Here is a 56,995-nt window from a genome sequence, read left to right as displayed (position 1 = left end):
GGGGTGGGTAACCTGCAGCACCTGGCAGACGGCATTCTGGAAGGGCATGCCAGCGCGGTGCTGGCGGCCAGCATCTTCCACTTTGGCGAGTACACAGTGCCGGAGGCCAAGGCCTACATGGCTTCGCGCGGGATCGTCGTTCGCTGATCCATTGACCGGGGCTGCTTTGCAGCCCTTCGCGGGCACGCCCGCTCCCACAGGTTTGCTGAGATCTCTGTGGAGCGGGCGTGCCCGCGAAGGGCCGCGAAGCGGCCCCAATTGCTTCAACCGTGGTTCTTGCCGAGCAGCGCGTGATAAAGCTCGGTATCCCCGAGTATCCCCACCACCCTGTCGTTATCCTGCAGCACCAGCTTGTTGCCGGTTTGATAACGAATCTGCAGTGCCTCACGCATGCCGATGTCGGCGTGCACCACGGTCGGCCTGCGCTCCAGCAGCTCCACATCTTGCCCCGGTGCCCATTTCTGCATGTCCAGCCCGTTCTGGCCTTGGCGTGCACGCTTGAGCGCGCCGCCTTCGCCAAGGTCCAGCCACGAATCGATACCTGGGTCCAGGCACACCGAGCCATTGACCCGCTTGCAGTTGTCCAGGCTGCGCATCAGGCTGCGCCCGCACAGCACGTTCAGCGGGTTGGTATGGGCGACGAAGGTGCGCACGTATTCGTCAGCCGGGTTCAGCACGATCTCCTCCGGTTTGCTGTACTGGATGATCCGACCGTCTTTCATGATCGCAATACGGGTACCCAGTTTCAGTGCCTCGTCCAGGTCGTGGCTGACGAACACGATGGTTTTGCTCAGCTTGGCCTGCAGGCCAAGCAGCTCATCTTGCAGGCCCTGGCGGATCAGTGGATCCAGGGCCGAGAACGGTTCGTCCATCAGCAGGATGTCGGCATCCATCGCCAGCGCCCGGGCCAGGCCCACGCGCTGCTGCATGCCGCCAGAAAGCTCATCCGGCTTCTTGTTGCGCCACTGGGTCAGGCCCACCAGCTCAAGCTTCTCGTCGACCAGCTTGCGCCGTTCCTTTTCCGGGCGACCCTGCATTTCCAGGCCGAAGCTGATGTTCTCGCGCACCGTCAGCCAAGGCATCAGGGCAAACTTCTGGAACACCATGGCAATGCGCTTGGTGCGCATCATCTTCAGCTCGGCCGCGGAGCAGTTGGCAATGTCGATGTGCTTGCCTTCGTGTTCGACGAACAACTTGCCACGGCTGACGGTGTTGAGGCCGTTGATACAGCGCAGCAGGCTCGACTTGCCCGAGCCGGACAAGCCCATCAGCACGCAGATCTCGCCTTTGTTGATATCGAGGTTGGCCTTTTCGACACCCACCACCAGGCCGGTCTGCTTGAGGATCTGCTCGCGGGTCTGGCCTTGGTCCAGCAGCGCCAGTGCCTCGCGCGGCTTGTTGGAGAAGATGACGTCGACGTCTTCGAAACGAATGATGCTCATGCCTCACCCCTTACCGGCAGTTCCGGTTGCTTGCAGATACGGTCGAGCATGATTGCCAGCAGCACGATCGCCAGGCCCGCTTCGAAGCCCAGGGAGATATCGGCGGTGTTCAGTGCGTTGACCACAGGTTTGCCCAGGCCGTCAGCGCCAACCAGGGCGGCAATGACCACCATCGACAGCGACAGCATGATGCATTGAGTGACACCGGCGGCGATGCTTGGCATCGCGTGCGGCAGTTCGATACGGGTAAGCAGTTGACGACGCGAGCAGCCAAAGGCCTTGCCGGCGTCCATCAACTCTTGCGGCACGTCGCAGATACCCAGGTAGGTCAGGCGAATGGGCGCGGCGATGGCGAACACCACGGTGGAAATCAGCCCCGGCACCACGCCCAGGCCGAACAGGGTCAGGGTTGGGATCAGGTAGACGAAGGTGGGCACCGTCTGCATCAGGTCGAGCACCGGGCGCATGGCGGTATAGAACATCGGCTTGTGCGCGGCGAGGATGCCCAGTGGCACGCCGATCACCACACATACCACCGTGGCGAAGGTGACCTGCGCCAGGGTCTCCATGGTTTCCTGCCAGTAACCCAGGTTGAGGATCAGCAGGAACGACAGGGCGACAAATGCGGTCAGTGCCCACTTGCGCTGGATGAAATGCGCCAGGGCGGCGAATAGGGCGATAAGAACGAACGGGTTGAAGAAAGTCAGGGCGCTGGTGACGCCATGGATCATGAACTCCAGGCCTTGCGCGATGGCGTCGAAGTAATTCGCGCCGTTCTGGGTCAGCCATTCGACGAACGACGCGATGTACTGGCCCAGGGGTATTTTCTGATCGATAAGCATGATAGCGAGCTTCCACCTGCATAGATTGAAATCAACCCGGGGCAGGCACGGTCCTGCCCCGAGGTAGCGCTACTGCGTAGTTCGTTATTGCGTAAGCTTGGCCTTGACCGCCTCCAGGCCAGGCTTGCCATCAACGGTGGTAACGCCGGCCAGCCAGGCATCCAGCTTGCCTGGGTTGTCCTTGATCCATTTCTTGGCGGCGGCTTCGGGTTTCATCTTGTCGTCCAGGACATAGCCCATCATGGTGCTTTCATCCTTGAGCTCGAACGACAGGTTCTTAAGCAGTTGGCCAACGTTGCTGCATTCCTGCGTGTATCCTTTGCGGGTGTTTGTCAGCACGGTCGCCTTGCCGAAGTCGGGGCCGAAGAAGTCGTCCCCGCCGGTCAGGTACTGCATCTTGAAGCGGGTGTTCATCGGGTGTGGCTCCCAGCCCAGGAACACCAATGCCTCGCCGCGTTTCTGCGCGCGGTCAACTTGCGACAGCATGCCCGCCTCGCTGGACTGCACGATCTTGAAACCGGCGTCCTTCAAGCCAAAGGCGTTCTTGTCGATCATGCTCTGGATGGTGCGGTTACCGTCGTTACCCGGTTCGATGCCGTAGATCTTGCCGTCCAGTTCCTTCTTGAACTTGGGTATGTCGCTGAAATCCTTCAGGCCCTTGTCGTACAGCGCCTGGGGGACTGCCAGGGTGTACTTGGCGTTCTCCAGGTTGGCGCGCACGGTTTCTACCGTGCCGGCGTCGCGGTACTGCTTGATGTCGTTCTCCATGGTCGGCATCCAGTTGCCGAGAAACACGTCCAGGTCCTTGCCGGTGGCCAGCGACTTGTAGGTCACCGGTACCGAGATCATGGTGGTGTGGGTCTTGTAACCCAGTGCTTCGAGCACAACGCTGGTGGTCGCGGTCGTGACTGTGATGTCGGTCCAGCCGACATCGGAGAAGCGTACAGTCTGACATTGCTCGGGTTCGGCTGCTTGGGCCAGCAATGGCGCGGACAGCAACGCAACCAGTAACAGCGAGGGTGAACCTTTCATGGATGGACTCCTGAGATATTGTCTTCGGGTTCGCGTGGGTCGCCGGGCTTTCTGAGGGTCCGGTCGACCAGGCCTGCAGAGGGCAGGATGCGTGGCCGTGCTTTACGAGTCGCTTTCGATAATCCTCCAGCTCCGGGCAATCGCCTACTGGTTGGGTCGTATCCAGTACGGAACGGGTCGTATCCAGTATGGGCGATGTCGCTTATGGATTTTTCCACCCCCTCGCGCGCATTTTTGCGTCACCAGGCCGCTGGAAAACGGCGCGGTGGGCGCAGTTTCTGGTTGAGAACAGCGCGGCGCTGCTGGACAAAAGTACGTCGGTTGCAGACGGCGAGGTGGGCGGTAAAAGCCCGATGATGCTGGCATTCAAGGCGGCCCGCTGTTTGAGCCTAGCAGCTACCCCGCCCTGCGCATGGCGCGCAGAGACAAGCCCAGCAAGAGGTGATTCGACAATGGCCATCAGCGTGTTCGACCTGTTCAAGATCGGTGTCGGGCCCTCCAGCTCCCACACCGTCGGCCCCATGCGTGCTGGCGCCCTGTTCGTTCAGGGCCTGCGAGAACGTGGTGAGCTGGAGCGTGTAAAACGGATCGAAGTGCGCCTGTATGGCTCGCTGTCAGCCACCGGTATCGGCCATGGCACCGACAACGCCACCATCATGGGCCTGATGGGCGAGTGGCCTGACGCCATTGACCCGACCCAGATCGTGCCGCGTATCGCCGACCTGCGCGAAACCAACACCCTGCAGCTGGATAGCCGCTTGCCCATCGAGTTTGTCTGGGCCCGCGACATGCTGCTGCTGGACGAGAACCTGCCCTATCACCCCAACGCCATGACCCTGATTGCCGAAGGCGAGCAGGGCGAGTTGCACCGCGACACCTATTACTCGGTGGGCGGCGGCTTTGTGGTCGATGCAGCCCAAGCCGCCAGCGGTGTGCTGGATGCTGACCAGACAGTGCTGCCGTACGACTTCAACAGCGCCGCCGAACTGCTGCGCCTGTGCAAGCAAAACGACCTCAGCGTGTCGCAATTGATGATGGCCAACGAGAAGGTCTGGCGCAGCGAGGAAGACATCCGCGCTGGCCTGCACAAGCTCTGGGAAGCCATGCAGGAATGCGTCAACAACGGCCTCAAGTACGAGGGCACGCTTCCCGGCGGGCTGAACGTGCGCCGCCGTGCCGCCAAGCTGCACCGCAGCCTGCAGGAAATCGGCAAGCCCAACGTGATCGGCTCGACCATGAGTGCCATGGAATGGGTCAACCTGTTCGCCTTGGCGGTCAATGAAGAAAACGCCGCCGGTGGGCGCATGGTGACCGCGCCTACCAACGGCGCGGCGGGCATCATCCCGGCAGTGCTGCATTACTACATGCGCTTCAGCGATGCGGTGGATGAGTCCAGCGTTGTCGATTACTTCCTGGCTGCCGCCGCTGTGGGCATCCTGTGCAAGAAGAACGCTTCGATCTCTGGTGCCGAAGTGGGCTGCCAGGGGGAAGTCGGCTCGGCCTGCGCGATGGCCGCAGCGGGGCTTGCCGAAGTGCTCGGCGCCACCCCGCCACAGGTTGAGAACGCCGCTGAAATTGCCCTGGAACACAACCTTGGCCTGACCTGCGACCCGGTGGGTGGGTTGGTGCAAGTGCCCTGCATCGAGCGCAACGCGATTGCTGCGGTGAAGGCCATCAACGCGGTGCAGATGGCCTTGCGCGGCGATGGTGAGCACTTCATTTCCCTCGACCAGGTAATCCGCACCATGCGCGATACCGGCGCCGATATGCACGACAAGTACAAAGAGACCTCGCGCGGCGGCCTGGCGGTCAGCGCTATCGAGTGCTGATTTCCTGAACTGACTTTCTGGGCCTCTTCGCGGGCAAGCCCGCTCCTACAGGAACTGTGCAATCCCTGTAGGAGCGGGCTTGCCCGCGAAGAGGCCCTTGAGGCTGATGCAGGTGCAACACAACCGCCTATGCCTCTTTATGGTGCGGTGATGGGCGCCCCGCCTACCGATCGTCGGATGTCGCGATCAGTGTGGGCGTTGTCGGTGACACTTAAAGGTGTCGCTTCTGGGAAACCCATGCGGCGCGTGTCACTAAACTGCTCAACCGTTACAGGCAACGCGCTAGTTCGCCTGTTCTGGACGACTGGCCAACACGATGCAAGCACTTGAAATGCCCAATAAAGGCGTCGTTTTCAGGTTTTTTTGGATGGCCGTTCAAGTTTAGGCACGACGTTTGCGTTGAGATTGGCAAGCCTACCCCCGGAAAATGACCGAGGGGTCATAACAAGAAGTAAGTGCCCGCCTGAGGCACACCCTGCATTTGTGTGAGGAGAAATCGCGATGACGTCGTACACCTCCGGGAATCCAACCCAGAACCGCACAACACCCCAGTCCATCGGGTTTCTTCTATTGGACAATTTCACCCTGATTTCCCTGGCATCGGCGGTCGAGCCGCTGCGCATGGCCAACCAGCTGTCTGGCCGTGAGCTGTATCGCTGGCACACGCTGACGATCGATGGCGGCCAGGTGTGGGCCAGCGATGGCCTGCAAATCACACCGGATGCCGCAATCAGCAATGCTCCGCCCATCGACACCGTGATTGTCTGTGGTGGTGTTGGCATCCAGCGCTCCGTCACCCGTGAACACGTCACCTGGCTGCAAGCCCAGGCCCGTCAGTCGCGCAGGCTGGGCGCCGTGTGCACCGGCAGTTGGGCACTGGCCTGCGCCGGCCTGCTCGACGGCTTCGATTGCAGCGTGCACTGGGAATGCCTGGCCGCAATGCAGGAAGCCTTCCCGCGGGTGAACATGAGCACCCGCCTGTTCACCCTTGACCGCAACCGCTTCACCAGCTCCGGTGGCACCGCGCCGCTGGACATGATGCTGCACCTGATCAGCCGTGATCATGGCCGCGAGCTGTCGGCGGCGATCTCCGAGATGTTCGTCTACGAGCGTATTCGCAACGAGCAGGACCACCAGCGTGTACCGCTCAAGCACATGCTTGGCACCAACCAGCCGAAGTTGCAGGAAATCGTTGCGCTGATGGAGGCCAATCTTGAGGAACCGATCGACCTGGACGAACTGGCGGTGTATGTGTCGGTTTCGCGACGCCAGCTGGAGCGCCTGTTCCAGAAGTACCTGCACTGCTCGCCGTCGCGCTACTACCTGAAGTTGCGCCTGATCCGTGCGCGGCAGCTGCTGAAGCAGACGCCGATGTCGATCATCGAAGTGGCATCGGTGTGCGGCTTCGTGTCGACCCCGCACTTCTCCAAGTGCTATCGCGAGTACTTCGGTATTCCGCCGCGTGACGAGCGGGTAGGCTCCAACACCGCGCAGCAGGTAGCCATGATGCCGATTCCGCAGGCCATGACCCTGTCGCCGCACAGCGGGCCGATGGCGGCCCTGAGCCAGGCGCGCAATGAGTCGACATTTGCCAGTGTAAGGCTCTGACACCGCGCCGGCCTCTTCGCGGGCACGCCCGCTCCCACAGGTCACCCGCTGAGCTTGAGCCAGCGGTGATCTGTGGGGCGGGCTTGTTCCGCGAAGGGGCCGGTCCTGGGTAAATGGGTTACGCGCGTTTGTTGAACTGCGCCAACGCTGGCAACAGTTGCTTGTCGATGGCCTGGCGTACTGCCGGCAGGATCGTCGCACTGCCGGTGTACATCTGCTCCACCATCCCCTTCAGCGCCCGCGCATTGGGCTCGGTCAGCCCACGAACCACCGCTTCACACGCCTGTTCGGCACTGGCCCCGGCAGGAATATCGAAACCGCGCGCGCGCAGGTGGCCGGCGAGGTCGTCCTGATCAATCAAATCCGCATGCATCATGGCTGTTGTCCCTTTTATCGCTAAGAGAGTGCTGCTGTGATTTACGACCGATTCTGTGACGTGCGCGACAGCCTCGCAAGGACAGAATGTCGCCATGGCTGCTTTGGCTAAGAACAGGTCGTTTACGACTAAATCCCCTGCCAGGCAAGCACGCACACTGAAGCCATTCACGGTACAGAGGGTTTGGTCACCCTCGCTCACACGCAGTGGATGTTGCTCGCTCTTGGCCCCGGTAGCTCACGGCTTCCCGGGGTTATTTTTTTGCAACTGTTATTTATGTCAGTTGTTGGGAATCGATGCGCATGGTCCAGTAAGGCTCCGATATCTGGAGCATGAACATGAACCGGGAACAATTGAAATTCTGCTTGCTAGGTGCTGTGTTTCTTTTTGGAGGATGCACGGCTTCGGACCCTAGAACCCATCTCGACAGTTCGGCGGATACGCTGTTTCAGATCACGCCAGACCAGAACCACGCCGCCCTTGAGAGGCAATCGGGTACTGACCAGTATTTGAAGCTTTTGTTGAATGTGGCAGAAGACGCTGAAGTTAAAGAAGTACAGGTCAAGCCTGGGCTTGTATCGAAAGATACGGCGACGCTATCAATGCCGCTGACTGACGGCCGAACGGTGAGTTTCAAGTTGTCAAGAAGCGATAGTGTTGCTTCGGGAATGGTAGGGTGGGTTGGCGATATGCCTTCCAACCGTAGACAACTCTACCCCTCACCTGCGGAAATCGATATGGATCCGCTCAACTGGGTTTCGTTGGTGAGTGACGGTAACCTGGTCGTTGGGGATATTCGGGTGGATGGGCAGCTCTACCGGTTAACGGCGGTTGGCAAAGGCCAGCAAGTCTTGGTCAAGGTTGATGAATCAAAATTACCACCAGAAGCAGCGCCGATCCCTGTTCCTGTACAAACGCAGGAAAAAACCAGATCACTCAGCACGTCTCAGTCGCGAAAAAGTACTATTAGGGTGCTATTCGTTACAACCCACCAGTCGAGGGCCATGTTTCCGAATTACAAGATCGAATTGGCGCAGGCGTTACAGAACGCCAACCAATATTTGATCAATAGCAAAGTCGATGCTGTGTACGAGCTGTCTGATATTTACGATTCTGACTACGACGAGACAGGCAAGTCTCCACAGACTCAGCTCAGCGATATGAAAGCTGATAAACCATTCGGGGCGAAAATTCATATCGAACGTGAAAAGGGGCGCGCCGATCTGGTATCGATGCTTGCCACGTATAGTATTTACTGCGGTATAGCGAACATGCCAGCGTACAGGGAGACGGCTTTCTCTTCCATTAGTTGTTTTGGTTCGTTAGGCCACGAATTAGGGCATAACATGGGGGCTATGCATAGTGACGAGTCTCCCGATCAGGGCGTATTCCCTTACGCTCATGGCTACAAGCATACAGCACCAAATTTCCATACGCAGATGCGGACGTCGCATGGCGCCATACCGTATTTTTCCAACCCACGGTTGCAGTATCAAGGGGTTCCTATGGGTACGGTAGATAAAAATGATGTGGCGCGGACTTTCAATGAAAATCGGGACACTGTTGCCAATTTTTATCCGGACCCTGCTCATCGCGTTCGTTTGTGGTTGTACGGGGCGAACCGGGGTTGCTTCATTGATTTGAAGCCGGGTGAACAAGCCCTGCTCTCATGGTTTACGGAATGCAAGGATAATGATGTCAATCCCGTAAGGGTAGAGGTAAAGGACTTCTACAGTGGTTCGACCCCGAGAAAATTATGCTTCGCCAATATTTTTTACACGGTAAATAGCTGCTATACGGGAAGTAACTTTTCTGGGGATTTCGTCATAACGAGTGTACATACTGGCGGTGGTAAACCAGAAGGGTTCAAATTTACAAGAAGACTGATAGGGCCAGTCTATAGGGTGTCATACGAGTGATCGTTATGATTGTCCGCTTCTACGCTGTCTGATTGTTGCGAGTGAGGGCGCCAAGGTGCTTCGTATCTATGGAGACCTTGGCGCCGGTTCTCTGGTTATTCAAGCAGGAAGTTTTATCGTACGCCCCATATATTGCGGCGCCTGCGCACCCTCCTGTTGCTCTACCAAGTGATTCAACCGGCAAACAGTCGTGTGCCCAAAAGGTGCTGACTGCGGCCCCGCCAGGTCCACGTGCAGTAACATCTGCTCGCTTGCCGCCAGCACCTCGTCGAACCCTGCCCGGTGCAGGCTGTGATACACGTGAAGACGCTTGCGATCAAAGCCGAGGATCTGTGTCTGCACCCACACCTCGGTGCCCAGCTTCACCTCGTGCAAATAATTGATATGCGCCTCCAGCGTGAACAGCGAGTTACCGCTTTGCCCGCGGCTATCGGCGTCCAGGCCGATGCGGTCCATCAGAGCATCGGTGGCGTAGCTGAAGATCAGCAGGTAGAAGGCATCGCGCAGGTGGCCGTTGTAATCGACCCAGTCCTCCTGGACCGTGGTGCGGTAGGTGATCAGAGCGGGCATCTTGGCCTCCTTAATCGCTGAATGACAGGCCGTGGCTGGCCTTGCTGGTTTTCACCGCTTCGAGCACCGCCAGCAGGGTGTCGTCACGGTAGCGCTCCAGTGTAGCGATGCTGCGCTCGCCCTGTTGCTCGGAAGTGCCGCTCACCACATCGTCGATCAGCTTGTCGGTCAGTTCCGGTGCTGGCAGGTACGTCCAGGGCAGCTTCAGGGCAGGGCCGAACTGTGACATGAAGTGGCGCATGCCGGCATCGCCACCGGCCAGGGTATAGGTAAGGAATGTGCCCATGAACGACCAGCGCAAGCCTGCGCCAAAGCGAATAGCGTCGTCGATTTCGCCCGTGGTGGCAACGCCGTCGTTGACCAGGTGCAAGGCCTCGCGCCAGAGCGCTTCGAGCAGGCGGTCGGCGATGAAGCCTGGCACTTCCTTGCGCACATGCAGCGGGCGCATGCCGAGTGCGGTGTAGATGGTTTTGGCAGCTTCAATGGCCTCGGGTGAGGTGCGGCTACCGCCGACGATCTCCACCAGCGGCAGCAGGTACACCGGGTTGAACGGGTGGCCGACAACGCAGCGTTCAGGGTGAGTCGACGACTCGTAGAACTCGCTGGGCAACAGGCCCGAAGTGCTTGAGCCGATGATTGCGTCGGGCTTGGCTGCGGCGCTGATTTTGGCGTGCAGGTCGAGCTTGAGGTCCAGGCGCTCTGGTGCGCTTTCCTGTATGAAATCGGCGTTGCGCACGCATTCCTCGATGGTTGCCACGAACTTCAGGCGGTCTTGCGATGCGCCAGGGGCCAGGCCTTGTTTTTCCAGTGCCGGCCAGGCGTTGGCGACACGTTTGCGCAGTGCCTGTTCGGCGCCGGGCGCCGGGTCCCAGGCCACCACATCCAGGCCATGGGCCAGGGCGCGGGCGACCCAGCCGCTGCCGATCACGCCGCTACCCAGGGCGGCGAAGGTTTTGATTTCAGTGATAAAGGGCATAGCTGGTCCTCAGGGTAAAACACAGTAATCAGGGTTCATGGCTAACCCTGTGGGAGCGGGCATGCCCGCGAACACCGGCACGGCCGGTGCCATCCATCGCGTTGCCTGCTTCGCGGGCACGCCGGCTCCCACAGGGTCTTCGGCGCATTTGCGATCGTTGAAAGGATCAGCGGCGCTTGAGGTTCATTTTTTCCCGGCCTTCTGCCGGGCTGAGCACGCGGCCACCCATGCGGGTGATGATCTCGCTGGCGCGTTCCACCAGTTGGCCATTGCTGGCCAGCACGCCACGGTCCAGATACAAGTTGTCTTCCAGGCCCACCCGCACATTGCCGCCGAGCAACACGGCCTGCGCGGCCATGGGCATCTGCATGCGGCCGATGCCGAAGCCTGCCCAGGTGACGTTGGCAGGCAGGTTGTCGACCATGGCCTTCATGGTGGTGGTGTCGGCCGGTGCGCCCCACGGGATGCCCAGGCACAGCTGGAACAACGGGTCTTCGAGCAGGCCTTCCTTCATCATTTGCTTGGCGAACCACAGGTGGCCGGTATCGAAGATTTCCAGCTCGGCCTTCACCCCCAGTTCGGTAATGCGCTTGGCGCCGGCGCGCAGTTGGGCCGGGGTGGACACGTAGATCGAGTTGCCGTCACCGAAGTTGAGGGTGCCGCAATCGAGGGTGCAGATTTCCGGCAACAGTGCTTCGACATGGGCCAGGCGCTCCAGCGGGCCGATCAGGTCGGTGCCAGGGCCGAACGCCAGCGGCGTTTCACCCGGGCCGATTTCCAGGTCGCCGCCCATGCCGGCGGTGAGGTTGACGATGATGTCCACGTCGGCTTCGCGGATACGCTCCATGACTTCGCGGTACAGCGCCACATCGCGGCTGAAGCGGCCGGTCTGCGGGTCGCGGACGTGGCAGTGGACCACGGTGGCGCCGGCCTTGGCGGCCTCTACGGCGGATTCGGCGATCTGTTTGGGGGTGACCGGGACCAGGTGGCTTTTCGAGGCGGTGTCGCCGGCGCCGGTGAGGGCGCAGGTGATGATGACGTCGTGGTTCATGGTGCAGTTCCTTGTGATGTCGGTGTTGGCTTTTTCGCGGGCATGCCCGCTCCCACAGGATCAATGTGATCCCGAGTGTGGCGCTGTACCCGTGGGAGCGGGCTTGCCCGCGAAAGGGCCCTGTCAGTTGGCGGTAAGCTTGAGGTTGTCCGCAGCCGGCTTGCCATCGAAGGTGGTCACACCCTCAAGCCAGCGGGCCTTGTCCTCGGGGTGGTCCTTGAGCCACTGGCGGGCTGATTCCAGAGCGTCCTTGTGGTCGAGCAGTGGCTGCATCATGCGGCTCTCGTCCTCGGCGCTGAACTTCAGGTTGGCCAGCAGGCGGTGGGCATTGGGGCAGCGTTCGGCATAGTCCGGAGCCGTCACCGTCCACACCGTCGCGCGGCCTTCGTCAGGGCCGAGTGCATCCTGGCTGTCACCCAGGTAGGCCATGTCGATGTTCACGTTCATCGGGTGTGGCGCCCAGCCGAAGAACACCACGGCCTCCTTGCGCCGCACGGCGCGGTCGACGGCGGCGAGCATGCCGGCCTCGCTGGACTCGACCAGCTGGAACTTGCCCAGGTCGAACTGGTTCTTGGTGATCATTGCCTTGATCTGGGTGTTGGCGCCGGAACCCGGTTCGATGCCATAGATCTTGCCGCCCAGCTCTTTCTCGAACTTGTGGATGTCGGCGAAAGTCTTCAGGCCCTTGTCGTAGAGGTATTTCGGCACGGCCAAGGTGGCGCGCGCGTCCTCCAGGCTTGGCTTGTCCAGCACCTTGACCTGGTTGGCATCGACGAACGGGGTAATGGTCTGGGTCATGATCGGGTTCCAGTAACCCAGGAACATGTCCAGGCGTTTGTCGCGGATGCCGGCGAAGATGATCTGTTGCGAGGCACTGGTCTGTTTGGTCTGGTACCCCAGGCCGTCGAGCAGTACCTGGGCCATGGCGCTGGTGGCAATGACGTCGGTCCAGTTGACCACGCCCAGGCGCACGTTTTTGCAGGCGGCGGGCTCGGCGGCGAAAAGCGGGGTGGCGACGATGCTGCTCAGGGCAAGGGGCAACAGGCTGCGGCGGATCAAGCTGTGCATGGTGGCTCTCCATCGGCAGTGCATATTGTTATTGAGGGCGGCCTCTGCGGACCGTGTGAATACGCTACGCTGGCGTTACCTTGCCCAAGCGCACGCTAGCGACAGGAATTAGCACCGGGGCGACCAGTTTCTGTGGAGGAGGGGATGATGGAGACGATTGCCTTTCTGTTGGTGCCCGGCTTTTCTGCCATGGGGTTCATTTCGGCAGTGGAGCCACTGCGGGTGGCCAATCGTTTTGGTGGGCAGTTGTACCGGTGGCAGGTGCTTAGCCTGGACGGTGAGGCGGTGCTGGCGAGCAATGGCATGTCGATCAATGCCGATGCCGCCCTGGGGGAGGGCGAGCCGGCCAACATCCTGCTGGTGGTCGCGGGCTTCGAACCACTGGCCAATGTCGCACCCAAACTGCTGCATGCGTTGCGCCGGCTCAACCACGAAGCTGTCATGCTCGGTGGCATCGATACGGGCGCGATGGTGCTGGCCGAGGCAGGGCTGCTCGAGGGCTACCGGGCGACATTGCATTGGGAGGCGCTGGAGGCATTCAAGGAACGCTATCCAGGCCTTCAAGCCACCCAGGAGCTGTTCGAGATCGACCGCAGCCGCATCACCTGTGCCGGCGGAACGGCCTCGATCGACTTGATGCTGCACCTGATTGCCCAGTCTCACGGCAGCGAACTGGCGGTCAAGGTGTCCGAGCAGTTCGTGCTGGGTCGCATCCGTCAGCGCCAGGACCACCAGCGCATGCAGATCGGTGCGCGTTATGGCATCAGCAACAAGAAGCTGGTCCATGCCATTGGCGAAATGGAAAAACACATCGAGCCACCGCTGAGTACGCTGGAACTGGCTGCCGCGATCAAGGTGACAAGGCGTCAACTGGAGCGTTTGTTTCGCATGCACCTGGATGCAACACCGAGTGGTTTCTATCTCGGGTTACGGCTGGACAAGGCGCGCCAGCTGTTGGCCCAGACCGACATGTCGGTGACTGAAGTCAGCCTTGCGTGCGGGTTTGAACTGCCATCCTATTTCACGCGGCGCTACAAGCTGAGGTTTGGACGGTGCCCGCGGGAAGAGCGACGGCCCAGCGGTACAAAGTGAGCTTCAATCCAGTTCACGCTCGAGAATGGCCCTTAGCTTTTCGCGATTCCTTGCTTGCAGATCCTCGCGAAGCGGGGCGAACCCCGCTGCATTGAAGCGTGCACCGAGGTGATCGAATATCAGGTTCAACTTTCTGGTGGGCTCGACCGGGTCGGTAATGCAGTAGGCGTAAAACAGGATCGCAACCGGGACCTGGTCCCCCTCATGGTCCATTTCGATACTGAGATGTGAAGAGGCGTTCATGACGGTGAAGGTACGCGTACCTGCCGACTGCAGAGCGGCTTGAACATTTTCGTCGAGGCTCTTGAACCAAGGCCCTTTTTCGCGAGGCGGGGGTAGAAAGCCACTGTACACATCGCTTAATGCAAGCAAGTGCGGCTCATACACAATGGTTTTATGTGTATGTTCGAGCAGGGTGAATTTCAATGATTGCAAGGTGGCGATAGCGACAGTGAACCATTGCTGAGGCTGGGTTTCCATCGAGTATTTTTCATTGGCTACTGCTTGCGAATAACGCAGGCATAGCTGCAAATCTTCCCATGTATCGAGTGTCAGCCAGGGCGCAGGCTTGATGCTTAGCCGCTCCTCGAATATTCGGGTGTCCAGGCTCGTATCGTCCATGTGGCATTGCTCCTTGATGGATGCAGATGACCAGAACCGGGTACCAGCGCGCTCTGGTACCCGGCCTCGCTAATCAGATAGCGAGAAACGCGCCGAGGTCGCCTTTGATCTTCTCATTCACAAGGTCACGCGCAGCGTCGAAGTGACGAACGCTGAATGTGCCCTGTTGCGAAGCGCGATAGACGCGGGTAGAGGTTTTGTCGACCTTGCGGGTCAGGGCGCCTTCACGCTCGACTTTCGAGTCGTAGCTGGCCTGGAAGCTGGTCATGTGCATCGCAGGCAGGCCTTGTGGCGTCATTTCGCACTGGGCGACCACGAAGTTGCTCGATTTGCCGGTTTCGCTATGGCTGTGCTTTTCCAGGTGCGCCTTAACTTCCGGTTTCTGCACGACAATTTGCAGAACACGGCGGGCGCAGGCGGCGCGACGAGGGTCCGCGGAGACGCTGATGGTGACGGACTTGGTGATCAGCTCTGCCAGGGTCAGGTTGTCCTCATCAATGGCATCTTCGGCATGTGCTGCGCCCGTCATGGTCCAGCCAAACTTGATCAGGCCATCGTTGTAGAAGTTGTACCACTCGCGCTGCTGGGTCTCCTTGTCGAACTTCTTGTTGGCCAGTTCGGTCATCAAGCGCATGCCGGCCAGGATGTCTTCTGCAATGTTGGCAGGCACATTGTCAGCGAAGATGCAGATGGTCTGGCCGGTAGCGGCTACGCGCTCTTGACCCTCTTTGCGGATTTTTTCCATTTCAACTTTGATGTCAGCCACTTTGTAATTCCTTGATAGTTGTGAGTTCCAAGACACACATGGTGAGCACGTGGTCTGGGGGCACTATCGAGCAATTACGCAGGGGGCATCAGCGGCATGTTGTTCCTCTGGAGTTGATCCTTCACTCGCGCGTGCTGATCAATCTTCGGGTGCCGGCTCGTCACTGTTTTGCGAGCCCAGGCTGCGCAAATACTCCGCCCGCTCATCGCTGCGCTGTGCAATGCAGCTGTTCCAGGCGATCTGGTAGGCGTTGCTGTCGGGTTGTTCAGCATGGGTTTCGACCTTGCAGTCTGCATCGCGCAGTTGGCTCCAGACTTTCTCGGCTGCCTCTATTCGCGACATCAGGCCAGCCTCGTCGCCAAACTGATCACGCATGCGCTCGATCAGTTCGTCGTAGGCCGACTGCAGCTCACGCTCGGCGACCTGCTTGTTGAATGCTGCACAGGCGAACGTTTGCTGGTCGGTCTCCACATTGTCGCAAGGTGTGCTTTCTTCCTCACCGGCCTGGGCCCCGCTCACGATGGCCAGCAGCACCAGCCATGCCATTGATTTCATCCGTTTTCTCCTCAACAGGCTGTCGAATCGCAGGGATTCTCGCTCAGCCAGAGGTCAGGTGGTAGCTCCCTGACCAAATGTTCATGTACCGGTCGCAAATGTCGTTATCGAGACTGTCTCTCATCCCCGGAACACGCGCCAGACGCGCTCTTGTCGCGCATTGACGCTTTCGGCAAACCCCCTGTCGTTTTTGCACCGGGGCGCCTCGGGGCACAGGCATATGCTGGCCTCAAAGCGCCGGCAGAAGGTTTGGCGCGACCCAACTCTATAAAAGGGGACAGCCTGATGAGCCCAGCCGAACTACACGCCGACAGCATCGTCATCGATGGCCTGATCATCGCCAAATGGAACCGCGAGCTGTTCGAAGACATGCGCAAAGGCGGCCTCACTGCGGCCAACTGCACGGTGTCGGTCTGGGAAGGGTTCAAGGCTACCGTCGACAACATCGCGTCCAGCCAGAAGCTGATCCGCGACAACAGCGACCTGGTGATGCCGGTGCGCACCACCGCCGACATCCGCAAGGCCAAGGAGCTGGGCAAGACCGGCATCCTCTTCGGCTTCCAGAACGCCCATGCGTTCGAGGACCAGATCGCTTATGTGGACGTGTTCAAGCAGCTGGGCGTGGGCATCGTGCAGATGTGCTACAACACCCAGAACCTGGTGGGCACCGGCTGCTACGAGCGTGACGGCGGGCTGTCCGGCTTCGGTCGCGAGATCGTTGCCGAGATGAACCGTGTCGGCATCATGTGCGACCTGTCCCACGTCGGCTCCAAGACTTCCGAAGAAGTCATCCTCGAATCGAAAAAGCCGGTGTGCTACTCGCACTGCCTGCCCTCGGGCCTGAAAGAGCACCCGCGCAACAAGTCGGACGAAGAGCTGAAGTTCATCGCCGATCACGGCGGTTTCGTCGGCGTCACCATGTTCGCGCCGTTCCTGGCCAAAGGCATTGACTCGACCATCGATGACTACGCCGAGGCCATCGAGTACACCATGAACATCGTCGGTGAAGACGCCATCGGTATCGGTACCGACTTCACCCAGGGTCACGGCCAGGACTTCTTCGAATACCTGACCCATGACAAGGGCTACGCCCGCCGTCTGACCAACTTCGGCAAGATCATCAACCCGCTGGGCATTCGCACCGTCGGCGAATTCCCCAACCTCACCGAGACCTTGCTCAAACGCGGCCATTCCGAGCGCGTGGTGCGCAAGATCATGGGCGAGAACTGGGTAAACGTCCTCAAGGATGTCTGGGGCGAGTAAGCCGCTCTCCAAGCCTGATAGCCCCTGCCAGCAACGCCGGGGCACCCACAAAAAATTTTATGGAGTTGAGTTTCCATGGCCAAAATCGCCCCGCAATTGCCAATCGAAGTCGACAGCGAGACCGGTGTCTGGACCAGCGACGCCTTGCCGATGCTGTATGTGCCTCGGCATTTCTTCGTCAATAACCATATGGGTATCGAGGAAGTGCTGGGCGCCGACGCCTATGCCGAGATCCTCTACAAGGCTGGCTACAAGTCCGCCTGGCACTGGTGTGAAAAAGAGGCCGAGTGCCATGGCCTGGAAGGCGTGGCGGTGTTCGAGCACTACATGAAGCGCCTGAGCCAGCGTGGCTGGGGCCTGTTCGAGATCCAGGATATCGACCTGGATAAAGGTACCTGCAGCGTCAAGCTCAAGCACTCTGCGTTCGTGTACGTCTATGGCAAGTGCGGCCGCAAGGTCGACTACATGTTCACCGGCTGGTTCGCTGGCGCGATGGACCAGATTCTCGCTGCCCGCGGCAGCAAGATCCGCACCGTGGCCGAGCAGGTCTATGGCGGGTCGGAAGAAGGCCACGAAGATGGCCTGTTCGTTACAAAGCCGTTGTAAGCCGGAGATAGCGTCATGGCATTCGAAGCAATGTTCCAGCCGATCCAGATCGGCAAACTGACCATCCGCAACCGTGTGCTCAGCACCGCGCATGCCGAGGTCTACGCCACTGACGGCGGCATGACGACCGACCGCTATGTGAAGTACTACGAAGAGAAGGCCAAGGGCGGCATCGGCCTGGCCATCTGTGGCGGCTCGTCGGTGGTGGCCATCGACAGCCCGCAGGAATGGTGGGCATCGGTCAACCTGTCGACCGACCGCATCATCCCGCACTTCCAGAACCTTGCCGACGCCATGCACAAGCATGGCGCCAAGATCATGATCCAGATTACCCACATGGGCCGTCGCTCGCGCTGGGACGGCTTCAACTGGCCGACGCTGATGTCGCCATCGGGCATTCGCGAACCTGTGCACCGCGCCACCTGCAAAACCATCGAGGTGGAAGAGATCTGGCGGGTAATCGGCAACTACGCGCAGGCTGCGCGTCGCGCCAAAGAGGGCGGCCTGGACGGCGTGGAATTGTCGGCAGTGCACCAGCACATGATCGACCAGTTCTGGAGCCCACGGGTCAACAAGCGTACCGACGAATGGGGCGGCACCTTTGAAGGCCGCATGAAATTCGGCCTGGAAGTATTGAAAGCCGTACGCGCCGAAGTGGGTGACGACTTCTGCGTGGGCATGCGTATCTGCGGTGACGAGTTCCACCCTGATGGCCTCAGCCACGAGGACATGAAGCAGATCGCTGCCTACTACGACGCCACTGGCATGCTCGACTTCATCGGCGTGGTCGGCTCGGGTTGCGATACTCATAACACCTTGGCCAACGTCATCCCCAACATGAGCTACCCGCCGGAGCCGTTCCTGCACCTGGCAGCCGGTATCAAGGAGGTGGTCAAGGTCCCGGTGCTGCACGCGCAGAACATCAAAGACCCGAACCAGGCCACGCGCATCCTTGAAGGCGGCTACGTGGACATGGTCGGCATGACCCGTGCGCACATGGCCGACCCGCACCTGATCGCCAAGATCAAGATGGGCCAGATCGACCAGATCAAGCAGTGCGTCGGTGCCAACTACTGCATCGACCGCCAGTACCAGGGCCTGGATGTGCTGTGCATCCAGAACGCCGCCACCTCCCGTGAGTACATGGGTGTGCCGCACATCATCGAGAAGACCACCGGCGTCAAGCGCAAGGTGGTGGTGGTTGGCGCAGGCCCTGCCGGCATGGAAGCGGCCCGCGTGGCTGCTGAACGCGGCCACGACGTGACCCTGTTCGAGAAGAGGGACCAGATTGGCGGGCAGATCACCATTGCCGCCAAGGCCCCGCAGCGTGACCAGATTGCCGGTATTACCCGCTGGTACCAGCTTGAGCTGGCTCGCCTGAAAGTTGACTTGCGCCTGGGCACTGCCGCTGATGTGGCCGCCATCCAGGATCTGCGCCCGGACGTCATCGTGCTGGCCGTAGGTGGGCACTCGTTCCTGGAGCAGAACGAGCACTGGGGCGCCGCTGAAGGGCTGGTGGTCAGCAGCTGGGATGTGCTCGATGGCAAGGTAGCGCCGGGCAAGAACGTGCTGGTGTACGACACCATCTGCGAATTCACCGGTATGTCGGTCGCCGACTTCATCGCCGACAAGGGCAGCCAGGTCGAGATCGTCACCGACGACATCAAGCCAGGTGTGGCCATGGGCGGTACCACCTTCCCCACCTACTACCGCAGCATGTACCCCAAAGAAGTGATCATGACCGGCGACATGATGCTGGAAAAGGTCTACCGCGAAGGCGACAAGCTGGTGGCGGTACTGGAGAACGAATATACCGGCGCCAAGGAAGAGCGCGTGGTCGATCAAGTCGTGGTTGAAAACGGCGTGCGCCCTGACGAAGAGCTGTACTACGCGCTCAAGGAAGGTTCGCGCAACAAGGGCCAGATCGACGTGGAGGCGCTGTTCGCCATCAAGCCACAGCCGATCCTCAGCCAGCCGGGCGAAGGCTACCTGCTGTACCGCATCGGCGACTGCGTGGCCCAGCGCAACGTGCATGCGGCGATCTACGACGCCTTGCGCCTGTGCAAGGACTTCTGATCGTTAACAGTCGCCGCCATCGGGCGCGATCCCTGTAGGAGCGGGTTTACCCGCGAATGCGTCAGCACTGACAACACTGTTGCCTGACCGGACGCATTCGCGGGTGAACCCGCTCTTACATGGGGCCAGTCTCGCCCTCTGGTCGGCGCAAGAATCCAGCTGTTTGTGGGAGCCTCCCATGTTGAACACCCTTCTACCCATCCTGCTGTTCGCTGCCCTTGGCCTGGCAGTGCTCGGTGCCTTGCGCCGGGTGCGCATGTGGCGCCGTGGCCGGCCGTCCAAGGTCAACCTGATCGGCGGCCTGCTGGCCATGCCGCGCCGCTACCTGGTGGACCTGCACCACGTGGTTGAGCGCGACAAATACATGTCCAAGACCCACGTGGCCACTGCGGGCGGCTTTGTGCTGTCTGCTGTGCTGGCCATTCTGGTGCATGGTTTTGGCCTGCAGAGCAAGATCCTCGGCTATGCACTGCTGGTAGCCACGGTGATCATGTTCACCGGTGCCATCTTTGTCTTCAAACGCCGCCTCAACCCGCCCTCTCGTCTGTCCAAGGGCCCGTGGATGCGCCTGCCGAAGAGTTTGCTGGCGTTCGCCGTGAGCTTCTTCATTGCCACCCTGCCGGTCGCCGGAATCCTGCCGGCCAACACCGGTGGCTGGGTGATGGTCGCCATTCTGGGCCTGGGCGTGCTGTGGGGTGTGTCGGAGCTGTTCTTTGGCATGACCTGGGGCGGCCCGATGAAGCACGCCTTCGCCGGTGCCTTGCACCTGGCCTGGCACCGCCGTGCCGATCGCTTCGGCGGCGGCCGCTCCACCGGCCTCAAGCCGCTGGATCTGGAAGACCCGAACGCACCCCTTGGCGTGGAAAAGCCGGTGGACTTCACCTGGAACCAGCTGCTGGGCTTCGATGCCTGCGTGCAGTGCGGTAAATGTGAAGCCATGTGCCCGGCCTTTGCCGCTGGCCAGCCGTTGAACCCGAAAAAACTCATCCAGGACATGGTCATCGGCCTTGCCGGTGGCACTGACGCGCAATTCGCCGGTAGCCCATACCCTGGCAAACCAATCGGCGAACACGGTGGCAATCCACACCAGCCGATCGTCAATGGCCTGGTCGACGCCGAGACGCTGTGGTCCTGCACTACCTGCCGTGCCTGCGTCGAGGAGTGCCCGATGATGATCGAGCACGTCGATGCCATCGTCGACATGCGCCGCCACCTCACCCTGGAAAAGGGCGCCACCCCGAACAAGGGCGCCGAGGTGCTGGACAACCTGATCGCCACCGACAATCCTGGCGGCTTCGCCCCCGGCGGGCGCATGAACTGGGCTGCCGACCTTAACCTGCGGCTGCTGTCTGAAGTGAAAGTGACCGAAGTGTTGTTCTGGGTCGGTGATGGTGCCTTCGACATGCGTAACCAGCGTACTTTGCGTTCGTTTGTCAAAGTATTGAAAGCCTCGGGTGTGGACTTCGCCGTACTCGGCCTGGAAGAGCGCGACAGCGGCGACGTGGCGCGCCGCCTGGGCGATGAGGCAACCTTCCAGCAACTGGCCAAGCGCAACATCCAGACCCTGGCCAAGTACAAGTTCCAGCGCATTGTCACCTGCGATCCGCACAGCTTCCATGTGCTGAAGAACGAATACGGCGCCCTGGGCGGTGACTACCAGGTGCAGCACCACAGCACCTACATCGCCGAACTGATCGCGGCCAAGAAGCTCAACCTTGGCCAGCACAAGGGCGGCAGTGTCACCTACCACGATCCGTGCTACCTGGGCCGCTACAACGGCGAGTACGAAGCCCCGCGCGAAGTGCTCAAGGCGCTGGGTATCGAGGTGCGCGAGATGCAACGCTCGGGCTTCCGTTCCCGTTGCTGCGGTGGTGGTGGCGGTGCGCCGATCACTGACATCCCTGGCAAGCAGCGTATTCCCGATATGCGCATGGACGACATTCGTGAGACCGAGGCCGAGCTGGTAGCCGTGGGTTGCCCGCAGTGCACCGCCATGCTTGAAGGCGTGGTCGAACCGCGCCCACAGATCAAGGACTTGGCCGAACTGGTGGCCGACGTGCTGATCGAGGAGGACGCATCCACTGTCCCAAAGCCGCAAACGGCTAAACGTGAACCTGCGGAGGTGCACTGATGAGCGACATTATCCGCCGCGATCCACGCGCCGAGTGGATCGCCCGTAACCGTCTGCACCCGCTGCATGCCGCGATGCAGACGCAACAGACCAGCTGGATGGGGCCCAACGGCATCATCCGCAAGAACCCACATGCGATTGCCGCAGGCTTTGTCGGCCCGGCCGGCATCAAGCGCATCGACCGCAGCGGCGCCCAGCAGGGCACCGGCGCGGGCGGGCGGCGCACGGCAGCAGCCGAGGTCAAGTTGCCACTGCACCAGGTGGCGACGCCGGCGTTCTACATTGCCGTCGTGCCTGACATGGTTGGCGGCCGCCTGAGCAGCCACGACCGCGACCTGCTTGGCCTGGCCCACAGCCTGGCCGGCAGCGACGGCGCGGTGCTGGCCGTGGTGTTCAACGAGCACAAGGAAAGCAACTTTTCCACAGCCGGTGTCGATCGGCTGCTGGTTATCGAAGGCGAGGCCTTTGAAGGTTATGCACCGGAGCAACTGGTGCAAGGCCTGCGGGCTGTGGATAACCAGTTCGCGCCGCGCCACTGGCTGCTGCCTGACAGCCGCACCGGTGGCGGCGAACTGGGTCGGCGCCTGGGCGCCGCGCTGGGCGAGCGCCCGGCAACCCGGGTATGGCAGGTCAAGGACGGCCAGTGTATCGGCCGCGCCGGCGCCGGCCAGCAAGACCTGCAACGCACTGTGCCGCGCCTGATCCTGGCGGCTGCCGAGTGCGCCGAGCCGGTCAGCGAAACCCTTCACGAAGCGCTGCCGGTGGAGTTGTCAACAAGCGTGGTGCGCAGCCTGCCGCGCATCGAAGACCTTGGCTCGGTGGCCGTCGACCCGGCCACCATTGCCATGGCCGAAGCGGAGTTCATCGTCTCGGGCGGCAACGGTGTCAAGGACTGGGACCTGTACCACAAGGCCACCGCAGCCCTCGGCGCTACCGAAGGTGCCTCGCGGGTGGCAGTGGACGATGGCTTCATGCCGCGCAACCGCCAGGTGGGGGCTACCGGTACCTGGGTTACCGCGCGTGTCTATGTGGCTGTGGGTATCTCGGGTGCGATCCAGCACCTGCAGGGTATCGGTGCCTGCGACAAGGTGGTGGCGATCAACATGGATCCGGGCTGCGACATGATCAAACGGGCTGACCTGTCGGTGATTGGCGACAGCTCGGCGATTCTCAAGGCGCTGATCGAGGCTGTGGACAACTACCGCAGCGGCGGCCAGCGCGACGCGGCATAAGGGCACGAGCATGAGTACGAAAGTGATCAGCCTGGTTTCCATTGGTGCCCACCCCAGCTCTGGCCGCGCCCGCCGCGCCGAGCAGGATGCCCGTGCCGTGGAGCTGGGTTTGCAGCTGGCTGGGGATAACTTGCAGGTGGTGCATGCGGGCAATCCACAGGAAGAGGCCTTGCGCGCTTACCTGGGCATGGGCCTGGACCACCTCGACGTGCTGGAGCAACCGGCCGGGGCCGATGTGCTGGGCGTGCTGGGCGATTATCTGCGCGACGCCGGGGCCCAACTGGTGCTGACCGGCAGCCAGGCCGAGACTGGCGAGGGGTCGGGCATGTTGCCGTTCCTGCTGGCCGAAAAGCTCGGCTGGCCGCTGATTGTCGGGTTGGCCGAAGTGGAGTCGATCGACAACGGTACCGCCCAGGTGTTGCAGGCTCTGCCGCGTGGCCAGCGGCGTCGCTTGAAGGTGCGTCTGCCATTGCTGGCGACTGTGGATAACGCGGCGCCCAAACCGCGCCAGAGCGCTTTTGGGCCTGCGCGCCGGGGGGTATTGGCGGCGCGTAACGTGGCCATTGTCGAAGATGAGCTGTTGGCTGAAGCCGAGCTGCAACCGGCCCGTCCACGGCCCAAGCGCTTGAAGGTGATCAAGGCCAAGAGTGGCGCCGACCGCATGAAGGCCGCGACGGCCAAGGCCAGTGGCGGTGGTGGCAAGGTGCTGAAGGACGTTTCGCCGCAGGAAGGCGCTGAGGCGATCCTCAAGCTGCTGGTGGAAGAGGGTGTCCTGCGCTGAAGCAGGAGGGCTAGAGGTCTCTTTTTGGGAGCGTCCCGGCAAGGGCGCTCCCCTCATTCAGTACTCAGCATCGAGCGAGCACTTTTGCCCACCAAATCTGTTCGCCAAGGTGTGGATAAAGTGTTTGTGCCTGTCTACAGGCCTTTTGTGACAGGCTCTCCAAGGTTTTGATCAAAAAACGATCATGCACGCTTCCAGTCTTCGTCTGTGCGTATGTCAGCATTTTGCTGATTTTGCCCACAATCGCTGTTAGCCGGTCTGTGGATAATCTGTTCGGTTACGGCTGCAGGCTGCGTCGTTGAAGGTGTGGAGGAGTTTGTTCAAAAAATGATCAGTTTCGCTCAGATCCTACTCGATTCTTGAAAATCAGGGCCTTGAGCCGTTTATCCACAGCCCGATTGCAAAAAATTGCTTGGTTGCTCACAAAGTCTGTTGGTGTCTCTGTGGACAAGGTGTATGAACTCCGCTGTAGCCCAGTGATAATGCGGGCTCGGCCAATATGATCAAATAATGATCAGTATGCGGCCTGGCATTTTTGCCAGTACGCAAGCACACGATCGCTCATTACCCTATCCACATCGTGCAAGTAGTGTGGATAACCATGACGACATGCCTGCTTGACATCGACCAGCAGCAATCGGTATTGGGTGCGGGATATCACGAGCCTCGCGCCTACTCGCCGTACGGTGGCATGCGTGTAGTCCCGGTATCAGCGCTGGCTTTCTGTGGCCAGCACCTGGATCCGTTGACAGGTAGCTATCCATTGGGCAATGGCCATCGCTTCTACCGCCCGAGCCTCAGGCGCTTCATAAGCCCTGACGTGCTAAGCCCGTTCGGAAAGGGGGGGCTCAATGCTTACGCCTACTGCCAAGGTGACCCTGTCAACTTTGCTGACCCTAGTGGTCGTTTCCCCGCAATCATCGCGCCAGTCCGAAACCTTGTCACGGGAGTGATCAATCTAGGTATAAGTGCCGTGAAAATGTACCGGAACTACCGTACAGGGCGAGACTTCGCCCTCAATAGTGGTTACCCGGCGAGCCGCTCAGGGGTTTTCACATACGGCACGTCCGAGCATGCGGTCGCACGATGGTCTGTAGCGGATAAGGTGGTGTCGGCCGCTGGAGGCATCAGCGCTTCATTGAGTATTGGTACGGCTACCGCGCGGTTGATTACACCGGAATCCGAGGTGTTGGCCTGGGTTGATTTTGGGGTGGCCTCATTCGCCACAGTTTTGTCAGCTTATGAGCTTTACGGATTGGCAACGTCGTCTGCCGAGCGGCGCTATCCCATACAGCCGGTGGCTTATGAGATACGTACGGGAGTACAGCCTTGAGATGCAGTGGTGTGAAAGCGCCATGCTTCGGTCTGCTGCCGAAGCATGGCGGGTGCATCAGTTACTACTGCGCCTGCACTTCTTTCAGGTATGGCGCCGGCTCTGCCCCCAGGTTGTTCAGCACGCGCCCGCTGTACCAGTCAATGAAGTTCACCACACCAAACTCGTAAGTCTTCGAATACGGGCCCGGCTGGTACGCCGTGGAGTTGATCCCACGCTGGTTCTCTTCGGCCAGACGGCGGTCCTGGTCGTTGGTGGCGTCCCACACCTTACGCATGTTCTCGGGGTTGTAGTCCACGCCTTCCACGGCATCCTTATGCACCAGCCACTTGGTGGTGACCATGGTCTCCTGGGCGCTGATCGGCCACACGGTGAACACGATCATGTGGTCGCCCATGCAGTGGTTCCACGAGTGCGGCAGGTGCAGGATGCGCATCGAGCCAAGGTCCGGGTTCTTGATGCGACCCATCAGCTTCTGGCAGGCCTGCTTGCCGTCCATGGTCATCGACACGGTGCCCTTGAGCAGCGGCATACGCACGATGCGGTTACGCAGGCCGTGGCTCTTGTGCAGGTACGGGATCTTCTCGGCTTCCCAGGCAGCGGCGGAGGCGGCCACATGGTCCTTGAATTCCTGACTGGCGCGCGGGTCGTTGGTGTCGTCCCACTCCAGCAGGGTTTGCAGAAGTTCCGGGTGCGAACCGTTGCAGTGGTAGCACTCGCGGTTGTTTTCCAGCACCAGTTTCCAGTTGGCCTTTTCCATCAAGGTGGTTTGCACCGCCACCTTGGTGTTCTCCATGTCGTACGGTTCCATGTAATGGTCCAGCGTGGCCAGGAACTCGTCGATGGCAGGCGGATTTTCCGCCAGGCTGATGAAGATGTAGCCGCCGGCCACCTTCACGTTCACGGGCTTGAGGCCGTACTGGTTCATATCGAAGTCAGCACCCATCTCGGTGCCGGCGAACAGCAGGCGGCCGTCCAGCTCGTAAGTCCACTGGTGATATGGGCACACCAGTTTGGCCACCTTGCCTTTCTCGCTGACGCACAGGCGCGAACCGCGGTGGCGGCAGACGTTGTGGAAGGCATGCACCTTGCCTTCGGCACCGCGCACCACAATGATCGGGTTCTTGCCGATCTGCAGGGTGATGTAGTTGCCCTTGGCCGGGATCTCGCAGGTCATGCCGGCGATCAACCATTCTTTATGGAAGATCTCCTGCATGTCGATCTGGAACAGACGCTCGTCGGTGTAGAAAGGCTGGGGCAGCGAGTAGGTGCGCTCGCGGGTCTGCAACATCTCGGCGGTAGCCTTGCGTGCGGGTTCAAGTGGATCGCCCAGGCTCAGGGTTGCGGTGACGTCCATCGTGTATTCCTCGGGGCCGTATGCGGCCGGCAAAAGGTGGCTAATCGTTGTTGTGGTGCCGCAAGGCTGCTTCAGATAAAACAGCTAGTTCTTTTGCCGTGGAGTGTGCGTCCGAAGACGCCGCGAACCGTATCCATGGGCGACATGGCCGATTTGAATAACGACGCGCCAGCCCTTGTGCCACGGGGCTGGTCGCGATAAGCACGTCGATGTCGCAGGCAGGAATGTGCGTCGTCTTCAGCTTGCGCATTATCGATGCCATGAAAAGGGCCATAGTCGGCCGCTGGAGATGAACATGTCCGATACCTTCCTCAATCCGGTCACTACCCAGACCTGGGCCAATGGCCGCCACATTGTGCGCTGCGTCAAGGTCATCCAGGAGACCTGGGACGTGCGCACCTTCTGCTTCATGGCCGACCAGCCGATCATGTTCTTCTTCAAGCCAGGGCAGTTCGTTACCCTGGAGCTGGAGATCGAAGGCAAGCCCGTGATGCGGTCCTACACCATCTCCAGTTCGCCGTCAGTGCCCTACAGCTTCTCGATCACCGTCAAGCGCGTGCCGGGTGGCCTGGTGTCGAACTTCCTGCATGACACCATGCACGAAGGCGCCGAGCTGCCGGTGCACGGCCCGGTGGGGCTGTTCAACGCCATCGACTTCCCTGCTGGCAAGGTGCTGTACCTGTCGGGCGGCGTCGGTATTACCCCAGTGATGTCGATGGCGCGCTGGTTCTACGACACCAATGCCAACGTCGACATGGTGTTCGTCCACAGCGCCCGTTCGCCGAAAGACATCATCTACCACCGCGAGCTGGAACAGATGGCGTCGCGCATCCCCAACTTCAGCCTGCACATCATTTGCGAGAAGCACGGGCTGGGTGAGCCGTGGGCGGGTTACCGCGGTTACCTGAACCAGCGGCTAATGGAGTTGATTGCGCCCGACTACATGGAGCGTGTTGTGTTCTGCTGCGGCCCGACGCCGTACATGACGGCGGTCAAGCGCATGCTTGAAGCGGTCGGCTTCGACATGAAGAATTATCACGAAGAGTCGTTCGGTGCCACGCCGCCAGAGGCCAAGGCTGATGCGGTGGAGCACGCCGAGCAGGCAGCCGATGCGCCTGAGCTGGATGTTTCCGACCTCAACCTGGTGGAGTTCATCGGCAGCGAGAAGAGCATCCGCATCGCCCCGGGCGAGACCGTGCATGCGGCGGCAGCCAAGGTTGGCCTGATGATCCCGAAAGCCTGCGGCATGGGTATCTGCGGCACCTGCAAGGTGCTCAAACTGGGCGGCGAGGTGGAAATGGAGCACAACGGCGGGATTACCGAAGAGGACGAAGCCGAGGGCTACATCCTGTCGTGCTGCAGCGTGCCGAAAGGGGATGTGCGGATCGATTACTGATCCAGTGGCCAGTCTGGCTTCTTCGCGGGCACGCCCGCTCCCACAGGGTCATCGCTATCTTCAGGACTGCGGTGAACCTTGTGGGAGCGGGCGTGCCCGCGACTGCTTCTAGGTGCGGAACCGGGCTACCAGGCCATTGAGGTCTACCCCCAGGCGCGACAGCTCGGCACTCGCCGCGCTGGTCTGATGCGCCCCGGTAGCACTCTGCACCGACAGGTCGTTGATGTTCACCAGGTTGCGGTCCACTTCCCGCGCTACCTGGGCCTGCTCTTCCGCCGCACTGGCAATCACCAGGTTGCGCTCGTTGATCTGCGCCACCGCGCCGGCGATGGTGTCCAGTGCCATGCCCGCGCCACGGGCGATGTTCAGTGTCGACTCCGCACGCTCGGTGCTGGTGCGCATCGATTCTACCGCCTCTTCCGTACCGCCCTGGATGCTGCCGATCATGCGCTCGATTTCGCTGGTCGACTGTTGTGTACGATGGGCAAGTGCCCGCACTTCATCGGCGACCACGGCAAAACCACGGCCCGCTTCACCGGCCCGCGCGGCTTCGATGGCTGCGTTGAGCGCCAGCAGGTTGGTCTGGTCGGCCAGGCCACGGATCACGTCAAGCACCTTGCCAATGTCGCGCGACTGTTCTGCCAGGTGGGTAATCAGCTTGGCGGTGGCCTGCACATCACCACTCATGCGCTCGATCGCACCCACGGTTTCCATCACCAGGTCACGACCATCACCGGTGGAGCGGCTGGCTTCACTGGAGGCTTCTGAAGTGCTCACGGCATTGCGCGCCACTTCTTCCACCGCACTGGTCATTTCAGTGACTGCAGTGGCGGCCTGTTCAATCTCATTGTTCTGCTGCTGCAGGCCACGGGCACTTTCGTCGGTGACGGCATTCAACTCTTCTGCCGCCGAGGCCAGCTGGGTGGCGGAGCCGGCGATCTGCTGCAAGGTATCGCGCAGCTTGTCCTGCATGCGCGCCATGGCGCGCAACAGCCGGGCGGCTTCGTCGGTGCCCTCTGCGCGGATGACGTGGGTCAGGTCGCCGTCGGCGACTTGCTCGGCGCATTTGAGTGCTTCTTCGATCGGCTTGACGATACTGCGGGTCAGCAGGAAGGCACAGGCGAAGGTCAGTACGGTGGCGGCAACCAGCAGGCCGATCACCAGGGCGAAAGCGCCGGCATACTGGTTGGCGGCTTTTTCGTTGGTGGCGCGAGTCTGGTCAGTGTTGATGCGTACCAAGGTGTCCATGACCTTGTTGATCTGCTCGGAGTTGGCCAGCAGGTCGCGGTTGAGCAGGTCACGCAATTCATCCAGGCGATCGGCCTGGCTCAGTGTGCGCATGCGCGATTCCAGCTGGCGGTACTGGTTGAGCAACTGACCGTACTGGTCGAATGCTGCCTGTTCGTCGGCGGCGACGATCATTGGCAGGTAGGCCTGGCGTGCACGGTCGATCTGGCTGTTGCGCTGGTCCAGCATATCGAGGGTATCGCGTTGGGTTGCCGGCTCGCGGTTGAGCAGCAGGCGGTAGGAAAGCGTGCGCATGCGTAGGTTCAGCGCGGTGAGTTCGTCGAGGATCTTGATGCTGGGCACGCTGACTTGCTCGATGGCAACGCCCGCCTGGCGGATGTTACCCATCTGCACCAGAGAGAAGATACCAAGGCCGAGCATCAGCAGGCCGATGAGAGCGAAGCCGAGAAGCGCGCGGGGGGCGATATTCATGTTGCGTAGGGACATGGAGAGGAGGATCCAGGCAAGTGGGAAAAGAGCGACAAAATATGACTTGCCGGGCTATCGGTCGTGACTGGCCAGTCTTGAATGCGTCCGGGGAAAATGGTGCGACCGCGAACCTTTTCCTGACCGGCGGTTGATCCAGGTCGGAACAAGGGGTCGATTGCCCTGTCAATCTGCGGGTTCGACACCTTATGAATCCGATATTTAATGGCGATAGGGCGCACTTTTCTTTATCGTGTGTGCCCCTCGCAACAACCTGAGATAGACCCATGCTGGAAGCTTCCCTGAATCAAATCGAGCAACTGGTCAGCGACCTGATGCAGAAAAACGCTCAACTCATCGAGCAGAACACCGCCCTTGGCCAGGAACTGGCCCAGGCCAAGGAAGAGAACGAAACCCTGCAGCTGTCGCTGATGGAGCAGGAAGAGAAGAACGGCGCTACCGCAGCACGCATCCAGGCCCTGGTCGAGCGCGCCAGCGCGGGCGTTGTTGGCGCATGAGACTGCAGGAGCAGCCGATCAATGTCGTGTCGATCCTCGGCATCGACTATTCGATCAAGGCGCCCGAAGGCCAGGAAGAAACCCTGGCCCAGGCGGTACGGATGCTCAACAAAGCCCTTAACGAGACCAAGCGTCAGTACCCGACCTTGATCGGTGACAAACTGCTGGTGCTGGCTGCCCTTAACCTGTGCTCCAAGCAGGTTGAGCTGCAGAAGGAGCATCAGCAGACCCTTGCGCGAACTCAAGCGCAGATCGACGCCACGGTGGATGCCATCGTGCGGACCATCGCTGAGCAATAAGGCCTTACACCGTCCCCCCGTAGGAGCGGGTTCACCCGCGAATGCGTCAGTGGCTTCAACACCGCATTCGCGGGTAAACCCGCTCCTACAGGGGGCATCTGATTGCTTCAGATCACTGGATTAACTGGATACGCAAGTGTATACACTTTCCGCAAAACAATAATGTGCGGGGAGTAGGGGCATGCGTATCTGGCGTAAGAGCATCCAGTTGCAATTGATCACCAGCATGGGCGCTGCCCTGCTGGCGAGCATCCTGGTGGTGGTCATTATCTTCACTGTGGCGCTGAACCGCCTCACCGACCGCTACCTGGTCGACACTGCCCTGCCAGCCAGCATCGAGGCTATCCGCAACGACATCGAGCGCATGCTGGGCCAACCGTTGGTTGCTGCCGCGGACATTGCCGGTAACACCCTGCTGCGCGACTGGCTTGCTGCCGGTGAAGATCCCGCGCAGGCACCCCAATTCATCGAATACCTGGCCGCCGCCAAACAGCGCAACCACGCCTTTACTACGCTGTTCGCCTCGACCGAAACCGGCCACTACTACAACGAGAACGGCCTGGACCGCACCCTCAGCCGCAGCAACCCCAAGGACAAGTGGTTTTACGGTTACATCGACAGCGGCGCCGAGCGCTTCATCAACATCGACATCGATGGTGCCACCGGCGAACTGGCTCTGTTCATCGACTACCGCGTGGAAAAGGAAGGCAAGCTGGTGGGTGTGGCCGGCATGGGCCTGCGCATGACCGAGTTATCGAAGCTGATCCACGACTTCAGCTTTGGCGAGCACGGCAAGGTGTTCCTGGTCCGCAACGATGGCCTGATCCAGGTGCATCCCGATGCTGCCTTCAGTGGCAAGCGCCAGCTTGCCGAGCAGCTTGGCGCGGACGCAGCCAAAGGCGTCATGACCGGAGGCGAGAGCCTGCGTAGCAGCCGCTTCAGCCGTGACGGTGAGCGCTACCTGGCGCTGGGCCTGCCGCTGCGCGACCTCAACTGGACCCTTGTGGCCGAAGTGCCAGAGTCGGAAATTTACGCGCAAATGCATCAGGCCGTCTGGCTGACCAGCCTGATCGGTGGCGCCGTCGCGTTGGTGTCGCTGCTGTTGGTGGTACTGCTGGCGCGTGGCCTGGTGCGGCCGATCCGCCGCGTTACCGCCGCATTGGTTCAGATTGGCAGTGGAGCGGGTGATCTCAGCCACCGCCTGGACGATTCGCGTCAGGATGAGCTGGGTGACCTGGCCCGTGGTTTCAACCGCTTCCTGGACAGCCAACGCAGCCTGATCGGCGAGGTGTTGAGTACCTCCGAGCGGCTGCGACGGGCCGTGGAGCAGGTAACCCAGGTGGTGGACAACACCGCCGAGCGCTCCGGGCGCCAGCAGGAGATGACCGAAATGGTCGCCACTGCTGTACACGAGATGGGCCTGACCGTGCAGGACATCGCCCGCAATGCCGGCGATGCGGCCCAGGCGTCGCAGTCGGCACGAGACGAGGCGTTGCAGGCCCGCGAGGTGGTGCAACGATCCATTCGTGGCATCGAGGGCATGTCGGGCGACATCGGCAAGGCGGCCGATGCGGTCAGCCAGCTGGCCGACGAAGTCGCCTCGGTCGATGAAGTGCTCGCGGTAATCCGCAGCATTTCCGAGCAGACCAACCTGCTCGCGTTGAACGCTGCCATCGAGGCCGCGCGGGCAGGGGAGATGGGGCGCGGGTTCGCTGTGGTGGCCGATGAAGTACGTACGTTGGCCCGGCGCACACAGCTGTCCACCGATGAAGTGCAGCAGATGATCCAGCGCCTGAAGCTAGGTGCAGGTTCGGCGGTGAGTTCAATGCAGGCAGGGCAGCAGGCGACCGGCAGTGGCGTGGAATCGAGCCAGCGCACCGGGGCATCGCTAAGCGCGATTACCGACCAGGTAGAGCACATCAGCGACATGAACCATCAGGTGGCCACGGCTACCGAGGAGCAGTCGGCGGTGACCGAGGAAATCAACCGGACGGTGCAGGGGATTTCCGATTTGGCGCGTGAGACGGCGGCGGAGGTGCAAGGGTGCCGCGAGGAGTGCCAGGCGTTGCGTGGGTTGGCTGATGACCTGGCGCGGCAGATGGGTGGGTTCAGGCTCTAGATCGCAGGGGCCGCACGGCGGCCCCGGCTCTCGCTCAGCCACCAATGATCGTGCGGATATCCGCCGCCAGCTCACGCACCCGCGCTTCTTCGGTATCCCACGAGCACATGAAGCGCGCGCCACCGCTGCCGATAAAGGTATAGAAGCGCCAGCCCTTGCCCCGCAGCGCCTCGATGGCGTGCTCTGGCATCTGCAGGAACACCCCGTTGGCCTCCACCGGGAACATCAGCTCTACCCCCGGCAGGTCACTGACCAGCGATGCCAGCAGTTGCGCGCAATGATTGGCGTGGTTGCCATGGCGTAACCATGCGCCATCTTCCAGCAGCCCGACCCAGGGCGCCGACAAGAAGCGCATCTTCGACGCCAGTTGCCCGGCCTGCTTGCAGCGATAATCGAAGTCTTCGGCCAGCTGGCGGTTGAAGAACAGAATCGCTTCGCCCACCGCCATGCCGTTCTTGGTGCCGCCAAAGCACAGCACATCCACACCGGCCTTCCAGGTCAGTTCGGCCGGGCTGCAGCCCAGGAACGCACAGGCATTGGTAAAGCGTGCGCCGTCCATGTGCAGGTTCAGGCCCAGCTCCTTGCAGGTGGCGCTGATCGCCTTCAGCTCGTCGGGGCGGTACACCGTGCCCACTTCGGTGGCCTGGGTAATGGTCACCACGCGCGGCTTGGGGTAGTGGATATCCTGGCGTTTGAGCGCCACTTCGCGGATCGACTGTGGCGTCAGCTTGCCGTTGACGCTGGCCGCCGTCAGCAGCTTGGAGCCGTTGGAGAAAAACTCCGGTGCACCGCATTCGTCGGTTTCGACGTGGGCGGTCTCGGAGCAGATCACGCTGTGATAGCTCTGGCACAGGGATGCCAGGGCCAGGGAGTTGGCCGCGGTGCCGTTGAAGGCGAAGAACACCTCGCAGTCGGTTTCGAACAGATTGCGGAAGTACTCCGATGCACGCTCGGTCCACTGGTCGTCGCCGTAGGCGCGGTCGTGGCCGCGGTTGGCTTTCTCCATCGCCACCCAGGCTTCGGGGCAGATACCGGAATAGTTGTCGCTGGCGAATTGTTGGCTCTTGTCTGTCATGGCACGGTCCTGTGAACGACGCAGATCAGCACTCTAAACCATCGATTCAGCACTTGCCTATACAACCCGTGCAGCGATTTCTGTTCATTACTGTGCCGGCCCCTTCGCGGGCGCGCCCGCCCCCACAATGGTCCTGCAAACGCCAATCACTGTAGGAGCGGGTTCACCCGCGAAAGGGCCAGCGCAAACAGCACAACAGCGAATGTCGTAAACGCGCCATTGCAAGGCGTGCGCAGGCATCTGACCCGGCCCCACCAGTCATAACATCGCCACAAAGGGCCACAGTGCCCCACGACAAAAAACGATCGCTGCCGGGAGATACACAATGTTCAGCAAGCAAGACCAGATCCAGGGTTACGACGATGCACTGCTGGCGGCGATGAATGCCGAAGAACAGCGCCAGGAAGATCACATCGAGCTGATCGCCTCGGAGAACTACACCAGCAAGCGCGTCATGCAGGCCCAAGGCAGCGGCCTGACCAACAAGTACGCCGAAGGCTACCCTGGCAAGCGTTACTACGGTGGCTGCGAGCACGTAGACAAGGTAGAAGCCCTGGCCATCGAGCGCGCCAAGCAGCTGTTCGGTGCCGACTACGCAAACGTCCAGCCGCACTCCGGCTCGTCGGCCAACGGCGCGGTCTACCTGGCCCTGCTGCAAGCCGGTGACACCATCCTGGGCATGAGCCTGGCCCACGGCGGTCACCTGACCCACGGCGCCAAGGTGTCGTCCTCGGGCAAACTGTACAACGCAGTCCAGTACGGCATCGACACCAACACCGGCCTGATCGACTACGACGAAGTCGAGCGCCTGGCGGTCGAGCACAAGCCGAAAATGATCGTTGCCGGTTTCTCGGCCTACTCCAAGACCCTCGACTTCCCACGTTTCCGCGCCATCGCCGACAAGGTGGGCGCACTGCTGTTCGTCGACATGGCCCACGTTGCCGGCCTGGTTGCCGCTGGCCTGTACCCGAACCCGATCCCGTTCGCCGACGTGGTCACCACCACTACCCACAAGACCCTGCGCGGTCCGCGTGGCGGCCTGATCCTGGCCAAGTCGAACGAAGAGATCGAGAAAAAGCTGAACGCCGCTGTATTCCCGGGTGCCCAGGGTGGCCCGCTGATGCACGTGATCGCTGCCAAGGCGGTGTGCTTCAAGGAAGCGCTGGAGCCTGGATTCAAGGCCTACCAGCAGCAAGTGATCGAAAACGCCCAGGCCATGGCCCAGGTGTTCATCGACCGTGGCTACGATGTGGTTTCCGGTGGCACCGACAACCACCTGTTCCTGGTCAGCCTGATCCGTCAGGGCCTGACTGGCAAAGACGCCGACGCCGCCCTGGGTCGTGCGCATATCACCGTCAACAAGAACGCCGTGCCGAACGACCCGCAGTCGCCGTTCGTCACTTCGGGCCTGCGTATCGGCACCCCGGCCGTCACCACCCGCGGCTTCAAGGTCGCCCAGTGCGTGGCCCTGGCTGGCTGGATTTGCGACATCCTCGACAACCTCGGTGACGCAGACGTCGAAGCCGATGTGGCGAAGAACGTCGCGGCCCTGTGCGCAGATTTCCCTGTCTACCGCTGAGTGGAGTCACACACCATGCAACGTTACTCGGGCTTCGGCCTTTTCAAGCACTCCCTCAGCCACCACGAAAACTGGCAGCGCATGTGGCGCACGCCAACCCCTAAAAAGGTTTACGACGTGGTCATTGTCGGCGGTGGCGGCCATGGCCTGGCCACGGCCTACTACCTGGCCAAAGAGCACGGCATCACCAACGTCGCCGTGATCGAGAAGGGCTACCTGGGCGGCGGCAACACCGCCCGTAACACCACCATCGTGCGTTCCAACTACCTGTGGGACGAGTCGGCGCACCTGTACGAGCACGCCATGAAGCTGTGGGAGGGCCTGTCCCAGGACCTCAACTACAACGTGATGTTCTCCCAGCGCGGTGTTTACAACCTCTGCCACACCCTGCAGGACATGCGTGACTCCGAGCGTCGGGTCAGCGCCAACCGCCTCAACGGCGTGGATGGCGAGCTGCTGAACACTGCCCAGGTTGCGGCCGAAATCCCGTACCTGGACTGCTCGAAGAACACCCGCTACCCGATCCTCGGCGCCACCGTACAGCGCCGTGGTGGCGTTGCCCGTCACGATGCCGTGGCCTGGGGCTTCGCCCGCGCTGCCGACGCCCTGGGCGTCGACCTGATCCAGCAAACCGAAGTGATCGGCTTCCGCAAGGAAAACGGCGCGGTCATCGGTGTGGAAACCAACAAAGGCTTCATCGGCGCCAAGCGCGTCGGCGTGGTCACCGCCGGTAACTCCGGGCACATGGCCAAGCTGGCCGGCTTCCGCCTGCCGCTGGAATCGCACCCGCTGCAAGCGCTGGTATCCGAGCCGATCAAGCCGATCATCGACAGCGTGATCATGTCCAACGCCGTACACGGCTACATCAGCCAGTCCGACAAAGGCGACCTGGTGATCGGTGCCGGTATCGACGGCTGGGTCGGCTACGGCCAGCGCGGTTCGTACCCGGTGATCGAGCACACCCTGCAGGCCATCGTCGAGATGTTCCCCAACCTGTCGCGTGTTCGCATGAACCGCCAGTGGGGCGGCATCGTAGACACCTCGCCGGACGCTTGCCCGATCATCACCAAAACCCCGGTCAAGAACATGTTCTTCAATTGCGGTTGGGGTACTGGCGGCTTCAAGGCGACCCCCGGTTCGGGCAACGTCTTCGCCGCGAGCCTGGCCAAGGGCGAAATGCACCCACTGGCCGCGCCGTTCTCCATGGACCGTTTCTACAACGGCGCACTGATCGACGAACACGGCGCCGCCGCCGTCGCCCACTAACCGGAGACACCGTCATGTTGCATATTTTCTGTCCCCACTGCGGCGAGCTGCGCTCCGAAGAAGAGTTCCACGCCTCTGGCCAGGCACACATCGCCCGCCCGCTGGACCCTAACGCCTGCTCCGACGAGGAGTGGGGTACCTACATGTTCTACCGTGACAACCCGCGCGGTATTCACCATGAACTGTGGGACCACGTTGCCGGCTGCCGCCAGTACTTCAACGTCACCCGTGACACCGTGACCTACGAAATTCTGGAAACCTACAAGATTGGCGAGAAGCCGCAAGTGACCGCCAGCGGCAAAGCCACCAGCGCCGCGTCGACCGTCAAAGGCCAAGGGGAAAAAGTATGAGCCAGACCTATCGCCTCGCCAGCGGCGGCCGTATCGACCGCAGCAAGGTCCTGAACTTCACCTTCAACGGCAAGACCTACCAGGGTTATGCCGGTGACAGCCTGGCCGCCGCGTTGCTGGCCAACGGTGTCGACATTGTCGGCCGTAGCTTCAAGTACTCGCGCCCGCGCGGCATCATCGCCGCCGGTACCGAAGAGCCGAACGCCATCCTGCAGATCGGCTCCAGCGAAGCTACCCAGATCCCCAACGTGCGCGCCACCCAGCAGGCACTGTACGCGGGCCTTGTCGCCACCAGCACCAACGGCTGGCCGAACGTCAACAACGACGTCATGGGCATCCTCGGCAAGGTCGGCGGCAGCATGATGCCGCCGGGCTTCTACTACAAAACCTTCATGTACCCCAAATCGTTCTGGATGACTTACGAGAAGTACATCCGTAAAGCCGCCGGCCTGGGCCGTGCGCCGCTGCAGAACGATCCTGACAGCTACGACTACATGAACCGGCACTGCGACGTGCTGATCGTCGGTGCCGGCCCTGCTGGCCTGGCTGCCGCACTGGCCGCTGCGCGTAGCGGTGCCCGCGTGATCCTGGCTGACGAGCAGGAAGAGTTCGGCGGCAGCCTGCTCGACACCCGCGAAACCCTCGACGGCAAGCCTGCTGCCGAGTGGGTCAACGCCGTGGTCAAAGAGCTGGAAGGCCTGCCGGAAGTGACCCTGCTGCCACGTGCCACGGTCAACGGCTACCACGACCATAACTTCCTGACCATTCACGAGCGCCTCACCGACCACCTCGGCGATCGCGCCCCGATCGGTCAGGTTCGCCACCGCGTGCACCGCGTTCGCGCCAAGCGCGTGGTACTGGCTGCCGGCGCCCACGAGCGCCCGCTGGTGTACGGCAACAACGACGTGCCGGGCAACATGCTGGCCGGTGCTGTATCCACCTATGTTCGCCGCTATGGCGTGGCGCCGGGTCGCAAGTTGGTACTGTCGACCAACAACGACCACGCTTATCGCGCCGCGCTGGACTGGCACGACGCAGGCCTGCAAGTGGTCGCCATCGCCGACGCCCGCCACAACCCACGTGGCTCGCTGGTTGAAGAAGCGCGTGCCAAAGGCATTCGCATCCTCACCTCCAGCGCCGTGGTCGAGGCCAAAGGCAGCAAGCACGTCACCGGCGCCCGTGTGGCGGCGATTGATGTGCAGGCACACAAAGTCACCAGCCCAGGCGAAGTCCTTGAGTGCGACCTGATCGCGTCCTCGGGCGGTTACAGCCCGATCGTGCACCTGGCTTCGCACCTGGGCGGTCGCCCGGTATGGCGTGACGATATCCTTGGCTTCGTGCCGGGCGATGCGCCGCAGAAGCGTGAGTGCGTCGGTGGTATCAACGGCGTGTATGCCTTGGGCGATGTGATTGCCGATGGCTTCGAAGGCGGCGTCCGCGCAGCCACCGAGGCCGGTTTCAAGGCCACTGTCGGCACCCTGCCAAAAACCGTGGCGCGCAAGGAAGAGGCCACCGTGGCACTGTTCCTGGTGCCGCACGACAAAGGCACCAAGGGGCCGAAGCAGTTCGTCGACCAGCAGAACGACGTGACCGCCGCCGGCATCGAGCTGGCCACCCGTGAAGGCTTCGAGTCGGTCGAGCACGTCAAGCGCTACACCGCGCTGGGCTTCGGTACCGACCAGGGCAAACTGGGCAACATCAACGGCCTGGCCATCGCCGCCCGTTCGATCGGCATCACCATCCCGGAAATGGGTACCACCATGTTCCGCCCCAACTACACGCCGGTTACTTTCGGCGCGGTAGCGGGCCGTCACTGTGGTCACCTGTTCGAGCCCGTGCGCTTCACTGCCCTGCATGCCTGGCACGTGAAGAACGGCGCCGAGTTCGAAGACGTCGGCCAGTGGAAGCGCCCGTGGTACTTCCCGAAAGCCGGTGAAGACATCCATGCTGCCGTGACTCGCGAATGCAAGGCCGTGCGCGACAGCGTGGGCCTGCTGGACGCCTCGACCCTGGGCAAGATCGACATCCAGGGCCCGGACGCGCGCGAGTTCCTCAACCGCATCTACACCAACGCCTGGACCAAGCTCGACGTGGGCAAGGCCCGCTACGGCCTGATGTGCAAGGAAGACGGCATGGTCTTCGACGACGGCGTAACCGCCTGCGTCGGCGACAACCACTTCATCATGACCACCACCACCGGCGGCGCTGCCCGCGTATTGCAGTGGATGGAGCTGTATCACCAGACCGAATGGCCAGAGCTGAAGGTGTACTTCACTTCGGTCACCGACCACTGGGCCACCATGACCCTGTCCGGCCCTAACAGCCGCAAGCTGCTGAGCGAGCTGACCGACATCGACATGGACAAGGAAGCCTTCCCGTTCATGACCTGGAAGGAAGGCAACGTCGGTGGCGTGCCGGCCCGCGTGTTCCGTATCTCGTTCACCGGCGAGCTGTCGTACGAAGTGAACGTGCAGGCCAACTACGCGATGGGCGTGCTGGAACAGATCATCGAGGCCGGCAAGAAGTACAACCTGACCCCGTACGGCACCGAGACCATGCACGTACTGCGTGCAGAGAAGGGCTTCATCATCGTGGGCCAGGACACCGATGGTTCGATGAACCCGGACGACCTGAACATGAGCTGGTGCGTTGGCCGCAACAAGCCGTTCTCGTGGATCGGCCTGCGTGGCATGAACCGCGAAGACTGCGTACGTGAGAACCGCAAGCAGCTGGTGGGCCTGAAACCGGTCGACCCGACCAAGTGGCTGCCGGAAGGCGCCCAACTGGTGTTCGACCCGAAACAGCCAATCCCGATGGACATGGTCGGCCACGTCACCTCCAGCTACGCGTCCAACTCCCTGGGCTACTCGTTCGCCATGGGTGTGGTCAAAGGCGGCCTCAAGCGCATGGGCGAGCGTGTCTACTCGCCGCAGGCGGATGGCAGCGTGATCGAGGCGGAAATCGTGTCTTCGGTGTTCTTCGATCCGAAGGGTGAGCGGCAGAACGTCTAAGGCCCCCCGGTCCAACCGGTGCCAGGCGTGGAATGAGGTCTCTGTGGGAGCGGGCGTGCCCGCGAAGAGGGCGGTGAATTCAACATCGCATTCGCGGGCATGCCCGCTCCCACAGGATGGCCGTCTCCCGCAGGCATCGTGGTCGAATCCAGAATTCAAGGCAGGTAAGAAATGAGCGCTATCAACGTCTTCCAGCAAAACCCCGGCGCCGAGGCCAAAGCCCAGTCGCCACTGCACCATGCCGACCTGGCCAGCCTGGTAGGCAAAGGCCGCAAGAACGCAGGCGTGACCCTGCGTGAACGCAAGTTCCTCGGTCACCTCACCCTGCGTGGTGATGGCCATAACCCGGAATTCGCCGCCGGCGTGCACAAGGCCCTTGGCCTGGAGCTGCCCGTGGCGCTGACCGTGGTCGCCAACAAGGACATGTCGCTGCAATGGGTCGGCCCAGATGAGTGGCTGCTGATCGTGCCCGGCGGCCAGGAGCTGGCAGCGGAGCAAAAGCTGCGCGCGGCCCTTGAAGGCCAGCACATTCAGGTCGTCAATGTCAGTGGCGGGCAAAGCCTGCTGGAACTGCGCGGCCCGAATGTGCGCGACGTGCTGATGAAATCCACCAGCTATGATGTTCACCCGAACAACTTCCCGGTGGGCAAGGCCGTGGGCACCGTGTTCGCCAAGTCGCAACTGGTGATCCGCCGCACTGCAGAAGACACTTGGGAGCTGGTGATTCGCCGCAGCTTCGCCGATTACTGGTGGCTGTGGCTGCAGGACGCTTCTGCCGAATACGGCCTGAGCATCGAAGCCTAAGGAGCAAGAACATGAGTCGGGCACCGGATACCTGGATTCTCACCGCCGACTGCCCGAGCATGCTCGGCACCGTCGACGTGGTGACGCGTTACCTCTTCGAGCAGCGCTGCTACGTGACGGAGCACCACTCCTTCGATGACCGGCAGTCGGGACGCTTCTTCATTCGCGTCGAGTTCCGCCAGCCGGACGATTTTGACGAGGCGGGCTTCCGGGCCGGCCTCGCAGAGCGCAGCGAAGCGTTCGGCATGGCTTTCGAGCTGACCGCACCCAACCACCGCCCCAAGGTGGTGATCATGGTGTCCAAGGCCGACCATTGCCTGAATGACCTGCTGTATCGCCAGCGCATTGGCCAACTGGGTATGGATGTGGTGGCCGTGGTGTCGAACCACCCGGACCTCGAACCCTTGGCGCATTGGCACAAGATTCCTTATTACCACTTCGCCCTCGACCCCAAGGACAAACCTGGGCAAGAGCGCAAGGTGCTGCAGGTGATCGAGGAGACTGGTGCTGAGCTGGTGATTCTTGCCCGCTATATGCAGGTACTGTCGCCCGAACTTTGCCGCCGTCTGGATGGTTGGGCGATCAATATTCACCACTCGCTGTTGCCGGGTTTCAAAGGCGCCAAGCCTTATCACCAGGCCTACAACAAGGGTGTGAAAATGGTCGGTGCCACGGCGCACTACATCAACAACGACCTGGATGAAGGGCCGATCATTGCCCAGGGTGTCGAGGTGGTGGACCACAGTCACTATCCCGAAGACCTGATTGCCAAAGGGCGGGATATCGAATGCCTGACATTGGCGCGGGCGGTGGGGTATCACATCGAGCGACGGGTGTTCCTGAACGCCAACCGGACTGTCGTTCTGTAATAACCGGTACCGGCCTCTTCGCGGCTAAAGCCGCTCCTACAGGTACAGCACAGCCCTCGGGTTGGTGCGGTCCCCCGTAAGAGCGGCTTTAGCCGCGAAGAGGCCCGCACAGGCCGCCTCTCTGTTTGCCCATACTCCCCAGCGACACCCCTGCCGTTAAAAGGCATCTCTCTGTCGCTCCCAGTCAGTGCAGATCTCCCCATCCGGCCCACAATTCCCTCATTCCAGAAACACATGCCGCCCACGGATGGCGGCGCGTTCAACCACCGCTGCATAAATAAAAATCAAGCGAGGTAAGAGCATGTCTGGCAATCGTGGAGTGGTGTATCTCGGCGCTGGCAAGGTCGAAGTACAGAAGATCGACTACCCGAAAATGCAGGACCCGCGCGGCAAGAAAATCGAACACGGCGTCATCCTGAAGGTGGTCTCCACCAACATCTGCGGTTCTGACCAGCACATGGTCCGTGGCCGCACTACTGCCCAGGTCGGCCTGGTCCTGGGCCACGAAATCACCGGTGAAATCGTCGAGAAGGGCCGCGACGTCGAGCGCATGCAGATCGGCGACCTGGTATCGGTCCCGTTCAACGTCGCCTGCGGCCGCTGCCGCTCCTGCAAAGAGATGCACACCGGTGTCTGCCTCACCGTCAACCCGGCCCGCGCCGGCGGTGCCTACGGCTACGTCGACATGGGCGACTGGACCGGTGGCCAGGCCGAATACGTGCTGGTGCCATACGCCGACTTCAACCTGCTGAAGCTGCCTGAGCGCGACAAGGCCATGGAAAAGATCCGTGACCTGACCTGCCTGTCCGACATCCTGCCCACCGGCTATCACGGTGCCGTGACTGCTGGCGTTGGTCCAGGCAGCACTGTCTACGTTGCCGGTGCTGGCCCGGTCGGCCTGGCCGCCGCTGCCTCGGCGCGCCTGCTGGGCGCCGCCTGTGTAATCGTCGGTGACCTGAACCCGGCCCGCCTGGCCCACGCCAAGTCGCAAGGCTTCGAAGTGGTCGACCTGTCCAAGGACACCCCGCTGCACGAGCAGATCGTCGACATTCTCGGCGAGCCGGAAGTGGACTGCGCTGTCGACGCCGTCGGCTTCGAGGCCCGTGGCCATGGCCACGAAGGTGCCAAGCACGAGGCCCCGGCCACCGTGCTGAACTCGCTGATGCAAGTGACCCGCGTGGCCGGCAACATCGGTATCCCGGGCCTGTACGTGACCGAAGACCCGGGCGCGGTGGATGCCGCTGCCAAGATCGGCGCGCTGAGCATCCGCTTCGGCCTGGGCTGGGCGAAATCGCACAGCTTCCACACCGGCCAGACCCCGACCATGAAATACAACCGCCAGCTGATGCAGGCGATCATGTGGGACCGCATCAACATTGCTGAAGTGGTAGGTGTGCAGGTGATCAACCTGGATCAGGCGCCGGAAGGGTATGGCGAGTTTGATGCAGGTGTGCCGAAGAAATTCGTTATCGACCCGCACAAAATGTGGGGTGCGGCGTAATCAGCGTCGAGTAAAAAGAGCCCCTCGCATCGAGGGGCTTTTTGTCCATTCTGATAAGACATCTCGGCCGGAGGTGCTTGTCATAAGCCTTTCATCGCTTTTGAAGTCGAGCGCCGCCCGCACATACCTCATCAGTTCCGAAGCCTGGTGAGTGGCCCTGGAGCGAAGGGCCACTGCGCAGTCATTTTCATGCAGACAGTTAATTACTCCGATTGTGGCCGGCGCGTCTCATTGTTTGCGTCGGTTGCCCCGAATTGGTAGTTCCTGTCGTCATGAGGATCGTCACGTTTTTTGGGAGCGTAGAACATGTTTTCAGTATCGGTGTTCCCGCTCGTTGGGTGGTAAGTATTAGGTTTTGAATTTTTTATAGCTTTTTTGGCGTAGTAATGTTCGGAGTAAATGTATGCGTGATCTTTACTTTCTACGTATTTATTTATGCCGCGTTCCTTTCTCAAACCCCTGTCAAGCGTTTTTTGGAGGGTTTTTCTAGCGGCGTCAATTCTTGGTGCGAATGTTTTTCCTCTGTATTTTCTTTGCGCGACTAAATTATTGAGGTTGTCGGTTTGCTCTTTCATTGTTTCATTAATAATCTTTATGCTTGCCAGGCGCTGATCCATTTTTGCTTGGTTACTGCGAAACCACGTTCTAGGCTTGAAAATACCCCACATCCCCGTTTCGTCTTTCCGATTGACTGGGTCGTTCACACAGTACGCGAAAGCATTGACCCCGCCTCGGGCGAATGGGCTTTCAGCATTGTCCGGTCCGATGAACCGTCTCATCTCGGTGCTAAAGCCACGGTGTCCTTGGCCTAGGAGATAAAGGTGTATGTTGTCCAATATGAACTCGCCGTTGAATCCTATCGCTGGGGATCCTGATGGCAGTTTGTCGTTGTATCCAAAGGGGGTGTAGGTGTGATTTTTTTGCTTTCCGTCAGGCGTGCTCACGACAAGCACTGAGTCCATCTCATCTGTTGCGAAAAGCTGGGAACTTCCTGCTTCTTTGCCAGCGGACTCAGCAAGAGGGAGCGTTCCAATCCGCAGGATTGAACGCTTCTGATCGTTTCCAATGACAGTGGTCAGTTTGCTGGTCTGGTAGAAATATTTGGGGGTATCAGGACTGTTTTTCACCGACGTGCTCCCGTTGTCTGCAGTTGGCCCCGGAAATAGATGGCCTGGGCACTACGATTATCTGGAGTGTCTTGAGCAATTGACTACTGGCAGAAATATCAGGTATGCACCTGTTGGGGCCCGGAACAATCCCTCAGATTTCCAGTCAAATCCTTCGTTTTCCAGGCCATCCCGGCCGACGAGGTCCCTTCCGATGAAAGCACTCACCTTGGCAACCCTGATGACCCTGGCCGCCAGCCCGGTGTTCGCCTTCAACCTCAGTGACGCCGCCAATGCCGTGTCCGCCATGCAGAACCCGCAACAGCAAGGCCAGGTGCAGGCTCCCGAGGCCCAGGCCAATCTGCTCAACACCTTGGGCAGCGAATTGAAGATCACCCCCGAACAGGCCGTGGGCGGCGCAGGGGCGATGTTGGGGTTGGCGCGCAACAACCTTAGCAGTGAGGACTATGGCCAATTGACCAAGGCCGTGCCGGGTCTGGACCTGTTGTCCGGTGCCAATATGCTGGGTGGGTTGAGCGGGCTGGGCGATTTGCTGGGCAAGAACAGCGAAAGCCAGTCGGCATTGAGCAACGCGTTGGGCAACGACGTGGAGAACCGTAATGACCTGGACAATGCGTTCAAGGCACTGGGCATGGACACTGGAATGATCGGCCAGTTCGCCCCGCTGATCCTGCAGTACCTCGGCCAGCAGGGCATCGCCGGGTCGTTGCTGCAGAACTTGGGTAGCCTGTGGACCACGCCGGCACCAGTGAGCACGCCATCGGTTTGAGATTATCACAAGGCCAGACGTCATACATCGAAGGTCTTGAGCGTCACTTCCAGGGCTCTGATTCGATATTGTGCTTCAGTCAGCCAGACTTCGCGTAATTCCATTTCTGTACGATATTGTTGGTCACTGATCCCTTGGATTTTGGCGAAGGCTTTCGAAGATGGTTTCAAAAGCTCGGTGTATTCTTGCTGTTTTTGCGCTGCGCGTTTAGTGAGATTTTTTATATAGATGGCTAATGATCGTCTTTCTTTGAGAAGGTGGTTTTTGTGGGCAGTCTGTTCCCTCAGGTACGTCTTGATCGTTATGTCTTTGTTAAAGGCAACAGTCTTTTTTTTCGCCAAATGGTGTGAAGCGGAGTGCCTGGCGTTCAACAGAGGAGGCTCTATTACCTGCGCCGCAGGCTTTTTTGTCAGCGGTACTGTTCGGTGAGGTTTCGGGTTAGACTTTTGCTCCCAAAACTTTTGTAAATTGGCGAATTCCCGCTGTTGCCCTGTATCATCACGGTAATTGATGGGGTCACAGGCACAGTATGCGTAGGCGTTATAGCCACCGTCACTGAACGGGCTGAGATCATCGGGCTTGAGGAAGCGCATCAAGGCTGGACTATAGCTTCGGTATCCTCGCCCCAATGCATAGGTGCCAAGGAGCGGATCAAATCGTTCATCCTTGAAGCCTATTATCGTGGCTCTACCTGCTTGGCTGCCGATGTGCCCGTAAGGGCTGTAGACCAGGGCGGTGACTTTCACTTGAGAGCGCCTCGCAAGAGACATGCTGCTTAAGTCTTCGTCTTTGGGAGGCCGCGCACAACTAGCAGAATTATCAGGGGGCGCAACGTAACTGTGCTGATGTCAACCGGCTGCCTGCTTCGGCCTCTTCGCGGGTAAACCCGCCCCTACGCAGGTAGAGCCTATCCTTGGGGATGTGGTAATCCGCGTAGGAGCGGGTTCACCCGCGAATGGGCCAGTTCAGGCGGCAGAGGTGTTAGCCCATCTCCGCCCGCAGCTGCTCGATCCGCTGGTCCTTCGCCACCCACAGCTGGTTCACCCAAGCCTGAACCGTCTGCCGAAACTCGGGATCATTTTCGTAATCCCCCGCCCACAACGCCGGGTCCAGTTCCCGCACCTGAATGTCGATAATCACCCGGCTAATGCTGCCATTGAGCAAGTCCCAGAACCCCGGCGCCTTATTACCGGGGTACACGATGGTCACATCCAGCAGGGCATCCAGCTGTTCGCCCAATGCCGCGAGCACAAACGCCACACCACCTGCCTTGGGCTTGAGCAGGTAGCGATACGGCGACTGCTGCTCCTGGCGCTTGGCTTCGGTAAACCGGGTGCCCTCCAGGTAATTGACCACGGTCACCGGCTGGCGCTTGAACAGCTCGCAGGCCGCCTTGGTGATTTCCAGGTCCTTGCCCCTGAGCTCCGGGTGCTTTTCCAGAAACGCCTTGCTGTAGCGCTTCATGAACGGGTAATCCAGCCCCCACCAGGCCAGGCCCAGCAACGGCACCCAGATCAGCTCTTTTTTCAGGAAGAACTTGAAGAACGGTGTACGGCGGTTGAGGCTTTCGATCAGCGCCGGGATGTCGACCCAAGTCTGGTGGTTGCTCACGGCCAGGTACGAGGTGTCCCTGCGCAGGTTTTCCACACCGCGGATGTCCCACTGGGTAGGGATGCACAGGGCGAAGATGGCTTTGTCGATTTCCGACCAGGTTTCGGCCACCCACATCACCGCCCACGACGCGTAGTCGCGGCCACGGCCTGGCAACACCAGCTTGAGCAGGGCGAAGACCAGCAGCGGGCAGATCAATACCACGGTATTGAGCAGCAGCAGGGTGGTAGTGAGAATGCCGGTCAGCAGGCGACGCATAAAGAGACTCTTGTTGTGGGAGATAAACGGTTGGCAATGATAAGCAGGGCGGTGGCCTACGCCAAATGTCCAATGCCCGACGGCGGGGACAAATGTTTCACATTATGTTGGTTAGGCTCGTGACAGCGAACCTATCTGCCCAGTGCAGTCTAAGCATTGACCCTCTCAAGGAAGCCTGCTTGTGAAATCTCTTTTAGCCATGTTGTCGCTGTTGGCGCTGCCGGTGATGGCCGCCGAACCCACTATCTACGGCCGTTACGAGAATATTGCCCTGCCTGAACTGGGCGAAACCCTGAAAGCCAAGATGGACACTGGCGCCTTCACCGCGTCGCTGTCGGCCAAGGATATCGAGCTGTTCACCCGCGATGGGGACGAGTGGGTGCGCTTCCGCCTGGCGACCAAGGAATCGGACGGCAAAGTGTACGAGCACAAGGTCTCGCGCATCAGCAAGATCAAGGGCCGTGCTGATGAAGAGGACGAAGGGGATGCGCCAGAGGTCTCCAAGCGCCCGGTGGTCGACCTGGAGTTGTGCCTGGGGGATGTGAAGCGCACCGTCGAGGTGAATCTGGTGGACCGCAGCAACTTCAACTACCCGCTGCTGGTGGGTTCCAAGGCGCTGCGCGAGTTCAAGGCGGCGGTCAACCCGGCGAAGAAGTTCACTGCTGGCAAGCCAGGGTGCTGATCTGAAGCGTGCGCCATACAATGTAGGAGCGGGCTTGCCCGCGAACACACATAATGGGGTGTCAGGCACCGGCTTCGCCGGTGTTCGCGGGCACGCCCGCTCCCAAAAGCCCACCACAGATAGCGAACACTGTGGAAAACCTTGTAGGAGCGGGTTTACCCGCGAAGGGGCCCTCAGGCCACTGGCGCTGTAGCGACCATCGATGGCCGCTTGACCACCTCGGCATACCACGCCGCCAACCCAGGCTGGCGCTCACGCCAGCCAAACCCGGGCTGACGCAAATCCAGATAGCCCAGCGCACAGGCCACGCCAATCGCCGCCAGGTCGAAGCCGGAGATCAGCTCCGGCAAGTGCTCCTGCTCCAGGTTGTCCAGGCTACGGCGGATCTTGTCACCCTGCGCTTGCAGCCAGCCATCCCAGCGCTTGTCCTCTGGCCGCAGGAAGCTCTCATACCGGCTCGACACTGCCGCATCCATGATCGCATCGGCCTGTGATACCAAGGTCATGCGCCGCCAGCGCGCCGAACCTTCACGCGGCAGCAGCGGCAGGCCAACGTGCTGCTGGTCGAGGTACTCGCAGATCACCCGACTGTCGTGCAGCACGGTGCCGTCTTCCAGGCGCAGGGCCGGGATTTTGCCGATCGGGTTGTCCAGGTTGAGCTGCGGGTCGCCGCTCACCGGGCTTATGTTCACCGGCTGCAGCTGCACACGCTCAAGCTGGCCGGTTTCGTGCAACACCACCATGACCTTGCGCACGAAAGGCGACAACGGCGAGTGGAACAGGGTCATCGTGCTCATGCTTCAGTTACCTTGCAGGCTGGGTGGCAGGCACACGCCGGTGCCGCCGATGCCGCAGTAGCCGTCCGGGTTCTTGGCCAGGTACTGCTGGTGGTAGGCCTCGGCGAAATAGACGGTCGGTGCCTGGTCGATTTCGGTGGTGATCTCACCGAAGCCGGCCTTGCTCAGCTCGGCCTGGTAGGCGTCGCGGCTGGCCTTGGCCTGTTCCAGCTGTTCCGGGCTGGTGCAGTAGATGGCCGAACGGTACTGGGTGCCGATGTCGTTGCCCTGGCGCATGCCTTGGGTGGGGTTGTGCAGCTCCCAGAACATTGCCAGCAATTCGCGGTAGCTGACCTTGTCCTTGTCGAACACCACCAGCACCACTTCGGTGTGGCCGGTCAGGCCCGAGCAGACTTCTTCGTAGGTAGGGTGCGGGGTGAAGCCGCCGGCGTAGCCGACCACGGTGCTGACCACACCTTCACGCTGCCAGAAGCGGCGCTCTGCGCCCCAGAAGCAGCCCAGGCCGAAGATGGCGAAGTCGATGGCGCCTTCGAAGAACGGGCCGAGCAGTGGGGTGTCTTTGAAGACGTAGTGGAACTCGGGCAGGCTCATTGGCGTGTCGCGGCCAGGCAGGGCCTGTTCCGCAGTGGGCATGACGTTTTTGTTCACCAGGATTTCCGAACGCAGGACCATGGCCGTTCCTCTGTGTTTATTCAGTGGGGTAGGGGTTTGGGCCTTCGCGGGCATGCCCGCTCCCACAGGTACAGCACAGGTTTCAAAGGTTGTGGTGTTCCTGTGGGAGCGGGCGTGCCCGCGAAAGGGCCCGAATGGCTTCTATAGTGCCCGAGGATTACGCAGCTGTCAGGCCACCGGGCCACGCGGATAGCGCTTCAGCCGCTCGGCCAGCTCGCGCCCGGGAATCGGCCGGTCGAACAGGTAGCCCTGGCCCACGTCGCAGCGGTGGCGGCGCAGGAACGCCAGTTGCTCCGGCGTCTCGATCCCTTCGGCCACCACCTTCAGCTTCAGGTTGTGGGCCATGGCCACCACCGCCGAGGTGATTTCCATGTCGTCCTGGTTGTCGGGGATTTCGTTGATGAAGCTGCGATCGATCTTGAGGATGTCGATCGGAAACTTCTTCAGGTAGCTCAGCGACGAATAACCGGTGCCGAAGTCGTCCATGGCCAAGGTCAGGCCCAGGGCCTTCAGTTCGTCCAGCTGGCGGTGGGTGTCTTCGCTGGCTTCCAGCAGCAGGCCTTCGGTCAGCTCCAGCTCCAGCAGGTGTGGGGGCAGGGCTTCTTCCTTGAGGATGGTGCTGATCGACGCCACCAGGTCCGGGTCGGAGAACTGTTTGGGCGACAGGTTGATGGCTACATGCAGGTTGCCCAGGCCGGCCTTGCGCAGTTGCTGGCTCATGCAGCACGCCTGGCGCACCACCCATTTGCCGATAGGGATGATCAGGCCGGTTTCCTCGGCCACGCTGATGAACTGGTCCGGGCGGATCATGCCGCGTTCGGGGTGGTTCCAGCGCAGCAGCGCTTCCAGGCCCAGCAGGCGACCGCTGCGAAGGCACAGCTTGGGCTGGTAGAACACGTCCAGCTCATTCTGGGTCAGGGCACGACGCAGGTTGTTCTCGACGAACAGCTTGTAGCTGGCTTCGGCGTTGAGCACTTCGGTAAACACCTGTACCTGGTGTTTACCGTTGGCCTTGGCCTTGTGCAATGCAAGGCCGGCATTCTTCATCAGGCTGGCCGGGTCGACACCGTGCAACGGTGCACAGGCCAGGCCTACCGAGGCGGTGACGTTGATCAGCTGGTTGTCGACGAACATCGGCTTGTCGAGGGTGCACAACAACTGTTGAGCAACGCCTTGGCCATCTTCAAGGCTGGTGTCGTCGAGCAGCACGGCGAACTCGTTACTGGCAAAGCGCGCCAGGATGCCACCGCTGTGCAGGCTGTTGCGCAAACGCCTGGCCAGGCTGATCAGCAGCTTGTCGCCGGTCTGGTGGCCAAGGCTGTCGTTGATGCGCTTGAAGTTGTCGATGTCCACCAGCAGCAGGCACATCGAGCTTTCGCCATCGCGGGCGAAGCGTTCGTCCAGGCTGCGGATGAACGCCGGGCGGTTGCCCAGGTTGGTGAGGTTGTCGGTGTAAGCCAGGCGTTCGATGCGTTGCTGGGCCAGCTTGGTCTGGGTGACGTCTTCGTAGATGCCGATGTAGTGGGTCAGCTCACGGTTGTCACCGTACACCTTGGAAATCGACAACTGGCCCCAGTACGGCTCCAGGTTTTTGCGTCGGCTCTTGAACTCGCCCTGCCAACTGTTGCCCATGGCCAGGCTCGACGGCGAGTCGAACAGCAGTTCGCTGAGGTTCTCCAGTGCCGGTAGCTCACCCAGCTGGCGGCCCTGCACTTCGTCGGTACTGTACTGGGTGATGGCGGTGAAGCTGGGGTTGACGTACTCCACCCGGCCGTCGCGGTTCACCAGCAGGAAGGCACTGGCGCTCTGCTCGACCGCACGCTGGAACAGGTGCAGGGCGCTGGCCGCGGCCCGTCGTTTGTGGTTTGTGATCACTTGGGCGAACTGGTCGGCCAGCTCACCGGCAAAGGCAATCTCGTCCGACTGCCAGGCCCTTGGCTGGCCGCTTTGCTCCAGGCACAACACGCCGATCACCTGGCCATCGACACGGATGCTGGCGTCGAGCATGGCCTTGTTTTCCGGGCGCATGCTTTGCGCCAGGGCGCGGGTGCGCGGGTCGTGGCCGGCGTTGTGAGCGTCGATGGCGCGGCTTGCGTGCAGTGCATCCAGGTAGTCGGGGAAGCGGCTGGCATCGATGGCTTCGGGCTGGCGGTGCTCCTGTGCGTCGCGGTACCAGGCGATGATCGGTTCCAGGCGTTGGTCTTCCAGGTGCCAGATGCTGGCGCAGTCGACCTTGTAGATTTCGCAGGCGCTCTGGGTGATCAGCTGGGCCGCTTCGAGCAGCGAGTTGCCCGCGCTGTAGCGATGGCGGGCGAGGCGCAGGATAAGGTCCTGCTGGCCGCGCACCCGCTCCAGGTGCTCCAGTTGTTCTTGCTGCGTGCGCTGGTTCAGCTGCAGGGCCAGTTGCAGGCGGTTGTTGCGTGACTCCAGGTCGCTGGCGCCGGGTTCGCCGGTCTCTTCCTGCTGGTCATCGAGCACGCTCAGGTAGCCGCGCAACAGCTGGCGGTTGTGTTGCTTGTAGGCTTCACCCGCTTCCAGCAGGCGCAGCGAGGTGCTCGGCGTGTGCAGGGTGTAGCGCACGCGATAGTAACCGCGCTGGGCCAGTTGCAACTGGATGTCGTCGTGCAGCCGGTAGCGTGCTTCGGGTTCCATCAGGCTGGCGTAGGGCGCGTCAATCAGGGCACACAGCTCGCCGGTTTTCAGGCCGAACTGGCGCTCACAGGCTGGGTCAAGGTAGAGCATGGCCCAGGTGGCTTCGTTGAGCCTTTCGAAACGCAGCATGCCGAGCCGCGAGGGCACGGGTAACTGTGTCACGACCTCGGCCGCCACACGGCTGGCGGCATCGGGTTGGCTTTTCATCGAAGACTCGCTTGAAGAGGGAACGCGGCCTTGTGGCTGCGGCGGATTTGGCAAGGTTGCATGATGTCCCGAGGGCTGGCAAGCGGCCATGCTTGATGCTGTGGACAGGTTATCGGCTGACGTGGCCGATTCTGCAGTTTGGCTGGAGATTTTGGGGCCGCTTTGCGGCCTTGTGTCGCGAAAGGAGGGCGAAGCCCTCCCAGCTTTTTCCAGGCAAAAAAAAGCCCCGCCAATCGACGGGGTTGAGGTACGAGCGTGGCAGCTCGAAAAGGGTACTGCCCCTCGCAAGGAGGGGCAGTGTGCTGGCTTACAGCAGCATGGTGCGGATATCGCCCAGCACGTCGCCCAGGCGCTTGGTGAAGCGCGCGGCGGCAGCGCCGTTGATCACACGGTGATCGTAGGACAGCGACAGCGGCAACATCAGCTTTGGCTGGAAGGCCTTGCCATCCCAGACTGGCTGCATGGTCGCCTTGGAGACGCCCAGGATAGCCACCTCCGGCGCATTGACGATCGGCGTGAAGCCGGTGCCGCCAATGTGGCCGAGGCTGGAGATGGTGAAGCAGGCGCCTTGCATCTCGTCAGCCGACAGCTTCTTGGTGCGCGCCTTCTCGGCCAGTGCAGCGGCTTCGGCAGCCAGTTGCAGCAGGCTCTTCTGGTCGACGTTCTTGATCACAGGGACCAGCAGGCCGTCCGGGGTGTCCACGGCGAAGCCGATGTGCACGTACTTCTTGCGGATGATGGCCTTGCCGCTTGGCGCCAGCGAGCTGTTGAAGTCCGGCAGTTCCTTGAGCAGGAAGGCGCAGGCCTTGAGCAGCAGTGGCAGCACGGTCAGCTTCACCCCAGCCTTCTCGGCCACGGCCTTCTGCGCAACGCGGAAGGCTTCCAGCTCGGTGATGTCGGCAGAGTCGAACTGGGTCACGTGCGGCACGTTGAGCCAGCTGCGGTGCAGGTTGGCAGCACCGACCTGCATCAGGCGGGTCAGGGCCACTTCTTCCACTTCACCGAACTTGCTGAAGTCCACGGCAGGGATCGGCGGGATGCCAGCACCACCGGTCGCACCGGCGGCTGCCGGCGCTTCCTTGGCCTTCTGCATCATGGCCTTGACGTAGACCTGCACGTCTTCTTTCAGGATGCGACCGTGCGGGCCGGTGGCAGCAACTGCACCCAGCTCGACACCGAATTCACGGGCCAGCTGACGAACAGCGGGGCCTGCGTGAACCTTGGCATTGCTGCCAGCGGCCGGTGCGGTAGCAGCCGGTGCAGGGGCAGCAGCCGGGGCGGCAGCGGCAGGTGCGGCAGCCGGAGCAGCCTCAGCCTTGGCTGGTGCAGGAGCAGCAGCCGGTGCCGGCGCGGCAGCCGGGGCGGCACCCGCCACTTTCAGCTTGAAGATCAGGTCGCCAGTGCCGACTTCGTCTTCCAGCTTGCACAGCACTTCTTCGACCACGCCGGCAGCCGGCGACGGGATTTCCATGGAGGCCTTGTCGGACTCCAGGGTAATCAGCGACTGGTCGGCTTCGACGGTGTCGCCGACTTTGACCAGCACTTCGATGATCTTGGCCTTGCCCGACGAACCGATGTCCGGCACGTGGATGTCCTGCACGCTGGCAGCAGCCGGGGCTGCGGCCGGAGCAGCAGGAGCGGCTTCAGCGGCTGGCGCTGGCGAAGCAGCCGGAGCAGCGGCAGCAGCCGGTGCCTCAGGGGCCGCAGCAGCGGCGCCCTCGGCTTCCAGGACCAGCAGTTCGTCGCCTTCTTTCAGGCGGTCGCCCAGCTTGACCTTCAGTTCCTTGATCACGCCAGCCTTGGGCGCCGGAATTTCCATGGAGGCCTTGTCGGACTCCAGGGTCAGCAGGCTCTGGTCAGCCTCGATACGGTCACCGACCTTGACGAACAGCTCGATGATTTCACCTTCACCGCTGCCGATGTCAGGTACGCGAATGAGTTCGCTCACTTAAAAATACTCCTCAGCAGTCCAGTGGGTTGCGCTTGTCCGGGTCGATACCGAACTTGACGATAGCGTCTGCAACAACCTTGGGTTCGATCTCGCCACGGTCAGCCAGGGCTTCCAGGGCAGCCAGCACCACGAAGTGGCGGTCGACTTCGAAGAAGTGACGCAGCTTCTTGCGGCTGTCGCTGCGACCGTAACCGTCGGTACCCAGGACTTTGAACTCTTTGCTCGGTACCCACTGACGAATCTGCTCGGCGAACAGCTTCATGTAGTCGGTAGAGGCGATGACCGGGCCTTTGCGACCGTTCAGGCACTGCTCGACGTAGGTCTGCTGTGGCTTCTGGCCAGGCTTCAGGCGGTTGGCGCGTTCCACGGCCAGGCCGTCGCGACGCAGTTCGTTGAAGCTGGTGACGCTCCACACGTCGGCACCGACGTTGAACTCTTCACGCAGGATCTTCGCGGCTTCGCGGACTTCGCGCAGGATGGTGCCGGAGCCCATCAGCTGTACGTGGTGTGCGGCTTCGCGGGTGTCCTCTTCCAGCAGGTACATGCCCTTGATGATGCCTTCCTCGACACCGGCCGGCATGGCTGGCTGCTGGTAGGATTCGTTCATCACGGTGATGTAGTAGAAGATGTCCTGTTGCTCTTCGGTCATCTTCTTCATGCCGTCCTGGATGATCACCGCCAGCTCGTAGCCGTAGGTCGGATCGTAGGTGCGGCAGTTCGGGATGGTGCCCGCCATCATGTGGCTGTGACCGTCTTCGTGCTGCAGGCCTTCACCGTTGAGGGTGGTACGGCCGGCGGTACCGCCGATCAGGAAACCACGGGTGCGGCTGTCGCCAGCGGCCCAGGCCAGGTCGCCAATACGCTGGAAACCGAACATCGAGTAGAAGATGTAGAACGGCAGCATCGGCTGGTTGTGGCAGCTGTACGAGGTACCGGCAGCGATGAACGACGACATGGCGCCGGCTTCGTTGATGCCTTCCTCGAGGATCTGGCCCTTCTTGTCTTCGCGGTAGAACATCACCTGGTCTTTATCGACTGGCTCGTAGAGCTGGCCGACCGACGAGTAGATGCCCAACTGGCGGAACATGCCTTCCATACCGAAGGTACGGGCTTCGTCCGGGATGATCGGGACGATGCGCTGGCCAATGTCCTTGTCCTTGACCAGCTGCGCCAGAATACGCACGAAGGCCATGGTGGTGGAGATTTCGCGGTCGCCCGAGCCGTCCAGGATCGCTTTCAGCGTTTCCAGTGGCGGGGTCGGCACGCTGAAGCTCTTGGCACGGCGCTGCGGTACGAAGCCACCCAGGGCTGCGCGGCGCTCGGCCAGGTACTTGGCTTCGGCAGAACCTTCTTCCGGCTTGAAGAACGGCAGGTTCTCCAGGTCGGCATCCTTGACCGGGATGTCGAAGCGGTCACGGAAGTGACGCAGGCTGTCGACGTCGACCTTCTTGGTGTTGTGCGCGGTGTTCTTGGCTTCGCCAGCACCGGTGCCGTAACCCTTGATGGTCTTGGCCAGGATGACGGTCGGCTGCTCTTTGTGGTTCACAGCCTGGTGATAGGCCGCGTAAACCTTGTACGGGTCGTGACCGCCACGGTTGAGCTTCCAGATCTCTTCGTCGGACAGGTCTTCGACCATGGCCTTGAGTTCCGGGGTGTTGAAGAAGTGCTCGCGAACGTACGCGCCGTCTTTGGCTTTGTAGTTCTGGTATTCGCCGTCGATGACTTCGTCCATGCGGCGCTGCAGGGCACCGTTGGTGTCCTTGGCCAGCAGTGGGTCCCAGAAACGGCCCCAGACGACTTTGTTGACGTTCCAGCCACCGCCACGGAACACGCCTTCGAGTTCCTGGATGATCTTGCCGTTGCCGCGAACCGGGCCGTCGAGGCGCTGCAGGTTGCAGTTGATGACGAAGATCAGGTTGTCCAGCTTCTCGCGGCCGGCCAGGGCGATTGCACCCAGGGATTCCGGCTCGTCGCACTCACCGTCGCCCATGAAGCACCAGACCTTCTGCTTGCCGGCCGGGATGAAGCCACGGGCTTCCAGGTACTTCATGAAGCGTGCCTGGTAGATCGCCTGGATCGGGCCCAGACCCATCGAAACGGTCGGGAACTGCCAGAAGTCAGGCATCAGCCATGGGTGCGGGTACGAAGACAGGCCGTTGCCGTCCACTTCCTGGCGGAAGTTGTTCATCTGGTCTTCGCTGATACGGCCTTCCATGAAGGCACGGGCGTAGACGCCTGGCGATGCGTGGCCCTGGAAGAAGATCAGGTCGCCGCCGTGTTCTTCGGTAGGGGCCTGGAAGAAGTAGTTGAAGCCGATGTCGTACAGGGTGGCACTGGAGGCGAAGCTAGAGATGTGTCCGCCCAGGTCCGAGTCTTTCAGGTTGGTACGCATGACCATGGCCAGCGCGTTCCAACGCACCATCGAGCGAATGCGGCGTTCCATGAACAGGTCGCCAGGCATGCGTGCTTCGTGGGTGACAGGGATGGTGTTGCGGTATGGCGTGGTGATCGCATATGGCAGCTGGGAGCCACTACGGGTGGCCAGCTCGCCCATACGGGTCATCAGGTAATGAGCGCGGTCTTCGCCTTCTTTGTCGAGGACCGACTCCAGGGCATCCAGCCATTCCTGGGTTTCGATTGGATCGAGGTCTTGCATGGCTTGCTCCAGGGCGGAAAGGCAACCAGAATCGATTGCCTGAGATTGCGACTGGCCTTATGGGCAGACGTCGTGAATTCTTGGATTACCGGGGTGTCTTCCGGCGCGTTGTAGTTTTACTACATTTGCTTTCGCATTTCATGCTTTTACACGACACGAGTAGTAGTAAAACTACATTTGTGCGACGTTTGGTCGCACCTTGGCTTGTGAGGAAAAACGTTCATGTTGGTTGGCATTGTGTCGCGAACGGGTGGTTCTTGATGTTTGTTGCCAATTTTTCGTTTTTTTTAGCTATTTCCAACTTTTGTACGACAGTCCAACCGTGGTCCGGCTTCCCCTTGGCCGCTTTTTCCCCTCTATTTCACGCCGATCAAGGATAGACCATGCGCCTACCTTTGCCCTCCGATCTGCCTGCCACCTTGCAGCCGCTGGTCACTCGCAACCAGCAGTTCATCAGCGATGCCGTGGCCGGCCACCCCGAACTCGACCTGCAGGCCTGGAGCCCGCTGCACCGGCAGCAGTTCGATCAGGTGGCTGCTGCCAGTGAATTCGTGCTCAGTTTGGCCCAGCGCGAGCCCGCCATGCTG

General features: G+C 61.0%; 48 protein-coding genes and 1 pseudogene (2 of these 49 only partly in view). 27 read left to right on the top strand and 22 right to left on the bottom strand.

The genetic code is table 11. The features are described from left to right. On the top strand, window positions 1–147 hold the 3' end of the coding sequence (gene hisF / locus ACF8O8_RS09845; RefSeq protein WP_003255729.1) for an imidazole glycerol phosphate synthase subunit HisF. Its footprint begins 624 nt before the window's first position; the window shows 147 of its 771 coding nt (coding positions 625–771); its start codon lies beyond the left edge, outside the window; its stop codon occupies window positions 145–147. Window positions 148–263: 116 nt separating this feature from the next. On the opposite strand, the gene choV is transcribed toward hisF, so the two are convergent. The 3 genes from choV to ACF8O8_RS09830 form a co-directional block, all read right to left on the bottom strand. Beyond that, window positions 264–1,442, bottom strand: coding sequence for a choline ABC transporter ATP-binding protein (gene choV / locus ACF8O8_RS09840; RefSeq protein WP_010951660.1), 1,179 nt, complete (start codon window positions 1,440–1,442; stop codon window positions 264–266). Next, window positions 1,439–2,287, bottom strand: a complete 849-nt coding sequence (gene choW / locus ACF8O8_RS09835; protein WP_172830946.1) for a choline ABC transporter permease subunit — start codon at window positions 2,285–2,287, stop codon at window positions 1,439–1,441. The genes choV and choW overlap by 4 nt, the downstream gene beginning before the upstream one ends. 81 nt (window positions 2,288–2,368) lie before the next feature. After that, the gene (locus ACF8O8_RS09830; protein WP_010951661.1) at window positions 2,369–3,316 is read right to left on the bottom strand and encodes a choline ABC transporter substrate-binding protein; all 948 of its coding nucleotides are present in this window, start codon (window positions 3,314–3,316) and stop codon (window positions 2,369–2,371) included. 452 nt (window positions 3,317–3,768) lie between these two features. On the opposite strand from ACF8O8_RS09830, the gene ACF8O8_RS09825 reads away from it, so the two are divergent. Together ACF8O8_RS09825 and ACF8O8_RS09820 are read left to right on the top strand one after the other, a co-directional pair. Next, entirely contained in the window at window positions 3,769–5,145 is a 1,377-nt protein-coding gene (locus ACF8O8_RS09825) for an L-serine ammonia-lyase (RefSeq protein ID WP_010951662.1), read from the top strand. A 501-nt stretch (window positions 5,146–5,646) separates the two neighbouring features. Further along, the gene (locus ACF8O8_RS09820; RefSeq protein ID WP_010951663.1) at window positions 5,647–6,753 is read left to right on the top strand and encodes a GlxA family transcriptional regulator; all 1,107 of its coding nucleotides are present in this window, start codon (window positions 5,647–5,649) and stop codon (window positions 6,751–6,753) included. Window positions 6,754–6,871: 118 nt separating this feature from the next. Here the strand turns inward: ACF8O8_RS09820 and ACF8O8_RS09815 are convergent, their stop codons facing one another. Next, window positions 6,872–7,129, bottom strand: coding sequence for a hypothetical protein (locus tag ACF8O8_RS09815; protein ID WP_003255717.1), 258 nt, complete (start codon window positions 7,127–7,129; stop codon window positions 6,872–6,874). A gap of 338 nt (window positions 7,130–7,467) precedes the next feature. On the opposite strand from ACF8O8_RS09815, the gene ACF8O8_RS09810 reads away from it, so the two are divergent. Then, window positions 7,468–9,048 carry a zinc-dependent metalloprotease family protein gene (locus tag ACF8O8_RS09810; RefSeq protein WP_392509604.1) on the top strand — a complete coding sequence of 527 codons (1,581 nt, stop codon included), beginning with the start codon at window positions 7,468–7,470 and terminating at the stop codon, window positions 9,046–9,048. 99 nt (window positions 9,049–9,147) lie between these two features. Here ACF8O8_RS09810 and ACF8O8_RS09805 read toward each other — a convergent pair whose 3' ends face one another. The 4 genes from ACF8O8_RS09805 to choX form a co-directional block, all read right to left on the bottom strand. Further along, window positions 9,148–9,618 carry a thioesterase family protein gene (locus tag ACF8O8_RS09805; protein ID WP_010951666.1) on the bottom strand — a complete coding sequence of 157 codons (471 nt, stop codon included), beginning with the start codon at window positions 9,616–9,618 and terminating at the stop codon, window positions 9,148–9,150. A gap of 10 nt (window positions 9,619–9,628) precedes the next feature. Continuing rightward, a complete protein-coding gene (locus ACF8O8_RS09800) occupies window positions 9,629–10,594 on the bottom strand; it encodes an L-carnitine dehydrogenase (protein ID WP_392509603.1) in 966 nt (321 codons plus the stop codon). 166 nt (window positions 10,595–10,760) lie between these two features. Further along, window positions 10,761–11,645 carry a 3-keto-5-aminohexanoate cleavage protein gene (locus tag ACF8O8_RS09795; protein ID WP_010951668.1) on the bottom strand — a complete coding sequence of 295 codons (885 nt, stop codon included), beginning with the start codon at window positions 11,643–11,645 and terminating at the stop codon, window positions 10,761–10,763. A gap of 123 nt (window positions 11,646–11,768) precedes the next feature. Next, complete coding sequence (gene choX, locus ACF8O8_RS09790) at window positions 11,769–12,713, bottom strand: choline ABC transporter substrate-binding protein (protein WP_014589378.1); 945 nt, start codon at window positions 12,711–12,713, stop codon at window positions 11,769–11,771. Between the two features lie 144 nt (window positions 12,714–12,857). On the opposite strand from choX, the gene ACF8O8_RS09785 reads away from it, so the two are divergent. Then, complete coding sequence (locus ACF8O8_RS09785; protein ID WP_011953245.1) at window positions 12,858–13,805, top strand: GlxA family transcriptional regulator; 948 nt, start codon at window positions 12,858–12,860, stop codon at window positions 13,803–13,805. A 3-nt stretch (window positions 13,806–13,808) separates the two neighbouring features. Here ACF8O8_RS09785 and ACF8O8_RS09780 read toward each other — a convergent pair whose 3' ends face one another. The 3 genes from ACF8O8_RS09780 to ACF8O8_RS09770 all read right to left on the bottom strand — a co-directional run bounded on the left by ACF8O8_RS09780 (window position 13,809) and on the right by ACF8O8_RS09770 (window position 15,747). Next, window positions 13,809–14,426 carry a hypothetical protein gene (locus ACF8O8_RS09780; protein ID WP_020193116.1) on the bottom strand — a complete coding sequence of 206 codons (618 nt, stop codon included), beginning with the start codon at window positions 14,424–14,426 and terminating at the stop codon, window positions 13,809–13,811. Between the two features lie 73 nt (window positions 14,427–14,499). Beyond that, on the bottom strand, window positions 14,500–15,192 hold the full coding sequence (locus tag ACF8O8_RS09775; protein ID WP_020193117.1) for a hypothetical protein: 693 nt from the start codon (window positions 15,190–15,192) through the stop codon (window positions 14,500–14,502). A gap of 138 nt (window positions 15,193–15,330) precedes the next feature. After that, window positions 15,331–15,747, bottom strand: a complete 417-nt coding sequence (locus tag ACF8O8_RS09770) for a lysozyme inhibitor LprI family protein (RefSeq protein WP_392509602.1) — start codon at window positions 15,745–15,747, stop codon at window positions 15,331–15,333. Between the two features lie 285 nt (window positions 15,748–16,032). Here ACF8O8_RS09770 and ACF8O8_RS09765 point away from each other — a divergent pair, with 285 nt between their 5' ends. The 7 genes from ACF8O8_RS09765 (at window position 16,033) to ACF8O8_RS09735 (ending at window position 25,169) form a co-directional block, all read left to right on the top strand. Beyond that, a complete protein-coding gene (locus ACF8O8_RS09765; protein ID WP_003255700.1) occupies window positions 16,033–17,010 on the top strand; it encodes a dipeptidase in 978 nt (325 codons plus the stop codon). A gap of 75 nt (window positions 17,011–17,085) precedes the next feature. Next, a complete protein-coding gene (locus ACF8O8_RS09760; protein ID WP_003255698.1) occupies window positions 17,086–17,616 on the top strand; it encodes a DUF5943 domain-containing protein in 531 nt (176 codons plus the stop codon). Between the two features lie 15 nt (window positions 17,617–17,631). Next, a complete protein-coding gene (gene dgcA, locus ACF8O8_RS09755; protein ID WP_003255697.1) occupies window positions 17,632–19,692 on the top strand; it encodes a dimethylglycine demethylation protein DgcA in 2,061 nt (686 codons plus the stop codon). Window positions 19,693–19,870: 178 nt separating this feature from the next. Further along, the gene (dgcB, locus tag ACF8O8_RS09750) at window positions 19,871–21,823 is read left to right on the top strand and encodes a dimethylglycine demethylation protein DgcB (protein WP_392509601.1); all 1,953 of its coding nucleotides are present in this window, start codon (window positions 19,871–19,873) and stop codon (window positions 21,821–21,823) included. Next, entirely contained in the window at window positions 21,823–23,055 is a 1,233-nt protein-coding gene (locus ACF8O8_RS09745) for an electron transfer flavoprotein subunit alpha/FixB family protein (RefSeq protein WP_392509600.1), read from the top strand. The genes dgcB and ACF8O8_RS09745 overlap by 1 nt, the downstream gene beginning before the upstream one ends. 10 nt (window positions 23,056–23,065) lie before the next feature. Further along, window positions 23,066–23,836: an electron transfer flavoprotein subunit beta gene (locus ACF8O8_RS09740; RefSeq protein WP_010951675.1), complete on the top strand. Its 771-nt coding sequence runs from the start codon at window positions 23,066–23,068 to the stop codon at window positions 23,834–23,836. A gap of 601 nt (window positions 23,837–24,437) precedes the next feature. Beyond that, entirely contained in the window at window positions 24,438–25,169 is a 732-nt protein-coding gene (locus ACF8O8_RS09735; protein ID WP_010951676.1) for an RHS repeat-associated core domain-containing protein, read from the top strand. Window positions 25,170–25,233: 64 nt separating this feature from the next. Here the strand turns inward: ACF8O8_RS09735 and gbcA are convergent, their stop codons facing one another. Then, complete coding sequence (gene gbcA, locus ACF8O8_RS09730; RefSeq protein ID WP_010951677.1) at window positions 25,234–26,526, bottom strand: glycine-betaine demethylase subunit GbcA; 1,293 nt, start codon at window positions 26,524–26,526, stop codon at window positions 25,234–25,236. 295 nt (window positions 26,527–26,821) lie between these two features. Between gbcA and gbcB the strand changes: the two genes are divergently transcribed. Further along, the gene (gene gbcB / locus ACF8O8_RS09725) at window positions 26,822–27,922 is read left to right on the top strand and encodes a glycine-betaine demethylase subunit GbcB (protein WP_049588084.1); all 1,101 of its coding nucleotides are present in this window, start codon (window positions 26,822–26,824) and stop codon (window positions 27,920–27,922) included. Between the two features lie 108 nt (window positions 27,923–28,030). On the opposite strand, the gene ACF8O8_RS09720 is transcribed toward gbcB, so the two are convergent. Further along, entirely contained in the window at window positions 28,031–29,656 is a 1,626-nt protein-coding gene (locus ACF8O8_RS09720) for a methyl-accepting chemotaxis protein (RefSeq protein ID WP_392509599.1), read from the bottom strand. A 266-nt stretch (window positions 29,657–29,922) separates the two neighbouring features. Between ACF8O8_RS09720 and ACF8O8_RS09715 the strand changes: the two genes are divergently transcribed. From ACF8O8_RS09715 to ACF8O8_RS09700, 4 genes and pseudogenes are all read left to right on the top strand, one after another. Continuing rightward, window positions 29,923–30,153 (top strand): hypothetical protein, encoded by a 231-nt coding sequence (locus ACF8O8_RS09715; protein ID WP_003255686.1) that lies wholly within the window; start codon window positions 29,923–29,925, stop codon window positions 30,151–30,153. Next, window positions 30,150–30,452: a cell division protein ZapA gene (locus tag ACF8O8_RS09710; RefSeq protein ID WP_003255684.1), complete on the top strand. Its 303-nt coding sequence runs from the start codon at window positions 30,150–30,152 to the stop codon at window positions 30,450–30,452. Before ACF8O8_RS09715 ends, ACF8O8_RS09710 begins: the two co-directional genes overlap by 4 nt. A gap of 181 nt (window positions 30,453–30,633) precedes the next feature. Continuing rightward, a pseudogene (gene mcpH / locus ACF8O8_RS09705) lies at window positions 30,634–31,707 on the top strand (methyl-accepting chemotaxis protein McpH); the annotation flags it as partial. Window positions 31,708–31,833: 126 nt separating this feature from the next. Continuing rightward, window positions 31,834–32,571 carry a methyl-accepting chemotaxis protein gene (locus tag ACF8O8_RS09700; protein ID WP_370588310.1) on the top strand — a complete coding sequence of 246 codons (738 nt, stop codon included), beginning with the start codon at window positions 31,834–31,836 and terminating at the stop codon, window positions 32,569–32,571. A gap of 34 nt (window positions 32,572–32,605) precedes the next feature. Here the strand turns inward: ACF8O8_RS09700 and ACF8O8_RS09695 are convergent, their stop codons facing one another. Then, window positions 32,606–33,646 (bottom strand): low specificity L-threonine aldolase, encoded by a 1,041-nt coding sequence (locus ACF8O8_RS09695; protein ID WP_010951681.1) that lies wholly within the window; start codon window positions 33,644–33,646, stop codon window positions 32,606–32,608. A gap of 325 nt (window positions 33,647–33,971) precedes the next feature. On the opposite strand from ACF8O8_RS09695, the gene ACF8O8_RS09690 reads away from it, so the two are divergent. From ACF8O8_RS09690 to fdhA, 7 genes are all read left to right on the top strand, one after another. Next, window positions 33,972–35,225: a serine hydroxymethyltransferase gene (locus tag ACF8O8_RS09690; RefSeq protein WP_003255681.1), complete on the top strand. Its 1,254-nt coding sequence runs from the start codon at window positions 33,972–33,974 to the stop codon at window positions 35,223–35,225. Window positions 35,226–35,240: 15 nt separating this feature from the next. Next, window positions 35,241–36,491: a sarcosine oxidase subunit beta family protein gene (locus ACF8O8_RS09685; protein WP_003255680.1), complete on the top strand. Its 1,251-nt coding sequence runs from the start codon at window positions 35,241–35,243 to the stop codon at window positions 36,489–36,491. A 14-nt stretch (window positions 36,492–36,505) separates the two neighbouring features. Beyond that, window positions 36,506–36,841 carry a sarcosine oxidase subunit delta gene (locus ACF8O8_RS09680; RefSeq protein ID WP_010951682.1) on the top strand — a complete coding sequence of 112 codons (336 nt, stop codon included), beginning with the start codon at window positions 36,506–36,508 and terminating at the stop codon, window positions 36,839–36,841. Beyond that, window positions 36,838–39,852, top strand: a complete 3,015-nt coding sequence (locus ACF8O8_RS09675; protein WP_003255678.1) for a sarcosine oxidase subunit alpha — start codon at window positions 36,838–36,840, stop codon at window positions 39,850–39,852. Before ACF8O8_RS09680 ends, ACF8O8_RS09675 begins: the two co-directional genes overlap by 4 nt. A gap of 171 nt (window positions 39,853–40,023) precedes the next feature. Continuing rightward, window positions 40,024–40,656: a sarcosine oxidase subunit gamma gene (locus ACF8O8_RS09670; RefSeq protein ID WP_003255677.1), complete on the top strand. Its 633-nt coding sequence runs from the start codon at window positions 40,024–40,026 to the stop codon at window positions 40,654–40,656. Between the two features lie 11 nt (window positions 40,657–40,667). Further along, entirely contained in the window at window positions 40,668–41,525 is an 858-nt protein-coding gene (gene purU, locus ACF8O8_RS09665) for a formyltetrahydrofolate deformylase (protein ID WP_003255675.1), read from the top strand. 301 nt (window positions 41,526–41,826) lie between these two features. Next, window positions 41,827–43,026: a formaldehyde dehydrogenase, glutathione-independent gene (gene fdhA, locus ACF8O8_RS09660; protein WP_003255673.1), complete on the top strand. Its 1,200-nt coding sequence runs from the start codon at window positions 41,827–41,829 to the stop codon at window positions 43,024–43,026. Between the two features lie 203 nt (window positions 43,027–43,229). On the opposite strand, the gene ACF8O8_RS09655 is transcribed toward fdhA, so the two are convergent. Beyond that, complete coding sequence (locus ACF8O8_RS09655; RefSeq protein ID WP_392509598.1) at window positions 43,230–44,153, bottom strand: RHS repeat-associated core domain-containing protein; 924 nt, start codon at window positions 44,151–44,153, stop codon at window positions 43,230–43,232. A gap of 193 nt (window positions 44,154–44,346) precedes the next feature. Between ACF8O8_RS09655 and ACF8O8_RS09650 the strand changes: the two genes are divergently transcribed. After that, entirely contained in the window at window positions 44,347–44,922 is a 576-nt protein-coding gene (locus ACF8O8_RS09650; protein ID WP_020191608.1) for a DUF2780 domain-containing protein, read from the top strand. A gap of 20 nt (window positions 44,923–44,942) precedes the next feature. On the opposite strand, the gene ACF8O8_RS09645 is transcribed toward ACF8O8_RS09650, so the two are convergent. Both ACF8O8_RS09645 and ACF8O8_RS09640 read right to left on the bottom strand, forming a co-directional pair. Further along, a complete protein-coding gene (locus tag ACF8O8_RS09645) occupies window positions 44,943–45,668 on the bottom strand; it encodes an RHS repeat-associated core domain-containing protein (RefSeq protein ID WP_392509597.1) in 726 nt (241 codons plus the stop codon). Between the two features lie 235 nt (window positions 45,669–45,903). Further along, on the bottom strand, window positions 45,904–46,791 hold the full coding sequence (locus ACF8O8_RS09640; RefSeq protein WP_392509596.1) for an acyltransferase: 888 nt from the start codon (window positions 46,789–46,791) through the stop codon (window positions 45,904–45,906). Between the two features lie 181 nt (window positions 46,792–46,972). Between ACF8O8_RS09640 and ACF8O8_RS09635 the strand changes: the two genes are divergently transcribed. Further along, entirely contained in the window at window positions 46,973–47,473 is a 501-nt protein-coding gene (locus ACF8O8_RS09635) for an ATP-dependent zinc protease (RefSeq protein WP_010951688.1), read from the top strand. A 173-nt stretch (window positions 47,474–47,646) separates the two neighbouring features. Here ACF8O8_RS09635 and ACF8O8_RS09630 read toward each other — a convergent pair whose 3' ends face one another. From ACF8O8_RS09630 to aceE, 5 genes are all read right to left on the bottom strand, one after another. Beyond that, on the bottom strand, window positions 47,647–48,270 hold the full coding sequence (locus ACF8O8_RS09630; RefSeq protein ID WP_010951690.1) for a glutathione S-transferase: 624 nt from the start codon (window positions 48,268–48,270) through the stop codon (window positions 47,647–47,649). 3 nt (window positions 48,271–48,273) lie between these two features. After that, on the bottom strand, window positions 48,274–48,942 hold the full coding sequence (msrA, locus tag ACF8O8_RS09625; protein WP_014589400.1) for a peptide-methionine (S)-S-oxide reductase MsrA: 669 nt from the start codon (window positions 48,940–48,942) through the stop codon (window positions 48,274–48,276). A gap of 168 nt (window positions 48,943–49,110) precedes the next feature. Next, complete coding sequence (locus tag ACF8O8_RS09620; RefSeq protein ID WP_010951692.1) at window positions 49,111–51,801, bottom strand: bifunctional diguanylate cyclase/phosphodiesterase; 2,691 nt, start codon at window positions 51,799–51,801, stop codon at window positions 49,111–49,113. A gap of 307 nt (window positions 51,802–52,108) precedes the next feature. Beyond that, complete coding sequence (aceF, locus tag ACF8O8_RS09615) at window positions 52,109–53,749, bottom strand: dihydrolipoyllysine-residue acetyltransferase (protein ID WP_392509595.1); 1,641 nt, start codon at window positions 53,747–53,749, stop codon at window positions 52,109–52,111. 13 nt (window positions 53,750–53,762) lie between these two features. Continuing rightward, complete coding sequence (aceE, locus tag ACF8O8_RS09610) at window positions 53,763–56,408, bottom strand: pyruvate dehydrogenase (acetyl-transferring), homodimeric type (RefSeq protein ID WP_010951693.1); 2,646 nt, start codon at window positions 56,406–56,408, stop codon at window positions 53,763–53,765. A gap of 383 nt (window positions 56,409–56,791) precedes the next feature. Between aceE and glnE the strand changes: the two genes are divergently transcribed. After that, window positions 56,792–56,995: the start of a bifunctional [glutamate--ammonia ligase]-adenylyl-L-tyrosine phosphorylase/[glutamate--ammonia-ligase] adenylyltransferase gene (gene glnE / locus ACF8O8_RS09605; RefSeq protein ID WP_350298363.1), read on the top strand. Its footprint extends 2,730 nt past the window's final position; 204 of the gene's 2,934 nt are visible here — the first part of the coding sequence; its start codon is at window positions 56,792–56,794; its stop codon lies beyond the right edge, outside the window.

It is taken from the genome of Pseudomonas sp. TYF_14, from assembly GCF_043105275.1.
In the GTDB taxonomy this organism is placed as follows: domain Bacteria; phylum Pseudomonadota; class Gammaproteobacteria; order Pseudomonadales; family Pseudomonadaceae; genus Aquipseudomonas; species Aquipseudomonas alloputida.
Note: the sequence above shows the minus strand (reverse complement) of the source record. Positions and strands in the feature narration are given on the sequence as shown.

What these genes read in the sequence shown, in the direction of transcription:
- choV (WP_010951660.1), bottom strand. Translation starts at nt 1,442, where the DNA reads ATGAGCATCATTCGTTTCGAAGACGTCGACGTCATCTTCTCCAACAAG.
- ACF8O8_RS09830 (WP_010951661.1), bottom strand. Translation starts at nt 3,316, where the DNA reads ATGAAAGGTTCACCCTCGCTGTTACTGGTTGCGTTGCTGTCCGCGCCA.
- ACF8O8_RS09825 (WP_010951662.1), top strand. Translation starts at nt 3,769, where the DNA reads ATGGCCATCAGCGTGTTCGACCTGTTCAAGATCGGTGTCGGGCCCTCC.
- ACF8O8_RS09820 (WP_010951663.1), top strand. Translation starts at nt 5,647, where the DNA reads ATGACGTCGTACACCTCCGGGAATCCAACCCAGAACCGCACAACACCC.
- ACF8O8_RS09815 (WP_003255717.1), bottom strand. Translation starts at nt 7,129, where the DNA reads ATGATGCATGCGGATTTGATTGATCAGGACGACCTCGCCGGCCACCTG.
- ACF8O8_RS09810 (WP_392509604.1), top strand. Translation starts at nt 7,468, where the DNA reads ATGAACCGGGAACAATTGAAATTCTGCTTGCTAGGTGCTGTGTTTCTT.
- ACF8O8_RS09805 (WP_010951666.1), bottom strand. Translation starts at nt 9,618, where the DNA reads ATGCCCGCTCTGATCACCTACCGCACCACGGTCCAGGAGGACTGGGTC.
- ACF8O8_RS09800 (WP_392509603.1), bottom strand. Translation starts at nt 10,594, where the DNA reads ATGCCCTTTATCACTGAAATCAAAACCTTCGCCGCCCTGGGTAGCGGC.
- ACF8O8_RS09795 (WP_010951668.1), bottom strand. Translation starts at nt 11,645, where the DNA reads ATGAACCACGACGTCATCATCACCTGCGCCCTCACCGGCGCCGGCGAC.
- choX (WP_014589378.1), bottom strand. Translation starts at nt 12,713, where the DNA reads ATGCACAGCTTGATCCGCCGCAGCCTGTTGCCCCTTGCCCTGAGCAGC.
- ACF8O8_RS09785 (WP_011953245.1), top strand. Translation starts at nt 12,858, where the DNA reads ATGATGGAGACGATTGCCTTTCTGTTGGTGCCCGGCTTTTCTGCCATG.
- ACF8O8_RS09780 (WP_020193116.1), bottom strand. Translation starts at nt 14,426, where the DNA reads ATGGACGATACGAGCCTGGACACCCGAATATTCGAGGAGCGGCTAAGC.
- ACF8O8_RS09770 (WP_392509602.1), bottom strand. Translation starts at nt 15,747, where the DNA reads ATGAAATCAATGGCATGGCTGGTGCTGCTGGCCATCGTGAGCGGGGCC.
- ACF8O8_RS09765 (WP_003255700.1), top strand. Translation starts at nt 16,033, where the DNA reads ATGAGCCCAGCCGAACTACACGCCGACAGCATCGTCATCGATGGCCTG.
- ACF8O8_RS09760 (WP_003255698.1), top strand. Translation starts at nt 17,086, where the DNA reads ATGGCCAAAATCGCCCCGCAATTGCCAATCGAAGTCGACAGCGAGACC.
- dgcA (WP_003255697.1), top strand. Translation starts at nt 17,632, where the DNA reads ATGGCATTCGAAGCAATGTTCCAGCCGATCCAGATCGGCAAACTGACC.
- dgcB (WP_392509601.1), top strand. Translation starts at nt 19,871, where the DNA reads ATGTTGAACACCCTTCTACCCATCCTGCTGTTCGCTGCCCTTGGCCTG.
- ACF8O8_RS09745 (WP_392509600.1), top strand. Translation starts at nt 21,823, where the DNA reads ATGAGCGACATTATCCGCCGCGATCCACGCGCCGAGTGGATCGCCCGT.
- ACF8O8_RS09740 (WP_010951675.1), top strand. Translation starts at nt 23,066, where the DNA reads ATGAGTACGAAAGTGATCAGCCTGGTTTCCATTGGTGCCCACCCCAGC.
- ACF8O8_RS09735 (WP_010951676.1), top strand. Translation starts at nt 24,438, where the DNA reads ATGACGACATGCCTGCTTGACATCGACCAGCAGCAATCGGTATTGGGT.
- gbcA (WP_010951677.1), bottom strand. Translation starts at nt 26,526, where the DNA reads ATGGACGTCACCGCAACCCTGAGCCTGGGCGATCCACTTGAACCCGCA.
- gbcB (WP_049588084.1), top strand. Translation starts at nt 26,822, where the DNA reads ATGTCCGATACCTTCCTCAATCCGGTCACTACCCAGACCTGGGCCAAT.
- ACF8O8_RS09720 (WP_392509599.1), bottom strand. Translation starts at nt 29,656, where the DNA reads ATGTCCCTACGCAACATGAATATCGCCCCCCGCGCGCTTCTCGGCTTC.
- ACF8O8_RS09715 (WP_003255686.1), top strand. Translation starts at nt 29,923, where the DNA reads ATGCTGGAAGCTTCCCTGAATCAAATCGAGCAACTGGTCAGCGACCTG.
- ACF8O8_RS09710 (WP_003255684.1), top strand. Translation starts at nt 30,150, where the DNA reads ATGAGACTGCAGGAGCAGCCGATCAATGTCGTGTCGATCCTCGGCATC.
- ACF8O8_RS09700 (WP_370588310.1), top strand. Translation starts at nt 31,834, where the DNA reads ATGACCGAAATGGTCGCCACTGCTGTACACGAGATGGGCCTGACCGTG.
- ACF8O8_RS09695 (WP_010951681.1), bottom strand. Translation starts at nt 33,646, where the DNA reads ATGACAGACAAGAGCCAACAATTCGCCAGCGACAACTATTCCGGTATC.
- ACF8O8_RS09690 (WP_003255681.1), top strand. Translation starts at nt 33,972, where the DNA reads ATGTTCAGCAAGCAAGACCAGATCCAGGGTTACGACGATGCACTGCTG.
- ACF8O8_RS09685 (WP_003255680.1), top strand. Translation starts at nt 35,241, where the DNA reads ATGCAACGTTACTCGGGCTTCGGCCTTTTCAAGCACTCCCTCAGCCAC.
- ACF8O8_RS09680 (WP_010951682.1), top strand. Translation starts at nt 36,506, where the DNA reads ATGTTGCATATTTTCTGTCCCCACTGCGGCGAGCTGCGCTCCGAAGAA.
- ACF8O8_RS09675 (WP_003255678.1), top strand. Translation starts at nt 36,838, where the DNA reads ATGAGCCAGACCTATCGCCTCGCCAGCGGCGGCCGTATCGACCGCAGC.
- ACF8O8_RS09670 (WP_003255677.1), top strand. Translation starts at nt 40,024, where the DNA reads ATGAGCGCTATCAACGTCTTCCAGCAAAACCCCGGCGCCGAGGCCAAA.
- purU (WP_003255675.1), top strand. Translation starts at nt 40,668, where the DNA reads ATGAGTCGGGCACCGGATACCTGGATTCTCACCGCCGACTGCCCGAGC.
- fdhA (WP_003255673.1), top strand. Translation starts at nt 41,827, where the DNA reads ATGTCTGGCAATCGTGGAGTGGTGTATCTCGGCGCTGGCAAGGTCGAA.
- ACF8O8_RS09650 (WP_020191608.1), top strand. Translation starts at nt 44,347, where the DNA reads ATGAAAGCACTCACCTTGGCAACCCTGATGACCCTGGCCGCCAGCCCG.
- ACF8O8_RS09640 (WP_392509596.1), bottom strand. Translation starts at nt 46,791, where the DNA reads ATGCGTCGCCTGCTGACCGGCATTCTCACTACCACCCTGCTGCTGCTC.
- ACF8O8_RS09630 (WP_010951690.1), bottom strand. Translation starts at nt 48,270, where the DNA reads ATGAGCACGATGACCCTGTTCCACTCGCCGTTGTCGCCTTTCGTGCGC.
- msrA (WP_014589400.1), bottom strand. Translation starts at nt 48,942, where the DNA reads ATGGTCCTGCGTTCGGAAATCCTGGTGAACAAAAACGTCATGCCCACT.
- ACF8O8_RS09620 (WP_010951692.1), bottom strand. Translation starts at nt 51,801, where the DNA reads ATGAAAAGCCAACCCGATGCCGCCAGCCGTGTGGCGGCCGAGGTCGTG.
- aceE (WP_010951693.1), bottom strand. Translation starts at nt 56,408, where the DNA reads ATGCAAGACCTCGATCCAATCGAAACCCAGGAATGGCTGGATGCCCTG.